This is a genomic window from Ancylobacter sp. FA202 (genome assembly GCF_000380205.1).
Classification (GTDB): domain Bacteria; phylum Pseudomonadota; class Alphaproteobacteria; order Rhizobiales; family Xanthobacteraceae; genus Ancylobacter.
This window is the reverse complement of record NZ_KB904818.1, coordinates 115,344-172,204: the sequence shown is the minus strand read 5'-3', so window position 1 is coordinate 172,204 and position 56,861 is coordinate 115,344. Positions and strand designations below refer to the sequence as shown.

Below are 56,861 nucleotides of genomic sequence, written 5' to 3'. Positions count from 1 at the left end.
GATGATGAGGTCGTAGACCTCGCCCGCCAGAGGGCCGAACAGATCGCCCTCGATCAACCGCACGCGCTCGGCCAGTTCATGCTCGGCGACGTTTTCCGTCGCGAGGGCGAGGGCATCGGGCGAGAGGTCGACGCCGTCCACCTGCGCATTGGGGAAGGTCATGGCGGCGAGAATGGCGAGGCAGCCCGAGCCCGTGCACAGGTCCAGCACGCGGCCGACGCTCTCCGGCTGCGGCACCAGCGAGAAGTCGCCGCCGGTGAACAGCTCGCCGGCCATCAGCTCGCCGATGAAGGAACGCGGCACGATGGCGCGCGGATCGGAGCGGAACGGCACGCCGCCAATATAGGTGCGCCCGAGGAGATAGGCTGCCGGCTGGCGGGTGGTGCAGCGCCGCTCGATCAGATCGGCCAGACGCGCGCGCTCCTCCATGGTCAGCCGCGCATCGAGCCAGGGCGAGAGCTCGTCCACCGGCAGGTGCAGCCCCTCCAGCACCATGAAGGCCGCCTCATCAAGCGCCTCGCTGGTGCCATGGCCGAAAGCCAGCCGGGCCTCGGTGAACCGGCTGACCCCATAGCGCACGAAATCCCTGACCGTCCTCAGATCGTCCGCAGCCGCCATCATGCTTCTCCCCGGTTTCGCGCAAGGGTCAGCACGGCGGGGCGGCGATTGCAAGCCGGGCCACGCCACCGGGACGAGTCATCGTGGCGTGAGAGGCCGGCCCGTCGGCCGGCTTGTCATCGCGGCGTGACAAGGCGTGGGCTTGTCATCGCGGCGTGACAAGGCATGGGCTTGTCATCGCGGCGTGACCGGACGATAGGAAGGAAACACTCTCGCACGGGGACATTCCATGGCCGAGGCGCCGGACGACGAAATCACGCTTGTCATCGACCGCTCGGTCGCCGTCGTGCTGTTCGAGTTCCTCTCGCGCACGGTGGATGACGCCGATGGCGAGGCGATGGCCGACTTCATCGAGGATGAGGCGGAAATCCCCGCTCTGTGGGCGCTGCTCGCCGGGCTGGAAAGCGTGCTTACCGAACCGATGGCGGAAGATTACGAGCGCCGCGTGCTGAAGGCGCGCGACGCGGTGATGAAGCGCTTCGGCGGGGCGTTTTCCGGCAAGGGCGACGAATGAGCCGGCCGTTCCTGGAGATGCTTGATCGCTTCGCTCAGGGTTACGCTTGATCGCTTCGCTTAGGGCGCGCTGGCCGACACCGGCAGGGCGACAGATGCCGCCACCGGCTTTGTCGCCACCGGTGAGGTGGGCGCGCTCACATCGGCGGAGCGCTGCTGCGAGTCGATATTGGCGACGAGGGCCCGGCCGAGGTCGCGGGCGAAGCAGTTATAGCCCCAGTCATTCATGTGGAACTGGTCCTTCCAAAGGAAGGACTCGAAGCCCATGGATGCCTTTTCGTGCCAGTCGCGCATCAGCGCGAAGCGCGGATAGACCGCCACGCCTTCTTCCGCCGCCACCTTGGCGATGAGGTTCACCATCGGCCCGCTATCGGCGTCGGCGAGCACGCGCGGGGCGTATTGCGGGTCGACCAGCACGAGATCGGCGCCGATCGCCTTCACCCGGGCGATCGCCTCGTGCAGCAGCGCGTCGGCGGCGGCGAGGCCGCCCTCGCGGAACAGGGCGTTCACCCCGGACTGCCAGATCACCAGCGTCGGCTTCAGCGCCGCGACATCGCTGTCGAAGCGCGCCAGCATTTCCGGCGCATCCTGCCCGTTAATGCCGCGATTGACGACGCTGATATCGGCGGCGGGAAAGCGCTCGCGCAGCATCGCCTGCAGCCGGTTGGGATAGGCGGCATCGGGCACGCTCGCCCCCGCCCCGGCGGTGGAGGAAGAGCCGATGGCGACGATCACCACCTTCTCGCCGGCGCGCAGCCGGGCCGAGGTGCGGGCGAGCGGCGCGTTGAGCTTGGCGAGCGTCTTCGCCGCCGGGCAACTGGCCGGGATCACCGTCTGCGCCGCCGCCGGCAGGGCGGTGGTGAGGAAGAGGGCTGAGAAGGCGAGGGGGGCGAGAAGGCGCAGGTGCATCTAGCGGGAACCGAGCGTTCTGAGGTCGACGCCGTCGACGATCATGCCGACCAGAAGGCGGCCGATGCAGCTATGCACATCGTCGAACAGCGAGGGGGAGGGGCGTGCGGTGTCGAAGTCGAAAATGCCTTCGTCTTCCCAGAAATGCATGATGGCGTAGCGGTCAAAGAACGGCACCCCGCCCAGACGCGCCGCCCAGCGCAGCGCGTTGGTATAGGCGCCGATATCGAAGGCGAAGTCGGTGCGCGGGCTGTATTGCGGGCTGACCAGGATGAGATCGGCGCCAGCGTCGTGGACATAGCCGATGCCGGTGTCCACCGCGTCGGAGAAAATAGAGGTCTCGGCGCCCAGAATGGCGTCGAAGGTGCCGGTCTGCCAGATCACCAGCGCCGGCCGGGCTTCCGCCAGCATCGCCGGCAGTTCGTCGCGGATGGTCTCGGCGGTGGCGCGCGGCTGGCTGCGGGTCGTCACCACCACCCCGCCCTCGGGATAGCGGGCGCGCAGCGTCTCCTCGATATAGCTGGGGAAGCTGCGCAGGGCGACGCTCTTGCTGCCCGCAGCGCCGGCATCGGTCAGCCGCTTGGTCGTTGTGGCGCTGTTCACCACCAGGATGGTGGTCGGCTCCTTCTTCTCCAGCGAGCGCGCCAGGCGCGGCAGGGAAAAGCCGGCCCGGGTGAGAGCGGAGGGCGCCGCGCACACCTTGGCCGTCTCGGCTGCGACGCCAGAGGCGCCGCCCAAGGAAAGGACGCTTGCGAACAAAATACCCCAGATCCAGCGTTCCACGTCGAACCGCGCTAGCCAGCCTTCTTGCGCGCCGCTCTGTCGCGCTCGGCGCGAGCATACCACGACAGCACTGCCGAGAGACCTACCATTAAGGCGATGCCGGACACGCTCATCGTCAGCTGCATGAGCACGGTGCCGGAAACCTCGTTCAGCACGAAATGTGCGGCAAAAGAAAGGAAGACACCGAAACAGAACACTTCAAGCGAGTGCTGGCCGCACATGATGAGCGGCCTCACCGCTTCCCAGCGCAGAAATGGCGCCTGCACCGGTATCAGCCTGACGATTACCACCGCCAGTGCCAGAAAGTGCAGGAAGCGCAGCACCGAGAGGTCGGTCTTGCTGATGGGGTAGATGATATCGCCAATGGCTGGCGGCACCAGCCCTTCCAGCGGGGGCCAGTACCAGCTCGTCACCACTGCCAATGAAAGCGCGAGATAGAGCACCGACAGCACCAGCACCGCCCGCGCATGCACCAGCCGCGCCAGCCGGTCGCTGCCGCCGAGCCCACACCAGCCGCCAAACACGAACATCAGCTGCCAGGCGAAGGGGTTGAAGAACCACATCCGGTCGTCGGGATAGCCCGGCAGGTTGAAGCCGAGAAACTGGACGGCGAGCCACAACAGGAAGGAGGCGAGGAGCGTCGCATCGGCCCAGCGCTTCAGCGCCCACAGGATCGGCGGGAAGGTCGCCAGCAGCACGATGTAGAGCGGCAGCACGTCCATATTGGCCGGGCGGAACTTCAGCAGCAGCGCCTGCACCAGTGCCACGTCGGGCTCGGCGAGGAACTGCAGCGCGCCCATTTCCTCGGCGTAGAGCGGGTTCTCGAAGCTGCCGACCACATAGGAGATTTCGGCGAGATAGATGACGAACAGGAAGATGAAGGCGACATAAAGCTGCCACGCCCGGCGCAGGATGCGCGCCGAGGTGACGAGCACGCCGCTGGCATCGAGCTGGCGCCCATAGACCATGGCGGCGGTGTAGCCGGAGATGAAGACGAAGATCTCGGTGGCGTCGGAAAAGCCGAAATTGCGGTTGGTGATCCAGTTGCCGACATTGTTGGGCACATGGTTCAGGAAAATGAACCACAGCGCCAGCCCGCGGAACAGGTCGAGCCGCAGATCGCGCCCGGAGGCGGTGGGTGGGGCCGGCCTTTCGGCCGGCTCCACGGGAGTGTTCGCCGTCGCGGCGAGGGGCGCAGGCACCGGCAGGGGCTATTTCTTCAGGCCGAAGCCGAGGAACAGCACGGCGATGCCATTGAACACCAGGTCGATGCCGAGCAGCAGGCCGAGCACCCATAGCCCGCTGACCGGCCAGCCCGCGATGATCTCAATGCCGAGCAGGACGGCGATCGCGGCGGAGAAGGCGATCCAGCCCCAGCCATCGGCCGGGCGCAGCTGGAAGGCGGCGACGAGGCGGAACGCGCCGCCGATGATCAGCGAGACGCCGAGGAACAGGGTGAGGAATTCGGCGGCGACCATCGGCACGAAGATGCAGACGAGGCCGGCGGCGAGAAACAGCAGGCCGTCGAGCAGCCAGAAGGCGAAGGCGCCCCAGGTCTTGACCTGGAAGGCATGGATCACCTGGGCGCCGCCGGAAACGGCCATCATCACGCCGATATAGAGCACAGACACCACGGTGCTGAGCACGAGATTGCCGAGCGCGATGGCGCCGGCCATGACCATGAGCAGGCCGAGGGCGACGAACCACCCCCATTTGGCGCGCAGCTCGGAAAGATGCCCGGCGACCATGCCGCCCGGTGTCGGCGAGAGGGAGCCCGTTTGCGAAGCCATGTGGTCGATCCTCATTCTTGCCCGCTACACCGGCAGCGCGGTAACGACGTCCCGCCTCCGGAGTTCCAGCGACTCGTCCTGAACGAGCGCCCTATCGTATAGACAGGCGCTGCCGAGCTGTAGTCATGGAATAACCAGATGTCGAACCCTGACCGGGCCCCGCGATGACGCGCGCGCCCCGCACTCCCACCGATCACCCCCCGCTCGACCTGTTCGGCGCGCCGGCGGCGCTGCCGGGCCGTCGCCTCACCGGGCATCTGGCGCGCGCGCTGCTCGCCGACGGGCCGGGCTTTGCCACCCGCGACGTGGAAGGGCTCGTCGTCACGCTGGAAGGCATCCTTGGTGATCGCCATGCCGGGTTCAGCCGTGCCGCGGATTCGCGCGTGCCGTGGTACCCGCGCGGCACGCCGCTCCGCAACACGCGGCAGGTCTCGCTGGTCGCGCCGGACGAGCTGGCCGAGATCGCCCGTCGCCTTGGGCTGGCGCAGATCGCGCCGGAATGGATCGGCGCCAATCTGCTGATCGAGGGCGTGCCGCGCCTCACCGGCCTGCCGCCGGGCACAAGGCTGCATTTCGAGGGCGGGGCGGCGCTGGTGGTGGAGGGGGAGAACGCGCCCTGCCGCCATGCCGGGGCGGCGATTGCCGCACAGACCGGGCAGGAAGCCGCCGATCTCGGCTTTGCCAAAGTCGCGAAGGGGCTGCGCGGGCTGGTCGCCTGGGTCGAGCGGGCCGGCACGCTCAAGCCCGGCACGCCGATCAGTGTCCGCGTGCCGGCGCAGCGCGTCTGGACCTCCTGAACGCAAAGGCCGGATCGCGGGGCGATCCGGCCTTTGCTTTGTCTCATGCCGGCCATGGCCGGCGCGCCCGCTCAGCGGACGGCGAAACCGGTATCGGCCGGCGCGGTGGCGGTGGCCGGCATGCCGTCGGCGGCGGTGGCCGGCGGGTTGCCGGGCAGAACCACCACCTTGGTTCCGACCTTCACCTTGTCGAACAGCGCTTCCACATCCTCGTTCAGCATGCGGATGCAGCCCGACGACATGAATTGGCCGATGGTGGAGGGCTGGTTGGTGCCGTGGATGCGGTAGATCGTGCCGCCGAGATAGAGCGCGCGCGCGCCCATCGGGTTGCCCGGGCCGCCGGCCATGAAGCGCGGCAGATAGGGCTGGCGCTCGATCATTTCCGCCGGCGGGCGCCAATCCGGCCATTCCGCCTTGCGGCTGATCTTTTCCGCGCCGGCCCAGGTGAAGCCTTCGCGGCCAACGCCGATGCCGTAGCGCTCGGCCTTGCCGCCGGGCAGCACGTAATAGAGGTAGGTGTTCGGCGTATCGATAACGATGGTGCCCGGGGCCTCCTTCGTCACATAGTCGACCACCTGGTGCTTGAGATGGGCGGGAAGTTCCTTGGGCGGGCCTTCCTCCGGCTGGTCCTCGGGCGGCAGCATGGCGACGCTGGAACCGTTGGCGCCATAGGTATTGGCGCCGTTGCCCTGCACGGGGGCCGGCGGCTGGCCATAGGCGGCGGGCTGGCCGTAATGGGGCTGGGCATAGCTGGGCTGCTGGGCGGGCGCGGCGGCATTCTGGCCATAGGGCGAGGCCATGCCGGCCGGCTGCTGGCCGGAATAGGCGCCCGGGGGGTAGCCGGTGGGCTGGCGCGAGGGGTCAGCATAGGGAGCATTGGCGACCGCCGGTACGCCCGGGGCCGGCGCGGCATAGGGGTCGCGCACGCCGGGCGGGGTGCCATAGGCGGCTTGGGGCTGCTGGTAGGTCTGGGCCGGGGCGCCATTGGCGGGCGCACCATAGGGATCATAGGCCGCCGGAACCTCGACATCCTCGATCGCGCGGCTTCCCGCCGCCTCATAGGCCGAACCGCCCTGAGCGGCGGGGTCCTGGCCCTCGACGGGATAATACTGGGCTGCGGCGGTGCCGACCGATGCCAGTACCGAGAAGGCGACAGCGGGAACGAAACCGAGGCGAACGAGCATCATCAAGCCTTAATCGAATCTGTCGGCGCGGAAATGCGCGGAAATGTTTCTGCCGAGGGGAATGACGCAGGATCAAGGCAGGTTCAAGACCATAAGCCCTCACGAAATAGAGCGTTCCGGGCTGCTATGCGCAAGGCGCGGGGCTGATGCAGCCGGGCCACACCTCAACCGGGCGCCGGCGGGGCTTCCGCGTCGCGGTCGCGGTGCCAGCCGACTGTCGCGTCGGGGTGGCAGTCGGTGGAGGCGAAATAGGGCTTGATGTCCAGAAGCGGCGTGCCGTCGAGGCAGTCCGCGCCGATCACCGTCAGCGTGCCGCCATCGATGCCGAGCAGCTTCACCGCGCTAAGTGCGATCGGGTTGGGCCGCGCCGGGCTGCGCAGCGCGAAGGTGCCGCGCCCGGTGCCATAGCGGCGGGGTGTCTGCACCACGAGATTTCGCGGCGCCTTGTCCATGAAATAGAGCAGCCAGAGATGGGTGGTGCCCTCCAGCCCCGCCAGCGCCGGCCGGAAGGCGGGGTCGATCTCCACCGTGCACACTTCCTGCCGCGCCATGGCCTCATGGGCGTTCTTCGGGCAGTCGGCGCGCCGGGTCCAGGGCGTGCGGATGCGGCCGATGAAATAGAGCCCGGCATCGGGCGTCGCCGGCAGGTCCACTGTGACCTCGCCCGGCCGGACGCCGAAGTCGCCAGCCGCAGCGGCCTCGTCGCCTGCACCCGCAGCGGGCACATCGACGCCGTCCCCATCAACCCCGCGCATGGACTGCGGCAACCTCTTGCGTTTGGGTAAAATAAGACATAAACATATCTTTATATCTCTCTCGGAGGTCTCGTGACCGTCTCCCCGCTCAGCTTCCCGCTGCTTCTCGACGGCCTCAAGGCGGCCGGCGAGGACACGCGCCTGCGCCTGCTGGCGCTGATCGGCGAGGGCGAGCTGACCGTTTCCGAGCTTACCGAGATTCTGGGCCAATCGCAGCCGCGAATCTCGCGCCATCTCAAGCTGCTGGCGGAGGCGGGGCTGGTCGAGCGGTTCCGCGAAGCCAGCTGGGTGTTCTATCGCCGCGCGGTCGACACCCCCGGTGCGGCGCTGACCGACGCGCTGCTGGCGCTGATGGCGTCCGGCGACACCGTCCTTTTGCGCGACCGCGAGCGGCTGGAGGCGGTGCGTGCCGCCCGCGCCGCCCACGCGCAGGAATATTTCCGCGCCCATGCCCATGAATGGGACGCCATTCGCCGCCTGCACGCGCCGGAGGAGCAGGTGGAGGCGGCGATCCATGCCGCCCTGTCAGGCGGGCGCATCGGCAGCTTGCTCGATCTCGGCACCGGCACCGGCCGCATTCTGGAGCTGTTCGCCGACGAGATGGAGCGCGGCGTCGGCATCGATCTCTCCGCCGAGATGCTGGCGGTGGCGCGGGCCAATCTCGACCGCGCCGGGGTGCGCAACGCCACGGTGCGGCAGGGCGACATCTATAATCTCGCTTTGCCGCGTGATGCGTTCGACGTGGTGATCGTGCACCAGGTGCTGCACTTTCTGGAGGACGCCCCGCGCGCCATCAAGGAAGCGGCGCGGGTGCTGCGCCCCGGCGGGCGGCTGCTGGTGGTCGATTTCGATCCGCACGACCTCGAATTCCTGCGCGAGCAGCACGCCCATCGCCGGCTCGGCTTCGCGCCTGAAATCATGGAGAGCTGGCTCGCCCAGGCCGGCCTCGTGCCACAGTCCCATCGCCTGCTCGCCCCCAAGGACCCGGGAAAGTCCGGGGAGGGCCGGCTTACCGTTTCGCTCTGGCTGGCCCGCGACCCGCGTGTCGTGCTGGCCGATGCCCCACAAAAGCAGGAGGTCGCCTGATGTCGTCGGATGTCGAGCGCCGCAGCCGCCGCGCCGGCGGGCGGCCCATTTCGGTCTCGTTCGAGTTCTTTCCGCCGAAGACGCCCGAGATGGAGGCCACGCTGTGGAACTCCATCACCCGTCTGGCGCCGCTGGCACCGAAATTCGTCTCGGTCACCTATGGCGCCGGCGGCTCCACCCGCGAGCGCACCCACACCACGGTGGAGCGCATCGTCAAGGAGACACGCCTGGCGCCGGCGGCGCATCTCACCTGCGTCTCCGCCACCAAGGGCGAGGTCGACGAGGTGGTGCGCGGCTATTGGGACGCCGGCGTCCGCCACATCGTCGCGCTGCGGGGGGATCCGCCGGGCGGCGTCGGCCAGACCTATGAGCCGCATGGCGAGGGCTACCGCACCACGGCCGATCTGGTCGCCGGCATCCGCCGCAGCGCCAATTTCGAGGTGTCGGTCTCCGCCTATCCCGAGAAGCACCCGGAAAGCCCGAGCTTCGACACCGATCTCGACATCCTCGCCGCCAAGGTGGATGCCGGGGCGACGCGCGCCATCACCCAGTGCTTCTTCGACAACGACCTGTATTTCGCTTTTCTCGACAAGGCGCGTGCGCGCGGCATCGACGTGCCGATCGTGCCGGGCATCCTGCCGGTGTCGAACTTCAAGCAGGCGAAGAACTTCTCGGAGAAAACCGGCACCTACATGCCGGACTGGCTGGCCGCCCGCTTCGAGGGCCTCGACAACGACCCCGAGACCCGCAAGCTGATCGCCGCCGCGGTGGCGGCCGAGCAGGTGTTCGATCTGGTGGACCGCGGCGTCACCGAGTTCCACTTTTACACCCTCAACCGCGCGGATCTCGTCTACGCCATCTGCCATCTGCTCGGCATCCGCCCGCCGCAGGAGGTCAACGGCGCGAGCGGGCAGGGCAACGGGGCGGCGGCGGCATGAGAATTTCGCGTCGGAATGCCATATAGTAGGGGCATTCTGCGGAGACGGTCGATGAGCGAGCCGGACAACTTCATCCTGACGCTGCTGCGCGAGATCCGCGCGGAGATTGCGAATACCAAAATGGAAGTCGCGGAAAGCCGCAGAGAGACCCGTGCGGGCTTCGAGTCTGTCAATAAGAAGATCGAAAGCCTGAAGCAGGCCATGCATGGTGAATCCGTGCTCGGCCGCTACGCCTCCGCCGAATTCGAGGACCGCATCGAAGCGATCGAGAAGCGTCTCGAAAAGCTCGAAAAGGGTCATTGACCTGTAACGCGACGGGGTGATGGCGTCGACCCCATGGGTTCGCGCCGCAGCCCCTCACTCCCAACCCTCTCCCCGACGGGGAGAGGGAGTAGAAAGTGCTCTGTCATGGCCAACGCCCCGACCTTGACCGCCGACACCCTCGACGCCCTGCATCAGGCGGCGCGCGAGCGCATCCTTGTGCTCGACGGCGCCATGGGCACGATGATCCAGCAATTGAAGCTGGATGAGGCCGGCTATCGCGGCGAGCGGTTCAAGGCGTGGAACCGCGACCTCAAGGGCAATAACGACCTGCTCAACCTCACCGCCCCCGATGCGGTGCGCGACATTCACCTCGCCTATTTCCTGGCCGGGGCTGATATCGTCGAGACCAACACCTTTTCCGGCACCACCATCGCCATGGCCGATTACGGCATGGAGAGTCTGGTGCATGAGATCAATTTCGAGGGCGCCCGCCTCGCCAAGGAGGCCGCGCGCCTCGCTCAGGAAAAGGACGGCCGCCGCCGCTTCGTCGCCGGCGCCATCGGGCCGACCAACCGCACCGCCTCGATCTCGCCCGATGTGAACGACCCCGGCTTCCGCGCCACCTCCTTCGACGAGTTGGCCACCGCCTATGGCGAACAGGCGGCGTCGCTGCTCGATGGCGGGGCGGACCTGCTGCTGATCGAAACCATCTTCGACACGCTGAACGCCAAGGCGGCGGTGTTCGCCATCGAGCGGCTGTTCCAGGAGCGCGGCATCCGCGTGCCGGTCATGATCTCCGGCACGATTACCGATCTTTCCGGCCGCACCTTGTCGGGCCAGACTCCGGCGGCGTTCTGGAACTCGCTGCGGCATGCCCAGCCCTTCTCCATCGGGCTGAACTGCGCGCTCGGCGCCAAGGAGATGCGCGCCCATATCGACGAGCTCTCGCGCCTCGCTGACACGCTGGTCTGCGCCTATCCCAATGCCGGCCTGCCCAATGAATTCGGCCTGTACGACGAGAGCCCGGCGGCGATGGCGAAGCTGGTCGGCGAGTTCGCGGCCTCAGGGCTGGTGAACATCGTCGGCGGCTGCTGCGGCACCACGCCGGACCATATCCGCGCCATTGCCGATGCGGTGGCCCCGCACGCGCCGCGCGTCGTGCCCGAAATTGAGCCGATGCTGCGGCTGTCGGGGCTGGAGCCGTTCGAGCTCACCCCGATCATTCCCTTCGTCAATGTCGGCGAGCGTACCAACGTCACCGGCTCGGCCCGCTTCCGCAAGCTCATCACCAATGGCGACTACACCGCCGCGCTGGCGGTGGCGCGCGACCAGGTGGAGAACGGCGCCCAGGTCATCGACATCAACATGGATGAAGGCCTGCTCGATTCCGAGAAGGCGATGGTGACCTTCCTCAATCTGCTCGCCGCCGAGCCGGATATCGCCCGCGTGCCTGTCATGGTCGACAGCTCCAAGTGGAGCGTCATCGAGGCCGGGCTGAAGTGCATCCAGGGCAAGGGCATCGTCAATTCGATCTCGATGAAGGAAGGCGAGGAGGCGTTCCGCCACCATGCCCGGCTGGTGCGCGCCTATGGCGCCGCCGTTGTGGTGATGGCCTTTGACGAGCAGGGCCAGGCCGACACCTATGAGCGCAAGGTGGAAATCTGCTCGCGGGCCTACCGCATCCTCGTCGACGAGGTCGGCTTTCCCCCCGAGGACATCATCTTCGATCCCAACATCTTCGCGGTGGCGACCGGCATCGAGGAGCATGCCGGCTATGGCGTCGCCTTCATCGAGGCGGTCCGCGCCATCCGCCAGCAGCTGCCGCACGCCCATATCTCCGGCGGCGTGTCCAATCTCAGCTTCTCGTTCCGCGGCAATGAGCAGGTGCGCGAGGCGATGCACGCCGTGTTCCTGTACCACGCCATTTCGGCGGGCATGGACATGGGCATCGTCAATGCCGGCCAGCTCGCGCCCTATAGCGAGATCGAGCCGGAGCTGCGCGAGGCCTGCGAGGACGTGGTGCTTAACCGCCGCGACGACGCCACCGAGCGCCTGCTGGCGCTGGCCGAGCGTTTCAAGGGCGGTGGCCGCGAGAAGAAGGAGGCGGACCTCACCTGGCGCACCTGGCCGGTGGAGAAGCGCATCGCCCACGCGCTGATCAACGGCATCACTGAGTTCGTCGAGGTCGACACCGAGGAGGCGCGCCTTTCCGTCGCCCGGCCGCTGCACGTCATTGAGGGGCCGCTGATGGCCGGCATGAACGTGGTCGGCGACCTGTTCGGCGCCGGCAAGATGTTCCTGCCGCAGGTGGTGAAGTCCGCCCGGGTGATGAAGCAGGCGGTAGCCTATCTCATGCCCTTCATGGAGCAGGAGAAGCTGGACAGCGGCTCGACCGAGGATTCCTCGGCCGGCAAGGTGCTGATGGCCACGGTGAAGGGCGACGTGCACGACATCGGCAAGAACATCGTCGGCGTCGTGCTCCAGTGCAACAATTACGAGGTGATCGACCTCGGCGTCATGGTGCCGGCGGCGAAGATCCTGGAAGCAGCGCGGGAGCACAAGGTGGACGTGATCGGGCTGTCCGGCCTCATCACCCCCTCGCTGGACGAGATGGTGCATGTCGCCGCCGAGATGGAGCGCGAGGGATTTTCCGTGCCGCTGCTGATCGGCGGCGCGACGACCTCGCGCGTCCACACGGCGGTGAAGATCGCCCCGCAATATGTGCGCGGGCAGGCGGTCTATGTCACCGATGCCAGCCGGGCGGTGGGCGTGGTCTCCAACCTGCTCAACGACAACACGAACGCCGAGTATGTCGCCGGCCTGCGCGCCGAATACGCCAAGGTTGCCGACGCCCATGCCAAGTCCGACCGCAACAAGGTGCGGGTGAAGCTGGAGGACGCGCGCGCCAACCGTCTGGTGCTGGACTTCGACGCCTATAAGGCGCCGGTGCCGACTTTCCTCGGCACTCGCGTGTTCGACACATACGACCTCGGCGAACTGGTGCCCTATATCGACTGGACGCCGTTCTTCCAGTCCTGGGAACTGATCGGCCAGTACCCGGCCATTCTCGACGACGCGAAGGTCGGCATCGCCGCCCGCGCTCTGTATGACGACGCCCGCAAGATGCTGGATACGATCGTCGCGGAGAAATGGCTGACCGCCCGCGCCGTTGTCGGCTTCTGGCCGGCGGGCACGGTGGGCGACGACATCGTGCTGTTCGAGGATGACAGCCGGGCGCGGGAACTCGCCACGCTGCACACGCTGCGCCAGCAGATGGCCAAGCGCGAGGGGCGCACCAATCTGGCGCTGGCCGATTTCATCGCCCCGACCTCAACAGGCGTGCCCGATTATATCGGCGGTTTCTGCGTCTCCACCGGCTTTGGCGAGCCGGAGCGGGCGGAGGCCTTCAAGGCGGCCCATGACGACTATTCCGCGATTCTTCTCAAGGCCTTGGCGGATCGTCTTGCGGAAGCGTTCGCCGAGCGCATGCACCAGCGCGTGCGCAAGGAATTCTGGGCTTATGCGCCGGATGAAGAACTTCACAATGAGAATCTGATTCAAGAGGCCTATCGCGGCATCCGCCCGGCGCCGGGCTATCCGGCGCAGCCGGACCACACGGAAAAGGCGATTCTTTTCAAGCTGCTCGACGCCACGGCTCAGATCGGAGTCGAGCTGACCGAAAGCTTCGCCATGTGGCCGGGGGCGGCGGTGTCGGGGCTGTATTTCGCCCATCCGCAGGCGTCCTATTTTGGCGTCGGCCGCATTGAGCGCGACCAGGTCGAGGACTATGCCGCGCGCAAGGGCATGAGCGTGGCTGAGGCCGAGCGCTGGCTCGCGCCGGTGCTCAACTACAACCCGGCGGGGGCCGCCGGGTTGGCGGCTGAGTGACGCCGATGAGCGCGATCGACGACGAGACCCGCCGGGTTCTGCTGTGGGCGCTGGTCGCCTTCGTCATCTGGGCCGCGCTCGCCTATGTGATGCTGCCGCGGCTGTGGACGCATCACGAACACCAGCCCGGCATCAAGCGCATGCCCATGGTGACGCAGACCAAGCAGGGCATTCCCGGCGACCCGATCAATGTCGGGCTGGTTGGCAGTGAGGGCGACATCCTGCAGGCGATGAACGCCGCCGGCTGGGTGCCCGCCAATCCGGTCACGCTGAAGTCGAGCCTCGCCATCATCGGCTCGGTGCTGCTGCGTCGGCCCGATCCGCAGGCGCCGGTGAGCTCGCTCTATTATGACGGGCGGGTGGAGGACCTCGCCTTCGAGAAGGAGATTGGCCGCAGCGCCGACAAGCGCGACCATGTGCGCTTCTGGAAGGTGCTCGACAGCGGCAAGGATGGCGGGCCGGTCTGGCTGGGCTCGGCCACCTATGACCGGGGCGTCGGCCTCAGCCATTATACCGGCGCCGTCACCCATCACATCGGCCCCAATGTCGATGCGGTGCGCGACTTGCTGATCGACGATCTCAAGACCGCCGGCATGGTGCGGTCGGTCTATCAGGTGACGGGCCTCGGCCCGACCCTGTTCGGGCGCAATGGCGGCGGCGATCGCTACTACACCGATGGCGAGGTCGATTTCGCCAGGCTGGTGGCCGATGGCCGGAAGAACCCCGATCCGCCGACCATCATCGCCTCGCCGCCCGGCGTGGGCGTGAAGAACGCGGTCTGGAGCGCGGCCGCCTCGCTGATGGGGGTCGATTGAGGCAACGCCGCTTCCACGCAAAAAAGCCCCGGACGTTTTCGTCCGGGGCTTTCCGCGAAAGGCAGAGGCGTGGCGATCAGAACTTGTAGTTCACGCCGGCCTTGAGGGTCTGCATCGACATGTCGATCTTGGTGTTCGACGCGCCGTCCCAGTTGACGTCGCCGAGGTCGATATAGAGATATTCGGCCTTGACGCTCCAATTGTCGGTGACGGCGTATTCGAGACCGCCGCCCAGCGTCCAGCCCCACAGCGTCTCGCTGCGCGAGGAGCCGCCGAACCCGTCAAGCGTGCCGTCGGCATAGGAGGTGAAGCTCTCGCTCACCTGCACATTGCCCCAGGCGAGGCCGCCGGTGACATAGGGGAGGAAGCGGTCCATCGAGTAGCCGACGCGGGCGCGCACGGTGCCGAAGGACTCGATCTTGGTGTCGATCGAGCCCAGCTCCTGCAGCGTGGGGTCGCCGAGATCGATCGCCGTATAGTTCAGGCGGTCCCTCATCGAGCCGAAGTTGAAGTCGGCTTCCGCGCCGAGAACGACGTTGTTCTCCAGCTGGTAGTTATAGCCGATCTGCGCGCCGCCGGACCAGCCGGTGGGGTCCGAGCCGCCGCTGGCCGCAGCGGAGTCAAAGCCGCTGTAGTAGTAGGCGAGGTAGTTGTTCCACGGCGCCGAGCCATCGCCCCAGCCATAGCCGACATTGCCGCCGATATAGACGCCGGTCCAGGAGAAGACCGGCACATAGGCGATCGGCGCCGCCTTGACCGGGTAGGCCATGTCGGCCGCGAAGGCAGGAACGGCCAGGGCCGCTGCTGCGACGGTGCCGAGAAGAAGAGACTTGATACGCATGAGTACGCCCCCGAAGGAAAATGTGAGGAGGCCAACCTAGCCCGGCGTACTTAAGAAACCCTCTTCCTGCGTGCTTAACAAAGCGTTTTCCGCGACTTGAGCGATGTAAACTTTTCGTCAGCGGCCAGACGCTTGCTGCGCGGCGGGCGCGTCAGGCGGCGCAGATCGCCCGCTCCAGGAACCGCCCGATCTGCATCAGCTCGCGGTCCCGCCCGAAGCGGCCGACCAGCTGCACGCCGATCGGCAGGCCGGTGGCGCCGGTGAGGCCGGTGATGTTCAGGCATGGGCTGCCGGTGAGCGTCCACAGGCGGTTGAACGCCGGCGAGCCGGTGCTGGAGAAGCCCTCCGGCGCCTCGCCCGTCACCGAGAAGGTGAGCAGCGCGTCATATGCGCCATAGAGGTCGCTCAGCGCATGGCGGCCGCGCCGGGCGGTGCGCCGCGCGGCGTCGTACTGCTCCGGGGTGAGGGCGCTAGCGCCCTCCAGATAGGTCGCCAGCGTCGGCGACAGGGCGTCGCGGTGGCGGTCCCATTCATCGGCGAAGGCGAGGCACGCCTCATAGCCCTGCACCACCCCTTGGGCTTCGTCCGCCGCCTCGACCGCTTCCGGCAGGTCGAGCGTGGAGACGCTCGCCCCGGCCTTTGCGGCGGCACTGGCGGCGGCATCAAGCGCGGCATGGGCGTCCGTGGCGGCCAAATGCGCGCGCGCCGTCTTTACCACCGCGATGCGCGGGGTCGGCATGTCGTCGCTGAGCGCGAAGTCGCGCCCGGTCAGCGCCCCGGCGGCAAAGGCGACATCCGCCACATGGGCGCCGAACAGGCCGATCGTGTCGAGCGACCAGGAAAACGGCTTCAGCCCCAGCACGGGGAGCAGCTTGAACGAGGGCTTGTAGCCGGTGACGCCGCAGAAGGAGGCGGGGCGGATGATCGAGCCGCCGGTCTGGGTGCCGAGCGTGACCGGCAGCATGCCGGCGGCCACCGCCGCCGCCGAGCCGGCCGAGGAGCCGCCGGGGGAGTGCGTCAGGCGGCGCGGATTGCGCGTCACGCTCGGCTGCATGAAGGCGAATTCGGTGGTCACCAGCTTGCCGGCGATGAGCCCGCCGGCGCGCGCGGCCATCCGTACGATGGCGGCGTCTGTGGTTGGCCGATAGCCGGCAAACAGCTTGGAGCCGCGCTCGGTGGGAAAGTCCACCGTGTCGAGAATGTCCTTCACCCCCACCGGCAGGCCGGCGAGCGGGGTGGCGGCGAGGCCGGGCCTTGCGGCGTCCGCCAGCAGCCTAGGCAGGTCGAGGCTGGTAAAGGCCCGCACCTCGTCCTCATGGGCGCGGATCGCCTCGCAGCAGCGTTCGGCGACATCGACCGGGGAGAGGCGCCCGGAATGGACGGCCTGGGCGAGGGCAGCGGCGGAAAGCATCTCTGTCATGGCTTAAAGCCTCTCGCATGGGCAAAGGTTCGGGACAAGGGGGCGGCGCGCCCGCCACGTATCGATTTCGCTTATGGCAGCCGCGCGGAATTTCGTTTGAGCGCTTGCGTTTAGGGCGCTAAGCGCGGATCGTCTGGCAAATTCGGGGCGCTTACGCATGAATATTCTGTCGATCCAGTCCTGGGTGGCCTACGGGCATGTGGGGAACGCTTCCGCCATGTTCCCCATGCAGCGTCTGGGCCACGAGGTGTGGGGCCTGCACACGGTGCAGTTCTCCAATCACACCGGCTATGGCGCCTGGCGCGGCGAGGTGTTCGGCGCCGAGCTGATCCGCGAGCTGGTCGGGGGGCTGGAAGACCGCAACGTGCTGCCGCGCTGCGACGGCGTGCTCTCGGGCTATATGGGCGCGGCCGAGATCGGCGACGCCATTCTCGACACGGTCGGCCGGGTGAAGGCCGCCAATGCCGAGGCGCATTATTGCTGCGACCCGGTTATCGGCGATGTCGGGCGCGGCGTGTTCGTGCGGCCGGGCATTCCCGAATTCATGCGCGAGCGCGCCGTGCCGGCGGCCGACCTGATCACGCCGAACCAGTTCGAGCTGGATTATCTCTCCGGGCGCTCCTCCTCGACGCTGGCCGGGGCGATCGCCGCCTGCGACGCCGTGCACGCCACCGGGCCGCGCGTCATCATGGTCACCAGCCTGCACACCGAGGACACGCCGGACGATTCGATCGACCTCATGGCCTCCGGGCCGGACGGGCGCTTCCGGCTGCGCACGCCCAAGCTCGACATTTCGGTGAACGGGGCGGGCGACGCCATCGCGGCGCTGTTCTTCGTGCACTGGAAGGCCAGCCATTCCACCGCCGAGGCGCTCTCCAAGGCGGCCTCCTCGGCCTATGGCCTGCTGGCCCGCACGGCAGCGGCGGGATCGCGCGAGATCCTCACCATCGCCGCGCAGGATGAATTCGTCACCCCGTCCCGTCTCTTCACGCCGGAGAAGATCTGACCCCATGGCCCGCCGCTTCGTTGTGCTCGACGTCTTCACCGACCGGACGCTCTCCGGCAACCCGCTGGCCGTCGTGCTCGATACGGAAGGGCTCGACGGCAACCACATGCAGGCCATCACCCGCGAGTTCAATCTCTCGGAGACGGTCTTCATCCTGCCGCCGCAGGAGGAGGAAAACCGGGCGCGGCTGCGCATCTTCACCACCAGCCACGAACTGCCCTTCGCCGGGCATCCCACTGTCGGCGCGGCGGTGCTGCTCGCCCTGCGCGAGGGGGTGACCACGACAGACGATTTCGTGCTGGAGGAGAATGTCGGGCCGGTGGCCTGCCATGTCTCGGTGCGCGGCGAGCGTTCCGGCAGCGCCACCTTCACTGTGCCGCGCATTCCGGAAATCCTCGACGCCGCGCCGATGAGCCGGGAAGCCTGCGCCCAGGCGCTCGGCCTCGACACGTCGGATATCGGCTTCGACGGCTATGGACCGGTGATCGCTTCCGCCGGCGTGCCTTTCGTCTGCGTGCCGCTCGCCTCGCGCTCGGCGCTGGCACGCATCAGCCCCAGCGCGGCGCGGCTGATCTCCACCTTCGGCGGCGGAGCGGATTCCGTCTATGTGTTCTGCCGCGACGAGGATGGCGAGGGCGATTTCCGCGCCCGCATGTTCGCCGCCAATATGGGCATCGACGAGGACCCGGCGACCGGCTCGGCCGCCGCCGCGCTGGCCGCTGCGCTGCTGGCCGGCGAGCAGCCGGGCGATGGCTTCCACGCCTATGACATCCTGCAGGGCGTCGAGATGGGACGCCCGAGCCTGGTGCGCCTCGGCCTGCAGGTGGAGGGTGGGGCGCTCGCCGCCGTCACCATTGGCGGCGGCGCGGTCATCGTCTCGGAAGGCGTGCTGCATGTGTGACGTCCTGCCCGAGCGCCCGGCGGGGTGGTGAGGATGACGGCGCCGGCGGAGACGCCGACGCTGGTGGCGCTCGACCATGTCGAGGCGCGGCTCGCGCCCGGCGCGCTCGCCTTCTCAGCCGAGGAGCGGGCGGCGATCGACGCACATTACGCCGCCCGCAAGGAAGCCAATCCGGATTTGTGGAACGGGCGCGTGCTGCTGCTCGGCGCGCATCGTTTCGAGGCGCAGCGGCTGGTGGCGCAGTATGGCGAGGCCGACTATGCCGCGCTGCTGTGGTTGCTGGCGCGCGAGCACGCGCACCCGCTGCTGCGCGTCTCCTTCGCCATGGGCGCGCTGCGTGGTTCCGATGGCGGCTTCGTCATGATCCGCATGGCGCAATGGACCGCCAATGCCGGCCGCATCTACTTCGCCGCCGGCACGCCGGACCTGTCCGACATCACCCCGGATGGAAGCGTCGATCTTGAAGGCAGCGTGCTGCGCGAACTGGCCGAGGAGACGGGCCTCACGGCCGATAAGCTCACTTTGGCGCCGGGCTGGACCGCGCTGCACGATTCACGTCGGCTGGCGCTGCTGCGCGAGGTGCGCGCGGGCGAGGAGGCGGAGGCGCTCGCCGCCCGCGTCCGCCGCTTCGGCGCCGGGGAGCGCCGGCCGGAATTCGACGAGGTGCGGGTGGTGCGCGGCCCGCAGGACCTTGCCGAGGGCATGTCGCCCCTCATCCGCCGCTATCTCGCCCATGCTTGGGAACAGGGCTGGGGACAGGGTACAATGACGCCGTGACTTTTCGGACCAGACAGTTCGAAAATGGCATGACACTCGCATAAGCGGGGGCAATCGCGGCGCTGCGCTCGGGTGGGCCGCCGGTGCTTTTTCGGGGAGAACAGGAAAATGCTGCGCAAGTCGTCTGGGAGCCTGCCGCTTTTTTCATCAGGCGTGCTCGATCGGCGGCAGTTGCTGGCCCTCGGCGCGGGCGCTCTCGCCCTCACCGTGGCCGGCCGCGAGGCCTTCGCCGCCGGCAAGGCCAAGCCGATCAAGGTCGCCGCTATCTATACCGTGCCGGTGGAGCAGCAATGGGTCTCGCGCATTCACAAGGCGCTGAAGGCCGCCGAGGCGCGCGGCGACATCACCTACAAATTCTCCGAGAATGTCGCCAACACCGATTATGAGCGCGTGATGCGCCAGTACTCGGAGGAGGGTGCGGACCTCGTGGTGGGCGAAGTGTTCGCGGTGGAGCGCCCGGCCCGCAAGGTCGCCGCCGATTACCCCAAGACCGCCTATCTCATGGGCTCCTCCTTCGGTCCGACCAAGCCGAACTTCTCGGTGTTCGACAATTTCATCCATGAGCCGTCCTTCCTCACCGGCATGGTGGCGGGCAAGGCGACCAAGTCGAACGTCATCGGCCTGGTCGGCGGCTACGCCATCCCCGAGGTGAACCGGCTGATGCAGGCCTTCATGGAAGGCGCGGTCTCGGTGAACCCGAACGTGAAGTTCATCGTCACCTTCATCAACTCCTGGTACGACCCGCCCAAGGCCAAGGAGGCGGCCTTCGCCCAGATCGACAAGGGCGCGGACGTTCTCTACGCCGAGCGCTTCGGCGTCTCCGACGCCGCCAAGGAGCGCGGCGTGAAGGCGATCGGCAATGTCATCGACACGTCAGCCCAGTATCCCGGCACGATCATCGCCTCGGCGCTGTGGCAGATGGAGCCGACCATCGACAAGGCGATCAAGGAAGTGATGGACGGCACCTTCACCGCCGCCGATTACGGCCCCTACAGCTACATGGCCGAAGGCGGCGCCAGCCTCGCCCCGCTCGACCCCAAGCTGGTGCCTCCCGAGGTGATCGAGATGGTGCTGGTGAAGGAAAAGGAGATCAAGGACGGTCTCTTCCGCGTCAACGTCAATGATGGCGAGCCCAAATCGACGCTGTGAGGCGGGACGACGGCGCCGCCCACCTCCCTCTCCCCGTCGGGGAGAGGGCCGGGGTGAGGGACTGTGGCGCCTCGCCCAAACGGCCATCATCCCGCACGGCCATAAGGCCGATCCGGGAGCGCTGACCAACCACCCTTCTTCCCTCATCCCCGGGCTTGACCCGGGGACCAAGGGGACCGGGTTGCGCTGTGCCACTGGGTGCCCGGGTCAAGGCCGGGCATGAGGACCTGTCAGTTGGGCCGCTTTCCTGATTTGGATATTCCATGCACCCCGATGCAAGCCACCCCGACCCACGCCGGCTCGTCCTTTCGCTCAAAGGCATCACCAAGCGGTTCGGGCCGCTGACGGCGAACGACGCTATCGACCTCGATGTGCGGGCCGGCGAGATCGTGGCGCTGCTGGGGGAGAATGGTGCCGGCAAGACCACGCTGATGAGCATCCTGTTCGGCCATTACATCGCCGACGAGGGCAGCGTTTCCATTGCTGATAGCGAGGGGCGGATGGCGCCGCTGCCCGGCGGCTCGGCGCAGGCGGCGCTGGCGGCCGGCATCGGCATGGTGCACCAGCATTTCGCGCTGGCCGAGAACCTCACCGGCTTCGAGAACATCGTGCTCGGCACCCAGTCGCTGTGGAGCCTGCGCCCGAGGGGGCGCGGGGCGCGGGGCAAGATCGCGCGGCTGATGGACGAGAGCGGCCTCACGGTGGATCTCGACGTACCGGTGGCGCGGCTCTCGGTGGGCGAGCAGCAGCGCATCGAAATCCTGAAAGCGCTCTATCGCGACGTGCGGGTGCTGATCCTCGACGAGCCGACCGCCGTGCTCACCCCGCAGGAGGCCGACAGCCTCGCCGCCACCGTCCGCTCGCTGGCGGCCAAGGGGCTGGCGGTCATCTTCATCAGCCACAAGCTGCACGAGGTGCTGGCGCTGTGCGGGCGCGTCGTGGTGCTGCGCGGCGGCGCCAAGGTGGCCGACCGGCCGACCTTGGGCGCCGACCGTGCGACGCTGGCCGAACTCATGGTCGGCCGCGCCATTCCCGCCCGCGAGCGCCCGCCCTCCACCCCCGGCGCGCCGGTGCTGAGCCTGCGTCGGGTGAGCGTCGGCGCGCCCTCCCAGCGCGACCGGCTGGAGAGCGCCGATCTCGATGTGCGCGCCGGCGAGATCGTCGGCATTGCCGGCGTCTCCGGCAACGGGCAGGGGGCGCTCGCCGCGCTGGTCGCTGGCCTCGCGGCGGCCCGCGCCGGGGAGGCGACGATCGACGGCCGGCGTCTGGCCGGCGCCGATCCGGCCGGGCGCGTCGCCGCCCATGTCGGGCGCATCCCGGAAGACCGCCACCGCGACGGCACCATCGGTTCGCTGAGCGTGGCGGAGAATTTCGTGCTGGAGACCATTGCCGCCCCCGAAAACCAGCGCGCCGGCCTGATCCGCCGCGCCGCCATCCGCGCCCGGGCTGCGGCGGCGATCCAGGCCTATGACGTGCGCTGCCCCGGTCCCGACGCAGCGATCCGCGCGCTCTCGGGCGGCAATATGCAGAAGGTGGTGCTGGCCCGCGTGCTGGAGCGCGAGCCGAAGCTCGTGCTGGCGCACCAGCCGACGCGCGGCCTCGACATCGGCGCCACCACCGATGTGCACCGCCGGCTGATCGCCGCGCGCGGGCGCGGGGCGGCGGTGCTGCTGATCTCGGAAGACCTCGACGAATTGTTCGCCCTGTCCGACCGCATCGCCGTGGTCCATGCCGGCCATCTCTCGCCGGCTCTGGACGCCGTCGGGCTCGATGTCCGCACCGTCGGGCTGATGATGGCCGGCCATGGCGCGGGGGAGGCGGCATGATGGGGGAATCGGGAACGGACATCCCTCGTGGCTCGCGGCGCGAGCGCTTCGGGATGACGCGACACTTCACATGCGACGTCATCCCCGGGCTTGACCCGGGGATCCACGTCTTTGATTCCGCCCGCTCCCGGCGGCACGACGTGGATGGCCGGGTCAAGCCCGGCCATGACGGCGTAGGGATGCATAGGCGAGGCTTGCCCACCCCTCATTTCCCGTCCGCGAGGTGGCACTCATGATCCGCTTCGTGCCCCGCGCCCGCACCCCGGTCTGGCTGAGCGTCGCCGTCTCCATCGGCGCCGGGCTTGCGGCGCTGGCGCTCACCGCCATTCCGCTGGCGCTCACCGGTGCGCCTGTATTCACCGCCTTCGCGCTGATGGCGCAGGGCGCGGCGGGCAATGGCTTCGCGCTGGCGGAAACGCTGACAAGGGCGACGCCGCTCATCTTCACCGGCCTCGCCGCCGCCGTCGCCTTCCGCGCCAAGCTGTGGAACATCGGCGCCGAGGGCCAGCTTTATGCTGGCGCGCTCGCCACCGTGGCCCTGGGCGCCGGGCTGATCGAGGCGCCGTCCTATGTGCTGGTGCCGCTGGTGCTGATCGGCGCCGCGCTCGCCGGGGCGGTGCTGCTGCTGGTGCCGGTGCTGTTCAAGACCCGCTTCGGCGCCGACGAGGTGGTGGTCACGCTGCTGCTCAATTTCATCGTGCTGCTCTTCGTGCAGATGATGCTGGAAGGGCCGATGAAGGACGAGATGGCGCTCGGCTGGCCGCAATCGGCGCCGGTGCTGGACGAGGCGACGCTGCCCAAGCTGGTGAGCGGCTGGCGGCTGCATGGGGGGCTGGTGCTCGCCATCCTCGCCGCCGTGGCGCTGCATGTCTTCATCACCCGCACCGTCTGGGGTTTCCGCATCCGCGCGGTCGGCGAGAATGCCCGCGCCGCCCGCTATGCCGGCCTCCCGGTGGGCAAGGCGATGGCGCTGGTCGGCCTGCTCTCCGGCGGCCTCGCCGGTCTCGCCGGGGCGAGCGAAGTGGCGGGGCTGAAGGGCTACCTCACGGCCGATCTCTCGCCCGGCTTCGGCTATGCCGGCATTGTGGTGGCGACCTTGGCCAATCTCTCGCCGCTCGGCGTCATCCCCGCCGCGCTGTTCGTGGCCGGCGTGTTCGTCGGGGCGGATTCGATGAGCCGGGCGATCGGCGTCTCCAACTACCTCGCCGATCTCGTCGTCGCCTTCGCCCTGCTCAGCGTGCTGGTCGGCGGGCTGCTGACGCGCTTTCGCATCGTCTTCGTGCGCCGGGGGACCGCCTGATGTGGGAGGCGCTTGATATTCTCACCCAGGCCAATTTCTGGGCGGCCACCATCCGCATCGCCACGCCGCTGATTTTCGGCGTGCTCGGCGCGCTGCTGTGCGAGCGGGCCGGGGTGCTCAATCTCGGCATTGAGGGCATTTTCGTCGCCGGGGCGATGTCCGGCTGGCTGGCGGTTTATCTCGGCCTGCCGCTCTGGGGCGGCGTGGTGGTGGCGGCGTTGGTGGGGGCGCTGTTCGGGCTGGTCCACGGCGTGCTCACCGTGCCGCTCGGCCTGTCGCAGCACGTCACCGGCATCGGGGTGACGCTGCTGGCGACCTCCATGGCCTATTTCGGCTACCGCGTCGCCTTCCCGAATGTGGCGACCCCGCCGCGCATCGAGGCGTTCGCCCCGCTCGACGTGCCGCTGATCGGCGATCTGCCCTTTATCGGGCCGATCCTCGCCCAGCAGACCGGCTTCACCGTGCTGGCCTTCGCCTGCGTCGGCGTGCTGGCCTTCGTGCTCGCCCGCACGCCGCTCGGCCTCGCGCTCAGGGCGGTGGGCGACAATCCGGAGGCGGTGGAGGCGCAGGGGCTTTCCGTGGTGGCGCTGCGCATCGGCGCGGTTATGGCCGGCTCGGCGCTGATGGCGCTGGGCGGGGCGTTCCTGACGCTCTCGGCCTTTAACGCCTTCTATTTCGGCATGATCAACGGGCGCGGCTGGGTGTGCATCGCGCTCACCGTCTTCGCCTCCTGGCGGCCGGGCAAGGCGCTTCTGGGAGCGCTGCTGTTCGGCGCGCTCGACGCCTACCAGCTGCGTATCCAGACCATTGCCGGCGGGGTGGTGCCGAGCCAGATCTTCCTCATGCTGCCCTATATCTTCTCCATCGCCGCGCTTGTGCTGGTCGCCCGCCGCGCGGATTATCCCCGCGCGCTGATGAAGCCGTACTTCAAAGGCCAAAGGTAGTCTGGAACCCCCATGAGCATCGACCTTCTCGTCAAGAATGCACGCCTGCCGGACGGGCGCAGCGGCATCGACATCGCCTGCGAGGGCGGCCGCATCGTCGCGGTCGAGCCGGGCATCGAGGCCGAGGCCGGGCGCGTCATCGACGCCGACGGCAAGCTGGTGGCGCCGCCCTTCATCGACCCGCATTTCCACATGGACGCGACGCTCTCGCTCGGCCTGCCGCGCCTCAACCAGTCCGGCACGCTGCTGGAGGGCATCGCCCTGTGGGGTGAGCTGAAGCCGATCCTGACCCATGAGGCGGTGATCGAACGGGCGCTGCGCTATTGCGACCTCGCGGTGAGCCAGGGCCTGCTCGCCATCCGCACCCATGTCGACATTTGCGACGACCGGCTGCTGGCGGTGGAGGCGCTGCTGGATGTACGCGAGAAGGTGAAGGACTATATCGACCTCCAGCTCGTCGCCTTCCCGCAGGACGGCTATTACCGCTCCCCCAACGCGGCGGCGAACCTGACGCGGGCGCTCGACATGGGCGTCGACGTGGTCGGCGGCATCCCGCATTTCGAGCGCAGCATGGCCGATGGTGCCGCCTCGCTCACAGCCCTGTGCGAGATCGCCGCCGCGCGCGGCCTGCGCGTCGACATCCATTGCGACGAGAGCGACGATCCGCTCTCGCGCCATATCGAGATGCTGGCCTATGAGACGCAGCGCTTCGGCCTGCAGGGACGGGTGACGGGCTCGCACCTCACCTCCATGCATTCCATGGACAATTATTACGTCTCCAAGCTGATCCCGCTGATCGCCGAGGCCGGCGTCCACGTCATCGCCAACCCGCTGATCAACATCACCCTGCAGGGCCGGCACGACACCTATCCCAAGCGGCGCGGCATGACGCGGGTGCCGGAACTGCGGGCGGCCGGCGTCAATGTCGCCTTCGGCCATGACTGCGTGATGGACCCCTGGTACTCGCTCGGCTCCGGCGACATGCTGGAGGTGGCGCATATGGCGCTGCATGTCGGCCAGATGACCTCGCGCGAGGCGATGGGCTGGTGCTTCGAGGCGATCACCGCCAATTCGGCCAAGCTGATGGGGTTGGAAGGCTATGGAATCGCGCCCGGCTGCAACGCCGATTTCGTGCTGCTGCAGGCGGCCGACCCGATCGAGGCGATAAGGCTGAAGGCCGCGCGGCTGTTCGTGGTGCGGCGCGGCCGGGTGATCGCCGAGGGCGCGCCGCGCGTCTCGGTGCTTGATTTGCCGGGTCGGCCGGGGCTGGTCGACCCCTCGGCCTATGCGCCGGCGGCGGGCTAACGGGGCCGCAGAGAAGCGACGTCATCCCGGGGTGCTCGCTGAGCGAGCATCCCTGAGGTGCTCGCGCAGAGCCTCGAAGGATGGCTTTCTGGCGCTCGCCGCAGCATCCTTCGAGGCCCGGCCGTTGGCCGGGCGCCTCAGGATGACGTTCATCAAGCGGACGAGTGGACGGCTGCGCCTCAACGGCTCGGCGGCAGCACGATCACCGTCGGCTTGCGCGGCAGCGTTTCGCGCGAGAGCACCAATTCGGCGCTCTCGCGCCGCTCGATGGCGTAGTCCCGTCCGGCGAAGCGGGCGAGGAAGTTGTCGAGCGTGCCCTCGTTGAAATAGTGCATCGGAATGATGACCGGCGCCTCCAGCGCCTTCAGCACCTCGATCATGCCGTCGACGTCGAGCGTGTAGCTGCCATCGACCGGCGCGAGCACCACGTCGAGCCGTCCCAGCGCGCCGATATCCTCATGGGTGAGCGTGTGGTGCAGATGGCCGAGATGGGCGATGCACAGATCGGCGGCGCGGAATACGAAGATCGAGTTGCCGTTGTGGATGGTGCCACCCTGCCAGTCGCGGATATTGGTCTGCAGGTTGCCGACCCAAAGATCGCCGATGTCGAGATCGTAATGCACGGGGTCGCGGTCGTCGCGCCAGCCCTTGAGCACATGCTCGATGCCGGGATCGGGGTTCAGCGAATAATGCGTCGAGTGCGCCCGGTTCATGGTGGCGACGCGCGGCACGACCGCGGGGCGGACATAGTCGTTATAGTCGGTGGCCACGGTGACGCCGCCGGCGGTCTCGATCAGAAAGGTGGAGTGGCCGATATAAGTCAGCCCCACCTCGCGCGGCCCGACATAGGCGGCGGGAAGCGCGCGCGGCGCGAGGCGCTGCAGGAAGGGATTGTCCGCCACCAGCTTCGGGCATCGTTCCGCCTGGGCGAGGGCGGGCGTGGCGCCGAACAGCGCTGCGAGGCCGAGGAGCAGGGCCGGGCCGAGAGGGGCGATACGCGGCAGGGGGCACTGCATGGCTGAGGCTCCGGGCTAGCGTTCCCGGCATCATTGACCCTCCCTAGCGTCAGGGCGAGTCACAGTTTCGTGGCGGGGCGGCGTGGTGTGCCCCCGACATCGCGGACGGCCTGCAGTCACTGAGTGACGTCATTCCCGGGCTTGGCCCGGGGATCCACGACGTGTTCGGAAGCGCCATCGCCCCAAGTCGTGGAGGACCGGGCCACGCCCGGTCCTGACGGTCTTGCTGGCGCAATCCCGCTCAGCGCAGAAACGGGTTGGTCCGCTTTTCCAGCGCGATATTGGTGGCGTTGCCATGGCCGGGCAGCACGGTGAAGGCCTCGCCGAGGGGGAGAATCTTCTCCTTGATGCCCTTGATGAGCAGCGGCCCGTCGCCATAGGGAAAATCGGTGCGCCCCACCGAGCGCTGGAACAGCGTGTCGCCGACAATGGCGAGCTTGTTCTCCCGGCTGACCAGCACGACATGGCCGGGCGTGTGGCCGGGCACATGCAGCACCTCGAAAGCAACGCCGCCAATGTCGACCGCATCGCCTTCCTCCAGCCAGCGGCCGGGGGTGACGGCGCGGCCGGGAATGCCGGTGCGCACGCCATCGGCGGGCAGGTTGTCGAGCAGGAACTTGTCGCCGAGATGCGGGCCTTCCACGGGAATCTTCAGCGTTTCCGCCAGTTCCGCCGCGCCGGCGGCGTGGTCGATATGGCCGTGGGTGAGCACGATCTTCTCCGCCGTCACCTCCAGCTCTTCCAGCGCCGCGAGGATGCGGGGCAGGTCGCCGCCCGGGTCGATCACCGCCCCCCGCTTGGTGGTCTCGTCCCAGACGATGGAGCAGTTCTGCTGGAACGGGGTGACGGGAACGATGGCGACCTTGAGTTCAGGCATGGGGACTCCTTGGCGACAGGCCGCGCGAATGTGGTCGAAGGGCCGCCCGCATGCAAGGCGCCGCCTTGTGGCGTAACGGCGCCAATGCTATCCCGCCCGGCATGAGCACCGAGCCGATTGCCAACATCCGCAACTTTTCCATCGTCGCCCATATCGACCATGGGAAGTCGACCCTTGCCGACCGCCTGATCCAGATCACCGGCGGGCTGTCGGAGCGCGAGATGTCCGAGCAGGTGCTCGACAGCATGGACATCGAGCGCGAGCGCGGCATCACCATCAAGGCGCAGACGGTGCGGCTGTCCTACACGGCCAAGGACGGCAAGGATTACGTCCTCAATCTCATCGACACGCCCGGCCATGTCGACTTCGCCTATGAGGTGAACCGCTCGCTCGCCGCCGTCGAGGGCTCGCTGCTGGTGGTCGACGCCAGCCAAGGCGTCGAGGCGCAGACGCTGGCGAACGTCTACCAAGCCATCGACAATAATCACGAGATCGTGCCGGTCCTGAACAAGGTCGACCTGCCGGCCGCCGAGCCGGAAAAGGTGAAGGCGCAGATCGAGGACGTGATCGGCCTCGATGCCTCGCAGGCCATCCTCATCTCGGCCAAGACCGGCATCGGCATTCCCGACGTTCTGGAAGCCATCGTCACCCGCCTGCCGCCGCCCAAGGGCGACCGCGAGGCGCCGCTGAAGGCGCTGCTGGTCGATAGCTGGTACGACGTCTATCTCGGCGTCGTCGTGCTCGTTCGCATCGTCGACGGGACGATGAAGAAGGGCATGCGGATCAAGATGATGCAGACCGGCGCCGTCTATGAGGTGGACCGGGTCGGTGTCTTCACCCCCAAGCTCACCGTGATGGCCGAGCTTGGCACCGGCGAGATCGGCTTCCTCACCGGCTCGATCAAGGAAGTCGCCGATACCCGCGTCGGCGACACCATCACCGACGAGAAGCGCCCCACCGCCGAGGCGCTGCCGGGCTTCAAGCCGGCGCAGCCGGTGGTGTTCTGCGGCCTGTTCCCGGTCGATGCCGCCGATTTCGAGGATCTGCGCGCCGCCATGGGCAAGCTGCGCCTCAACGATGCCAGCTTCTCCTTCGAGATGGAGACCAGCGCCGCGCTGGGCTTCGGCTTTCGCTGCGGCTTCCTCGGCCTGCTGCATCTGGAGATCATCCAGGAGCGGCTGGAGCGCGAGTTCAACCTCGACCTCATCGCCACCGCCCCCTCGGTCATCTACGAGATCGAGATGAACGATGGCAGCGTGATCGACATGCACAACCCGGCCGACATGCCGGATGTCATCAAGATCAAGGAAATCCGCGAGCCGTGGATCCGCGCCACCATCCTCACCCCGGACGATTATCTCGGCTCGGTCATCAAGCTGTGCCAGGACCGGCGCGGCAGCCAGATCGAGCTGACCTATGTCGGCGCGCGGGCCATGCTCACCTATGACCTGCCGCTGAACGAGGTGGTGTTCGATTTCTATGACCGGCTGAAGTCGATCTCGAAGGGCTATGCCTCCTTCGACTACCAGATTACCGACTACCGCGTCGGCGACCTGGTGAAGATGTCGATCCTGGTGAATGCCGAGCCGGTGGACGCGCTGTCGATGCTGGTGCACCGCACCCGCGCGGAATATCGCGGCCGGGCGATGTGCGAGAAGCTGAAGGATCTGATCCCGCAGCACCTGTTCCAGATCCCGATCCAGGCCTCGATCGGCGCCAAGATCATTGCCCGCGAGACCATCAAGGCCCTGCGCAAGGACGTGACCGCGAAGTGCTATGGCGGCGACATCTCCCGCAAGCGCAAGCTTCTGGACAAGCAGAAGGAGGGCAAGAAGAAGATGCGCCAGTTCGGTCGTGTGGAGATTCCGCAGGAAGCCTTCATCGCCGCGCTGAAGGTCGACGACTGAGCCCCGCGCTACCCAAGGCCGGCGTTTCGTGCTGACATGCTCCTCCTCAAAGAGGGGGAGGCAGCGCATGGCCTACAAATTTGAAGTCTACAAGGACAAGGCGGGCGAGTTCCGGTTCCGTTTCCGGGCCTCGAATGGCGAGCCGATGTTCTCATCTGAGGGCTACAAGGCGAAGGCCTCCGCGCTCGCCGCCATCGACTCCATCAAGAAGAACGTTCCCGACGCCGCCGTGGTCGACACCACGCAGGAAGCGGCGAGCTGAGTGGGGCCTCGCAACACGAAAACGGCCGGGCTCGCGCCCGACCGTTCCGTGATGCTGCGTGCCGCGTCAGATGACGTAGGGCGGCACATTGTAATAATCATCGACCTTGCGGCCCCACTCGCGGTCCTGCCACGAGCGCTCGTCCGAGCTGGCGTGGTGCGGCGCGCCGGTGAGCTGCTCCTCGGTCAGGTCCACGACATAGCCGTCGAGGGTCTCGTCATATTTGAGCAGCGACCAGGGCAACGGGTAGTAGTCCTCGCCGAAGCCGAGGAACCCGCCGAAGCTCATCACCGCATAGGCGGTCTGGCCGGTCAGCTTGTCGATCATCACCCGCTCGATGCCGCCAATACGGTCGCCATTCGGGCGGTAGACGGCGGTGCCTTCCACCTTGTCGCTGCCGATCAGCGTGCGGGTTTCGCGCGCGTCGACATTCTGCTGCGTCGTCTGCATGTTGGCCTCCCTTTGCAAACAATGGTCACAGGGGCAACGTGCTGAAACGACGGCGGTTCCCTAAAGATCCGGCGCCGCGGCGCCGCCGGGCCGAACCGACCAGAATTCGGCAGATGCGCGGGCGGAGCGTGGCCGGTATCGTCGCGCCAACGGACGAGAGGGAGAATCAGCACATGTCGGACCCCGCGAACGGTTTCCGCGCCGACCGCCGCACCCTGCTGCGGGTCGGCGGCACCGCCCTGGCGCTGGCGGCGGGAGGGCTGCTGCCGGCGCGGGCGCAGGCCCCGGTCGAGGTGGATACGCTGAAGCCCGGCCAGTATGTCTGGTATCCCGAGCGCGCGCCGGAGGGCTTCGTCGCCATCATCGTCTCGCTGCCGGACCAGCGCTGCTATGTCTACCGCAATGGCGTGCGGATCGGCGTGTCGACGGTCTCCACCGGCCGGGCCGGACACGAGACGCCGACCGGCGTGTTCATCATCCTTGAGAAGGATGTCGACCACCATTCCTCGCTCTATAACGACGCCTCCATGCCGTTCACCGAGATGCTGACCTGGTCGGGGGTGGCGCTGCATGCGGGCGGGCTGCCGGGCTATCCCTCCTCGCATGGCTGCGTGCACCTGCCGCTGGAATTTTCCAAGCTGCTGTTCTCCGTCACCCATTTCGGCACGCCTGTTATCATCGCCGACGCCCATTCCCAGCCGGTGGACGTGCTGCACCCCGGCCTCGTGCTGCCGGCGGACGCCACCGCCGCGATCGCCAAGGACGACCCGAAGAACGCCAATGGCACGCCCGACACGGAAGCCGCGCCCGACCCTGCGCTGGACGCGGTGGCGATGATCGTCAGCCAGGCCGACATGGCGCTCACCGTGCTCAAGGATGGCGCGGTGGCGTTCACCGCCCCGGTGACGATCCGCGACCCGCAGACGCCGATCGGCAACGTCGTCTATGTGCTGAAGAACGTCGGCGGCGAGGTGTCGTGGACGGCACTGTCCTTCGAGGGCTATGGCGCGAGCGCCGGCAAGGCGGCCGGCGCCATCGACCGCGTCACCGTGGCGCCCAGCGCTAACCAGCAGCTGTCCAAACTGCTCGTGCCCGGCTCGACCCTGTTCGTCACCGAGCTCTCCGCCAAGCCGGACACGCGCTCGGACAAGGATTTCGTCATTCTCTCGCGGGCGACGAGCTGATGCGCCGGGTGCTGCGGCGAGCGGGCCTTGCTGGCCTCGCCCTGCTGCTGGCCGGGCCGGCGGCGGCGCAGACGGCGCCTGCCGCCCGGCTCGATTCGCTGCCGGCCAAGCAGGTCTTTGGCGCTGCTAAAGCGCCGGCGCCGCTCGAAGCGCGGTCGATCGGCTTCTACTCCAAGGGCTGCCTCGCCGGCGCGCAGGCGCTGCCGGTGAACGGCGCGACCTGGCAGGCGATGCGCCTGTCGCGCAACCGCAATTGGGGCCATCCCAACCTCATCGCCTTCCTCGAACGCTTCTCCGCCACCGTGCCGTCAGTCTCGCAATGGCCGGGCATATTGGTGGGGGACCTCTCCCAGCCGCGCGGCGGGCCGATGCTCACCGGCCATGCCTCGCACCAGATCGGCCTCGACGCCGATATCTGGCTGACCCCAATGCCGAGGCGCGAACTCTCCCGCGAGGAGCGCGAGAAGATCTCCGCCACCATGGTGGTGCGCAAGGACCGGCGCGATGTCGATCCGGCGGTGTGGACGCCATCGCATATCACGGTGATCAAGGCGGCGGCGCAGGACCCGGAGGTCGAGCGGGTGCTGGTCAATGCCGCGATCAAGAAGGCACTGTGCCGCGATGCGAAGGGCGACCGCGCCTGGCTGCAGAAGGTGCGGCCCTATTGGGGGCACGACTACCACATGCATGTGCGGCTCTCCTGCCCGGAAGGCGCGCCCGACTGCCGGCCGCAGGACCCTGTCGTGCCGGGCGAGGGCTGCGGCGCCGAGCTCGACTGGTGGTTCTCGGAGGGCAACCTCAACCCGAAGCCGCCCACCACCCCGCCCAAGCCCAAGCCGCCCATGCTGATGCAGGATTTGCCCGAGGCCTGTCGGCAGGTGGTGCTGGCGCCGTGAAGGGCGGGGCGCCTGCGGCGCCTCGTTTCCCCTGGGTCCCGGCGCGGCGCTCCGCCTTCGGCTGCGCTGGGCCGGGACACGCTGGAGCGACCCGTTCCCCGGACAAGCCGCGCGTGCGCGGCGCTGATCCGGGGCCCAGGGCCGGGCGGAGGGCTCGCCTACCCCCGCCCATCCTCCAGGATCATCCCGGCCGCCTTCTCGGCGATCATGATGGTCGGCGAATTGGTGTTGCCCGAGACGATGGTGGGCATGACAGAGGCATCCGCCACGCGCAGGCCCCGGATGCCGAAAACCCGCAGCCGCGCGTCCACCACCGCCATCGGGTCGGAGGCAAGGCCCATCCTCGCCGTGCCGACGGGGTGGAAAATGGTGGTACCGATATCACCGGCGGCCTTGGCCAGCGCCGCTTCGCTGTCGTCGACCGCCTTGCCCGGCAGGAACTCGTCCGGCGCGAAGGGCGCCAGCGCCGGCTGGGAAACGATGCGCCGGCCGACCCGCAGGCTGTCGGCGGCGACCCGGCGGTCTTCCTCGGTGGCGAGATAATTGGGCTGGATCAGCGGCGCCGCCGCGCTGTCGGCGCTGGCGAGCGTCACCTCGCCCCGGCTGGTCGGGCGCAGATTGCACACGCTCATGGTGAAGGCGGGGAAGGGGTGCAGCGGCTCGCCGAACTTGCCGAGCGAAAGCGGCTGGACGTGGAATTCAAGGTCGGCATGTTCCACCCCGGCGCGCGAGCGGGTGAAGATGCCGAGCTGCGAGGGGGCCATGGTCAGCGGCCCGCGCTGGAACAGCGCGAAGTCGAGCCCCATCTTCGCCCGGCCGAACAGCGAGTGGTACTGTTCGTTCAGCGTCGGCACGCCGGAAACCTTGTAGATCATCCGCAATTGCAGATGGTCCTGCAGATTGGCGCCGACGCCGGGCAGGGCGTGCGCCACCGCGATTCCATGGCGCGCCAGTTCCTCGCCCGGCCCAATGCCGGAGAGCTTGAGCAGATGCGGCGAGCCGATGGCGCCAGCAGTGAGGATCACCTCGCCGCGCGCCCGCGCCACCTTTGTGACGCCGTTCTGCCGGTAGACCACGCCGGCGGCGCGGCCGTCCTCGATCAGCACGCGCTCGGTGTGGCAGGAGGTTTCCAGCCGCAGGTTCGGCCGGGAGAGCACGGGCTTGAGGAAGCCGCGCGCCGCGCTCCAGCGCAGGCCCCGCTTCTGGTTCACCTGGAAATAGGACGAGCCTTCATTGTCGCCGGTGTTGAAATCCGGGATCGGGGCAATGCCGGCCTGCTGCGCGGCGACGCGCACCGTGTCCAGCAGCTTCCAGGTGAGGCGCGGCGCTTCCACCCGCCATTCGCCGCCGCCGCCATGGAATTCGGCGGCGCCGAGATAATGGTCCTCATGCCGCTTGAAGACGGGGAGCACGTCGTCCCAGCCCCAGCCGGCAAGACCGAGCTGGCGCCAGTGGTCATAATCGGCCGCCTGGCCGCGCATATAGATCATGGCGTTGATGGCGGAGGAGCCGCCAATGGTCTTGCCGCGCGGGTAGTTCAGCGCCCGCCCGTTCAGCCCGGCCTCGGCCTGCGTCTTGAAGCACCAGTCGGCGCGCGGATTGCCGATGGCGAAGAGATAGCCGACCGGAATGTGGAACCAGATCCAGTTGTCCCGCCCGCCGGCCTCCAGCACCAGCACCCGGTTCTTCGCATCGGCCGAAAGCCGGTTCGCCAGCACGCAGCCGGCCGAGCCGGCGCCGACCACGATGTAGTCATAGGCTTCCGCGGAATCGGTCGGGGCGTTGGTCACGGCAGGCACCTGGGCAGTATCACGGGAGGTGCGATAAAGCCGTCCGCCTTCCCGCGCGGCAAGCCGAAATCCCGCGCAAGGGCTGTTCGCTGATGGGCTGTTCGCTGATGGGTCGTTCGCTGATGGGCGGTCGTGCGCGGCGAACCTGCGTCGAGGCCCGGCCGCTGGCCGGGCCGCAGCCGCCGCGCCGCCGCGTCAGAACTTGTAGCTCAGGCCGAGGCGCAGGTCGCTGGTGGTGTAGGAGTGGTTCACCGTCAGGTTGCCGTAATAGGGCACGGGCGAGGACAGGTCGCCGTAATCGGTATAGCGATACTCGATGCGCGCCAGGATGTTGTCGGTGACCGCATATTCGAGGCCGCCGCCCACCGTCCAGCCCGACACGGTCTCCGAGGGGGAGATCCGCACGCCGGTCGCCGCATAGGTCGTCGTGGCCGAGCCGAAGGCATAGCCGGCGGTCAGGAAGGGCAGGAAGCGGTCGAAGGCGTAGCCGACGCGCGCGCGCACCGAGCCGAACCACTCCAGCTCGTGCGTCGCCGTGGCACTCAGCACGGGGATGCCAAAGGCGGCGATGGAATCGGTGGAACTGAGGCTTCCACCATTCACGTCCGCCTCGATGCCGATGACCAGATTAGAGGCGAACTGATAATTGTAGCCAATGAAGCCGCCGCCGAAGACGCCGCTCGGGCTGCCCGAGGAGGTGGCATAGTCGGGCAGGCCGGGCAGCGAGAGGGAGCTGTCGGCGTCCCCCCAGCTGTAACCGACCTGTCCGCCGAGATAGAGGCCGGTCCAGCTGAAGGCGGGCACGTAGACCTCCGCCTTCATCACCGGCGCGGGCGCCGACGGCAGGTCCGCCGCGAAGGCGGCACCGGAGGAAACAAGTAGTGTCGCAGCGATTGCCAAGGCCTTCATGCCGTCCCCCACGTCGTTCTGCGGCTCCCCGCAGAGCCGACGCAACGGTCACCAATGGCGGGGAGTGCCTTACCTTGCGTCTGGGTGAAGTGAAGAACCTTCGCAACCATGGCGTCAAGTATTACCATGCGGAAACGCGGGCGGCCGGGCGTTTCCCGGCCGGCGTGACGGTAGCGCCACATGAGTGCCACCTTCCAGTCCGTCGCCCACCCCGAGGGCGGGCGTGGCCGGGCCGCGCCTATTGCTTCAGCTTGGCGGCGAACACGCCGATGGTGCGGGCATAGACCTCCGCCTTGTTCCAGCCGAGCAGGGCCTGATAGTTCGGCTCGCCCGGCCCCCAGCCGGCGCCGGGGCGCCAGCCATAGCCGCGCAGATAATTGGCGGTGGAGGCCAGCACGTCGGGCGCGCTGCGCACCAGGTCGGCGCGGCCGTCACCGTCGAAATCGACCGCGAACTTCACATAGGAGGAGGCGAGGAACTGGGTCTGGCCGATCTCGCCGGCCCAGGCGCCGCGCATCTCGTCGAGGGTGAGGTCGCCATGCTGGTAAATGCGCAGCGCGTCGAGCAGCTGCGCGGTGAAGAAGGCGCTGCGCCGGCAGTCATAGGACAGGGTGGAGAGCGAGCGCATGATCGACATCTTGCCCTGGTTGACGCCGTAATCGGTCTCCAGCCCCCAGATCGCCACCACCACCTCGCCCGGCACGCCATAGCGCTGCTCGATGCGGGCCAGCGTCGAGGCGTATTGCTGGAGCTTCTGCTTGCCCTTGGCGATGCGGCCGGCGCTGATGCGGTTGGCGGCGAACTGCTCGAAGCTCATCTTGAAGTGCTTCTGGTTGCGGTCGAGCCGGATCACCGTGGTGTCGTAGGTCACGCCGTCGAGCGCCCGCAGGGCCTGGGGCGAAATCCCCTGCGCCTGCGCCGCGCGCTTGAAGGCCGGCAGCCAGGCGGCAAAGCCGGAGGCGTCGTTGCCGCAGGTCGCCGCCAATGCCGGGGCGACGGCCAATGGCAGCAGGCACAGCGCCGCAAGGCTACCACGCCACAAATGCCTGAACATGCTCTCGATCATTTTCGCCCCTCTCGGTTCGCCTGTTGCCAGCATGACCCAGCCGGATGAACGGGTCGTTTCACCTTGGCGTCAACGGGCGTGCTTCATCGGGTTTCAAATGCCGATGCGCCCGAAGCCCGGTAGCTTGATGCCCGGCCGGCGCAGGTCCAGCCCGGCGACGGCGCCGAGCAGGTTGAACTCGATGCCTTCCACCCAGGCGACGGTGAGGCCGAGATAGCCGTCCAGCGACACCCGCACCCCGGTGCGCGAGGGCGCCAGCCCGAACCAGTCGCCATCCACCGGGTAATCCTTGCCGATGGCGGTCGGGGGCAGGGTGACGGCGAGTTCCGGCACCTGCCCGATCACATGGGCAACGAAGCTGTTGGAGTTCGGCCCCGGCCAGACATGGTAGTCGCCGGCGTCCCCGAAGGGGTAGGAGGCGATCGCCGCCCGCAGCTTCGGGATCAAGCGCTCGGCGTCTTCGCCGGTGGCCTCGAACACGATTTCCGGGTCGTTGCCATACCAGCGCCCGTCCGGCGCGTAGCCATTGTGGCGGATCGGCCGACCCCAGCCGACCTTGTCGTAGCGCTCATAGGCGCCGGCGCCCGGACCCTTGAACACGATCCAGCTATGCACCGCGAAGATGCCGCGCCAGCGGCCGACCCGGGCGGCGTAGATGCGGACCATGGCTTGCGGATGGGCATCGGCCGCCGGCAGCGTGCCGGTGCTCGACCAGTCGGCGGTGCCCCAGCTGCGCGACCAGTCAGCCGTCTGCCATTGCACCAGCGCATGGGCGCCGAGCGGCAGGAGGAAGAGCAGGACGAAGAGAATGAGGGTGAGGCGGAGGGCCGTGAGCATTGGCACCGAACATGCCCATCAAGCCGTGGATTTTAAAGGGCTCGCGCCGCCTGCGCGCGAAAACGTGTCCGGGCGAGGGGGCCGCCGCCCGTGCCGCTCCGGCATGTCGTGTCTTGCGCCCGTCGCCCGGCGAGGGTCAGATGGCGCGGTGAACTTACGCGACGAGGGCCGGATGGACGGCGGAACCAGCTTCTTCGGCGACCTGCTCGGCACCATTGCCGAGCGTGGCCGCGCCCTGCTCGATCGCGGGCGGGAGCGACGGCCGGCCGGTGAGGCGCGGGCGGCGAGCGTCGCGCTTCTGTGCGAGCGGCTGCTCTCGGGGCAGGGCGAGGCCTCCGGCGTCGCGCTGGCGCAGGAGATCCTTGCCGCCTATGCCGGGCTGCGCACCGGCGAGCGCATCGCCTTCTTCGAGACGCTGGCCACCGCTTTCGGGCCGGATGCCGCCCGGCTGGAGGCGGCGCTGGCCGCCCATCACGCCGCGCCGAGCGGGCGCAGCGTGGCGGAACTGCACGCCGCCAGCGAGCCGCGCCGGCAGGAGTTGATCCGCCGCTTCAACCTCGCCCCGGGCGCCACGGCGCGGCTGGTGGCGATGCGCGCCGACCTGCTCGGCGTGCTTCCCCGCCGCCGCGACCTCACCGAGGTCGACCGCGACTTCACCCATCTGTTTGCTTCCTGGTTCAATCGGGGGTTTCTCGTGCTGCGCCGGATCGACTGGTCGACCCCCGCCAATGTGCTGGAAAAGATCATCCGCTATGAGGCGGTGCACGAAATCCGCGACTGGAACGATCTGCGCGCCCGCGTCGATTCGCCGGACCGGCGCTGCTACGCCTTCTTCCACCCGGCACTGGTCGACGAGCCGCTGATCTTCGTCGAGGTGGCGCTGACCCGCGAGGCGCCGTCCGCCATCGCCCCCATCCTCGACACGACCCGCACGCCGCTGGCGCCGGAAAGCGCGCGCACCGCCGTGTTCTATTCCATCTCCACTTGCCAGACCGGGCTCGGCGGGGTGAGCTTCGGCAATTTCCTGATCAAGCAGGTGGTGGCGGAAATCTCCCGCGAATTCCCCAATTTGAAGGAGTTCGTCACCCTCTCGCCGGTGCCGGGATTCCGCGCCTGGGTGGAGGCCGAGAGGGCCGATCCGGCCTCGAAGGTGCTCACCCCGGACGACCGCGGCGCGCTCGCCGCGATTCCCGCCCTTGCCGGCAGCGAGGTGCCTGATGCGGCGGCGCGGGAGGCGTTGCGCCCCGTCATTGAGGCACTGGCGGCGCATTATTTCCTGGTCGCACGCTCATCCAAAGGCAAGCCGCTCGACCCGGTCGCGCGGTTCCATCTCGGCAATGGCGCAAGGCTGGAGCGGATCAACCCGTTCGGCGATCTCTCCCCGCGCGGCATGGCGCAGGCCTTCGGGCTGATGGTGAATTACCGCTATCTCACCGAGGATATCGAGAAGAACCACGAGGCCTTTTTCGACCGCGGCACCATCGTGGCGAGCCCGCAGGTGCGCCGGCTGGCCCGTGCCGAGGAGGCCCAGAAGCCTCCGGCCCTGCGCGAGGCGGCGGGGTAGCGGGAGAGGCCGCCGGTCCCCCGCCTGCCCTTGACAGGGCGGCCGGCCTTATGCCCGATGCCCGCGAGGGTCCGGGGGCGGGTCCGGGATCCGGAGTGCGTGAATGCGGTTTCTACCCCATCTCCTGAAGCGGTTCATCCATAAGGGCCGGTTGACCGTGATCGAGCCGAACGGCACGCGCACCGTCTTCGGCAGCGGGCAGGAGGGGCCGGATGTGGTGATCCGGCTGAACGACGAGAAGCTCGACCGCGAGCTGTTCTTCAACCCCGAGCTGGTGTCGGCCGAGGCCTATATGGATGGCCGGCTCACCTTTGAGGACGGCTCGACCGTCTACGACTTCCTGTCGCTGTTCTCGGTCAACCGGCGCGGCCTCGCTTCCCATCCGGTACAGCAGGCGCTGCGGCGCTCCTGGCGCGCGCTCAAGCGCTGGCACCAGTCGAATCCGCTCGGCAAGGCCGCCTCCAACGCCCAGAGCCATTACGACCATCCGCCCGAGTTCTACCGGCTCTGGCTGGATTCGCGGATGATCTATTCCTGCGCCTATTTCCCCACACCCGAGGCCTCGCTGGAGGAAGCGCAGGAAGCCAAGCTGCGCCACATCGCCGCCAAGCTGAAGCTGGAGCCGGGGATGAAGGTGGCGGAGATCGGCTCGGGCTGGGGCGCGCTCGCCATCTATCTCGCCCAGCTCGGCGTGCATGTCACCGCCATCAACGTCGCCACCGAGCAGCTGGCCGAATCGAAGAAGCGCGCCGAGGCCGCCGGCGTCGCCGACCGCATCACCTTCTTCGAGCGCGACTATCGCGACCTGACCGGCAGCTTCGACCGCATCGTCTCCGTCGGCATGATGGAGCATGTCGGCGTCAATCATTTCGACGAGTATTTCGGCACCATCAAGCGGCTGCTGGCGCCCGGCGGCTTCGCCATGATCCACGCCATCGGCCGCATGTCGCCGCCCGGCACCACGGCGCCCTTCATCCGCAAATACATCTTCCCCGGCGGCTATGTGCCTGCCATGTCGGAAGTGTTCACCTCGCTGGAGCGGGTCGGGCTGTGGACCGCCGACTGCGAGATCCTGCGGCTGCATTATTACTGGACCATCCGCCACTGGCGCCTGAACTTCGAGGCCAAGCGCGGCGAGGTGGTGGCAATGATGGGCGAGCGCTTCGCCCGCATGTGGGAGTTCTATCTGGTGGCGGTGGAACTCGGCTTCCTCAACGGCTCCAACATGGTGTTCCAGCTGCTGCTGTCGAATGACCGCGACGATGTGCCTGTCATCCGCGATTTCATCGTCGATCGCGAAAGGGCGCTGGCCGCCGGCTCTTGAGGGCGGGAACGTTCTGGGTGCTGAGGCGTTCGATGTTTCTGTCGAGCGTTGAAACCGGTCCAGAAGTTCCCCCGCATGCCCTTTACGTCCCGCCCTCCGGCCCCGTGCCCTTCCCTCCTGACCGTCGATCCGTGCGGCCGTCGCGGTCCCCTGGCGGGTCCCATCGGCCGGGGTGCCCATGTCGGGCGCTGAGCGGGTCGATCTCAGCAATTGCGATCGCGAGCCGATCCATGTTCCCGGCAGTGTGCAGTGCCATGGCTGCCTGATCGCCTGCGATCCGCAGGGCGGCGTCGTGCAGCGCCATTCCCGCAACGCGCCTGACATGCTCGGCCTGCCGGAGACGCTGATCGGCCGGGACCTTGCCGAACTGCTCGGCCCCCTTGCCACCGGTCGCATCCGCGAGGCGCTGGCGCGCGGCTCCGACCCCTCCTCGCCGGCGCTGCTGTTCGGTATCGAGCTGGCCTCCGGCGGGCGGTTCGACGTTTCGGCCCATGTGTTCAAGGGTGTCGGCATCCTCGAATTCGAGGCCGCCTCGGCGGAGGATGGGCCGGCGCTGGATCTCGCGCGCTCGATGTTCGCCCATGTGCGCGGCGAGAAGGACGTCGACAAGCTGCTCCGGCACTCGACGCGGCTGATCCGCAGCCTGCTCGGCTATGACCGGGTGATGATCTACCAGTTCGCCCATGACGGGGCCGGGCAGGTGGTCAGCGAGGACCGGCGCGAGGATCTGGAGAGCTTCCTGCACCAGTGGTTCCCGGCCAGCGACATCCCCCAGCAGGCGCGGACCCTGTATGTCCGCAACATCGTCCGCGTCATCGGCGATGCCAATGGCGAGCGCTGCCCGCTGGTGCCGGAGGAAACCCCGCTCGACGACCCGCTGGACCTGTCTTTCGCGCATCTGCGCTCGGTGTCGCCGATCCATCTGGAATATCTGCGCAATATGGGGGTGGCCGCCTCCATGTCGATTTCCGTCATCGTCGACGGCCAGCTCTGGGGCCTGGTGGCCTGCCATCACTATGCGCCGCGCGCGCTACCGATGGCGGAGCGCGTGGCGGCGGAAATGTTCGGCGCCTTCTTCGCGCTGCACCTGCAGGCGCTGAAGCAGAAGCGCACGCTCGACGTCGCCACCAGGGCTCGGCGGGCGCTCGACCGGGTGCTGCGCCTCGCCTCGCAGGACGAGGATATCGGCGCGTTGTTGCGCGCCAACCTGTCCGACTTCGCCAAGCTGATGCCCTGCGACGGCATCGGCCTCTGGCTCGGCGGCCAGTGGAGCGCGCAAGGCGCGGTTCCGCCGGCGGCCGACATACCGGGGCTGGCGAACTTCATCGGCGACAAGGCCAGCGGCAAGGTGTGGGCCACCCATGAACTGTCTCGCGAATGGCTGCGCGCGGAAGCCTTCTGCGCCGAGGCCTCCGGCGTGCTGGCGCTGCCGCTGTCGCAGCTGCCGCGCGACTATCTGCTCTTCTTCCGCAAGGAAATCGTGCACACGCTGGAATGGGCCGGAAGGCCGGCGAAGGTCTATGAGACCGGCCCGTTCGGCGACCGGCTGACACCGCGCAAGAGCTTCGCGATCTGGAAGGAAACGGTCAGCGGCACGGCGAGCCCGTGGACCGATGCCGACCGGGAGATCGCCGAGGCGGCGCGCTCGACGCTGGTGGAAATCGTGCTGCGCCACAATGAGCTGATGGCCGACGAGCGCGGCAAGGCCGATACCCGCCAGCGCCTGCTCAATGAGGAGTTGAACCACCGGGTGAAGAACATCCTGGCGGTCATCAAATCGCTGGTCGAGCATTCGCTGCAGGATGGGCGCAGCACCCAGGACTATGTCGACAGCCTGCGCGGCCGGGTTCAGGCGCTGGCCATCGCCCATGACCAGGTGGTGCGCGGCGCCGGCGGCGGCGCGCTGGGCGATCTGCTGCGGGCCGAACTCTCGCCCTATGGCGGCGCGGAAAAGCAGGTGACACAGGCCGGCCCGCCGGTCTGGCTCGACGCGCGCGCCTTCTCGGTCATGGCGCTGGTGCTGCATGAACTCTCCACCAATGCGGCCAAATACGGCGCCCTCTCGCGCGCCGGCGGGCGGCTGGCGGTGAACTGGGCCATGGCTGCCAATGGTGATTGCGAGGTCGAATGGCGCGAGACCGGCGGGCCGGAGGTGGCGAAAACCGGCCGGCGCGGCTTCGGCATGGTGCTGATCGAGCGCAGCGTGCCGTATGATCTCGGCGGCAGCAGCCGGATGGAATTCGCCCCCGGCGGGCTGGTGGCGCATTTTTGCCTGCCGGCGCGCCATGTATCGGCCGCAGTGGAAGGCGAGGGCGGCGACGGCGCGGCGGCCCAGGCGGCGGACGAGCCGGCCCGGCCGCTGGCGGAACTCGGGGTGCTGCTGGTCGAGGACCAGATGCTCATCGCGATGGATGTCGAGACGATGTTCAGCGATGCCGGCATCGAGAATGTGGTGACGGCGCCCTCCGCCGCCGAGGCGCTGCGCCGGCTGCAGGAATTCACCCCCGATGTGGCGGTGCTGGACGTTAATCTCGGGGCCGGCACCTCGGCGCCGGTGGCGCACGAACTCCAGCGGCTCGGCGTGCCCTTCATCTTCGCCACCGGCTATGGCGACCGCTCGATGATCCCGGCGGGGTGCGAGGGCGTGCCGGTGCTGCCCAAGCCCTATGAGAGCGAGCCGCTGCTCAAAGCTCTGCGCGAGATCGTCGAAGCGCAGCCACGCCGCGCGCCCTGAGGCACGGTGGAGGCGCTCAGCCGGCGCGGGCGGTGCCGTAATAGGCCAGGAAGACGCGCACGGCGCGCGCGACGGTTTCCTCGATCTGCGCCGGCGTCGGTTGCTCGCCGACCCCGAACAGCAGCCCCTTGACGCTGTTGCTCTGGCACAGGTTGAAGAACTCGTAGGCGGCAGCGACGTCGTCGTCGATGCTCAGGCGGCCGAGATCGGCCTGCCGGCGCAGCAAATCGGCCAGGCGCTGGCCGCCACGGCAGGGGCCGGCGTCGAAGAAGGCGCGGCCGATGCGCGGGAATTTCTCGGCGGTGGCGATGACCATCCGCACCATGCGGATCTGGTCGGGCTGCACCATCATGGTCATAAACGAGATGCCGATATGGCGCAGAAGCGTGTCCACCTCGTCGGCGGAGCTATCGACCTCGAACAGCCGTTCGGCCGCGCGGGCGCGGTCATTATGCACCAGCGCCTCGAACAGCTCTTCCTTGCCGCCGAAATAGACATAGATCGTCGCCTTGGAGACGCCGGCGGCCCGCGCCACCTCGTCCATGCTGGCGCCGTCGAAGCCCTTCTCGAAGAAGACCTTCCGCGCCCCGTCGATGATGTCGCGGCGTTTGGTCGATTCGGGCTCGGCGCGCGGCGCCTCTGCAACGGTTTCCGTGTCGATCATGGTCATGGCCACCCCTCGATGCCCTGATAGGGCGCTTGTGGCGGGCTTGTCAAAGACCTTGACTAAACTGTTTAGTTTGATACGTAAAGCAACGAGATTGAACTAGACGGTTTAGTTGCCCCTTGGAGGCGAAGATGGCGCAAGCGGAAATCAGGCCGGTGCCGGCTGTCGAAAACGGGCGCCCGGGCGCGGGCGAGCCTATTCCGCTCACCGCCCGCAAGCCGGCACCAATGCCCGCACCGGTGCCCGCCGAGGCCGAGCCGGACCTCGCGCCGCCGGCCGGTACGGCCGCCCCGGAGCCGGCCCAACCCCGGCGCTCGCGCAAGAAGCTGGTGTTCGGCGCCATCCTCCTCGCCGCCCTGGCGGGAGGGGGCTATTACGGGCTCGACTGGTGGCAGGTGGGGCGCTTCCTCGTTTCCACCGATGACGCCTATGTCGGCGCCGACACCTCGATTCTCGCCGCACGGGTCGCCGGCCACATCGTGGCGCTCGATGTCGAGACCAATCAGAGCGTGAAGGCCGGCGACGTCATCGCCCGCATCGACGATGGCGACTATCGGCTGGCGCTGCAGGCGGCGCAGGACAAGATCGCCACCCAGCAGGCGACCATCGATCGCTATGGCGAGCAGATGGCGGCGGCGCGGGCGGAGGTCGACCAGGCGACTGCGCAGCTTGTCTCCGCCCAGGCCGAGCTTGACCGGGCCAATCTCGAACTCACCCGCCAGACCGCCCTGATGAAAGACCAGTTCTCCAGCCGCGCCACGCTGGAAAAGGCCCGTGCCGACCGCGACAAGGCCAAGGCCGCCGTGGATGCCGGCACCGCCGCCATCGCCTCGGCACAGGCCGATGTTGCCGTGCTCGACGCCCAGCGCACCGAGGCCACGCGTACGCTCGACGAACTGAAGACCGCCCGCGACCAGGCCCAGCGCGACCTCGACTTCACCCTCGTGCGCGCGCCCTTCGACGGGGTGGTCGGCAACCGGGCGGTCCAGGTCGGCCAGCTGGTGCAGTCCGGAACGCGGCTCGTCGCGCTGGTGCCGCTGTCGCAGGTCTATGTCGACGCCAATTTCAAGGAGACCCAGCTGGGCAAGCTGCATCCCGGGCAGAAGGTCGATATCGCGGTGGATGCCTATCCCGACGAGACCTTCCACGGCCATGTGCTCAGCCTCGCCCCGGCCTCCGGTTCGGTGTTCAGCCTGCTGCCGCCGGAGAACGCCACCGGCAACTTCACCAAGATCGTGCAGCGCGTGCCGGTGCGGATCGAACTGGATGAGGACGCCCGCGCCAAGGCCGAGCTGCGCCCGGGCATGTCGGTGATCGCCACCGTCGACACGCGCGGCGGCGCCTGAGGAGGCTGCCATGTCCGACACATCAGCCACGGCCGGCGCCGGGCAGGGGGCGAAGCCGCGCGCCGCCTCGTCCGAGGGAAGGCGCATGTTCGCCTTCCTGTGCATGGTGTTCGGCATGTTCATGGCGATCCTGGACATCCAGATCGTCTCGGCCTCGCTGTCGGAAATCCAGGCCGGCCTTGCCGCCTCCTCGGACGAGATTTCCTGGGTGCAGACCAGCTACCTCATCGCCGAGGTGGTGATGATCCCGCTGTCGGGCTTCCTGTCGCGGGCGCTGTCGACGCGCTGGCTGTTCGCCGCCTCGGCGGTGGGCTTCACCGTCATGAGCTTCATGTGCGCCACCGCGACCTCGATCAACGAGATGATCGTCTACCGCGCGCTGCAGGGCTTTCTCGGCGGCGGCATGATCCCGACCGTGTTCGCCGCCGCCTATTCGATCTTCCCGCGCGAGAAACAGTCCGTCGTCGCCCCGCTGATCGGGCTGGTGGCGACTCTTGCGCCCACCATCGGCCCGACCATTGGCGGCTATCTCACCGACCTGTTCTCCTGGCACTGGCTGTTTCTGGTCAACATCATCCCCGGCATCTTCGTCGTCGTCACCACGGTGACGCTGGTGGATTTCGACGAGCCGGACCTCGCTCTGCTCGACCGCTTCGACTGGTGGGGCCTTTTGTTCATGGCCGGCTTCCTCGGCAGCCTCGAATTCGTGCTGGAGGAGGGGCCGACCAATGACTGGTTCGAGGACCACTGGATCGTGCTCTTCACCGTGCTGTGCGGCGTGTCGGCGGTGGCGTTCTTCGCCCGCGTCTTCATGGCGCGCGAGCCGGTGGTGGATCTGCGCGCCTTCGCCAACCGCAACTTCGCCGTCGGCTCGGCCTTCAGCTTCGTGGTCGGCATCGGGCTGTATGGGCTGACCTATCTCTACCCGCTCTATCTCGCCCAGGTGCGGGGCTATTCGGCGCTGATGATCGGCGAGACCATGTTCGTCTCCGGCCTCGCCATGTTCCTGTGCGCGCCGATCGCCGGGCGGCTGATGGGCAAGGTCGACCCGCGCGCGATGATCGCCTTCGGCTTCGCCGCCTTCGCCCTCGGCACCTGGCAGGTGACGGGGCTGACGGCGGACTGGGATTTCTGGGAACTGCTGGTGCCGCAGATCCTGCGCGGCGTCGGCATCATGATGGCGATGATCCCGATCAACAACATTTCGCTCGGCACCCTGCCGCCGGACCAGCTGAAGAACGCCTCGGGCCTGTTCAACCTGATGCGCAATCTCGGCGGCGCGGTGGGGCTCGCCCTCATCAATACCGTGCTCAACGACCGCTGGGACCTGCACCTCGCCCGGCTGCACGAGAATGTGCAATGGGCCAACGCCGCCGCTGTCGAGCGGCTGCAGGCGATGACGCAGGCGCTGGCCGCCATGGGCTCGGATGCCGGCAGCGTGGCGCTGAAGCTGATGAGCGCGCAGGTGCGGGTGCAGGCGCAGGTGATGGCGTTCTCGGATGTGTTTCTCGTCCTCACCGTGCTGTTCGCCGCCCTGTTCTTCGCCGCCCCGCTGCTGAGCCGTCCCTCGCGCAAGGTTGAAGGCGGACATTGAGTTTCTTGCTTCCCCGTCAGGTCCGGCGCGTCCGGGCGTGACGGGGTAGAGCGTCATGGCCGGGCTGCCCCGGTTCGCCACGCCGTCGGGAGGCTGCCCCCCCGCCCGACATTGTGGAAGAAGCCCGGCCCCGGCCCGGCCATGACGTCACATTCTTCCGGGGGCCGTCATGCCCGGACTTGGCCCTGGCCTCCTGACTTTCCTTGCCGTTCTCCCCCTCCACCCCCGCTCTTGCCGTTTCTCCCGCGCTCGGCTATGACCTTGCGCCAGAGCAACCTCGCGAGAGCCGAGCCGTGACGCCTTCGTCCGCCCGCCGTTCTTCCGCGACCCCGACCGCGCTGCGGTTTCCGGGGAAGGCTCTGCTTGCGTTCGGGCTCCTTCTTCTTAGCCGCCCCTGAGGGCCGGCCGGGCTTCGCGCCTGGGCGCTCAGGGGATGACGCCGCCACCAGCCGAACCGTCAGATATGCGCCGGACGATGCCGCAGGGGACAATGATCCCCGCAGCACCCGGCGCTGAAGCCGAGAAGGAAGCCCCCATGTCCCATCCTCATGACCGCGTCGTTATTTTCGACACCACGCTGCGCGACGGCGAGCAGTGCCCCGGCGCCTCGATGACGCTGGAAGAGAAGCTGCAGGTCGCCGACCTGCTCGACACGATGGGCGTCGACGTGATCGAGGCCGGCTTCCCCATCGCCTCCAATGGCGATTTCGAGTCCGTCGCCGAGATCGCCCGCCGCACGAAGCGGGCGGTGATCGCAGGCCTCGCCCGCGCCATTCCCGCCGATATCGCCCGCGCCGGCGAGGCGGTGAAGGCCGCGCGCCGCCCGCGCATCCACACCTTCGTCTCGACCTCGCCGATCCATCTGGAACACCAGATGCGCAAGACGCAGGACCAGGTGATCGACATCATCGCCGGCACGGTGGCGCAGGCGCGTAACCTCGTCGAGGACATCGAGTGGTCGGCGATGGACGCCACCCGCACGCCGATCGACTATCTCCAGCGCTGCGTGGAAACGGCTGTGAAGGCCGGCGCCACCACCATCAACCTGCCCGACACGGTGGGCTATGCCACCCCATCCGAATATGAGGCGATGTTCCGCCAGGTGCGCGCCTATATTCTCGACCGGGTGCCCCATGGCGAGCAGATCATCTTCTCCGCCCATTGCCATGACGATCTGGGCCTGGCGGTGGCCAATTCGCTGGCGGCGCTGGCCGGCGGCGCCCGGCAGATCGAATGCACCATCAACGGCCTCGGCGAGCGCGCCGGCAATGCGGCGCTGGAAGAGGTTGTCATGGCCATCCGCACCCGCGGCGACGTGCTGCCCTTCGCCACCGGCATCGAGGCGACCATGCTGACCCGCGCCTCCAAGCTGGTGTCGGCCGTCACTTCCTTCCCGGTGCAGTACAACAAGGCGATCGTCGGCCGGAACGCTTTCGCCCATGAGAGCGGCATCCACCAGGACGGCATGCTGAAGAACAACACCACCTACGAGATCATGACCCCCGACAGTGTCGGCGTGTCCAAGACCTCGCTGGTCATGGGCAAGCATTCCGGCCGCGCCGCCTTCCGCGACAAGCTGAAGGCGCTGGGCTACGAACTGGGCGAGAACGCGCTGAACGACGCCTTCAGCCGCTTCAAGGAGCTCGCCGACCGCAAGAAGGTGGTCTATGACGAGGACATCGAGGCGCTGGTCGATCATGAGATCGCCGCTGCCGATGACCGGATGAAGCTGGTGTCGCTCAGCGTCATCGCCGGCAGCCACGGCCCGCAGCGCGCCACCATGAAGCTGAAGGTGGATGGCGTCGTCGTCACCGAGGAATGCGAGGGCAACGGCCCGGTGGACGCGGTGTTCAACTGCATCCAGGCCATTGTCCCGCATGTTGCCAAGCTGGCGCTCTATCAGGTCCACGCCGTCACCGAGGGCACGGACGCGCAGGCGGAAGTGTCGGTGCGGCTGGAGGATGGCGACAAGGCGGTGACCGGGCGCGGTTCCGACCCCGACACGCTGGTCGCCTCGGCGCAGGCCTATATCATCGCGCTCAACAAGCTGGCGACCAAGCGCGGCAGCCTGAACGCGCAGGCGCAGCCGGCGGCGGAATAGCCGTTTCTGCTGAGAACAGATCCCCTTGAACGAAGAGAGCCCCGGCGAAATGGCCGGGGCTCTTTTTGCTTCAGCAGCACGCGCCTGTCGCGTTGGCATGCGCGGAGCCGGCCATAATGCTGCCGGGAGTATCAAGGATGGCTAGAGCACATCCGGTGAAAGCCGGTTCACCGGATGTGCTCTAGGTTTTTGTTTTTACGCATTTTCTTCACGCGAACCGGAATCCACTTCGCTCGAAAATGCTCTAGTGGGACCACCGGAGGCTTCCCGTGCCGGCCCATCCTGCATGATGCCCGTCTCGTCCCTGCCGAGCGTCGTCCACGGTCTGCTGGAAGCCGAAGACCGCCGGCCGCCTCCGGCGCGCTCCGCCGCCGAGGCCGTTCGGCTGGCCGCGTCGGCGCTGCTGCATCTCGGCGTGCTGGCGGCCATTGTGCTGGTGGGTGCGAGGGGCTTTCGCGAGCCGGCGGACGCGCCGACGCTGGAAGCCGAGATCATCAGCTTCCGCGACTTCGCCGCGCTGCGCGCCGCACCGTCGCCGGCCGTTTCACTGGCCCCGCCATCGCCGTCGGCGGAGGCGCTGCCGCGCGCGGGCACGCCGTCGCCCCCGGTGCCGTCGCGCGTCCCGCCTGCAAAGTCCGCCACCCTTCCGGAGATGGTGCGCCCCTCACGGATGCTCTCCGAACAGGCGCTGGACAGTTCGCGCAGCCGGGGTCTGCGGCGCGAACTGGCGCGGCTGGGCGACGAGGATCGCCTTGCCCAGCTTTGTGATCTTGAGGCGATGGAGCAGATCCATACCTGGCGAGCGGACTTCCAGCCCGACCGGCTGGTCGACTACGCCTCGGGCGATACGTCGCTGGAGGGTGCGGTTTTCACCGCCAGGGGCGGCGCGTTTCGCAGCCAGCGGCAATGGTACGAGGTGTCGTATCGCTGCGAGCTGGACCCACCGCTGCGAAAGGTCGTGGGCTTCGCCTTCCATGTCGGCGCGGCGATCCCGCGCGAGGAGTGGGCCAGCTACAATCTTCCGACGCTGCATTGACGTGAAGCGCCGGTCGACGTCTGGCCGCTTGGCCGCCACAGGGGAAGAAAGCCCCGGTGGCCGGGGCTCTCGGGTGGGGCGAGGCTACTGCGCGCCTTGCGGGACCGGGGGCTGGCCCGGCTTGGCGCCACCGGGGCCGCCCGCACCGCCGCCCGGAGGGCGCGGCTGCCCCTGCGGCGGGCGCGCCTGCGGCGGCCGGGCCTGAGCAGGGTTCGCCTGAGCAGGGTTCGCCTGCTGTGGCGGACGGGCCTGCGCCGGGTTGGCCTGCGGCGGCTTTTGCTGGCGCGGCTGTGCCGGCTCCTGACGTTGCTGCTGGCGCTGCTGCTGCTTGGCGCGCTGCTGCTCCTGCTGGGCGTCCTGCTTCTGCTGACGCTCCTGCTGGTTTTGCTGCTGCCTGGCGCGCTGCTGCTCCTGCTGGGCGTTCTGTTTCTGCTGGCGCTCCTGCTGGTTTTGCTGCTGCCTGGCGCGCTGCTGCTCCTGCTGGGCGTTCTGCTTCTGCTGGCGCTCCTGCCGGTTCTGCTGCTGCCTGGCGCGCTGCTGTTCCTGCTGGGCGTTCTGCTTTTGCTGGCGTTCCTGCTGGTTTTGCTGCTGTTTGGCGCGCTGCTGTTCCTGCTGGGCGTTCTGCTTTTGCTGGCGCTCCTGCTGGTTCTGTCCAGCCGCCGGGCCGGGGGGAGGGCCCGCCTCGGGCGCGCCATTGGGGCGCGGGGTATCGCCCGGTTGACCGGGCGGCGGCCCGGCGCGATCGGGGCCGGGACCGGGACGCACCTGCGGGGTGCCGGCGGCATCCGGACGCGGCTGGCCGGGCACCGCACCGGGCATCGGGCCGGCGTTGGGCCGCTGGCCCGGCATTCCCGGCTGCCCATCGACGGCTGCGGGGCGCGGATCGGGTCCGCCGGGGCGGCCCGCGCCGGGATGAGCGTCCGGCCCGCCCGGACGACCGGGAACGCCGCCCGGCGCGAAGCCGGTGGGGCGCGCCTTCTGCGCCCGCTCGGCGCGCTGGCGCTGCTCCGCCTGCATCCTCTCAAAGGTCTGGCGGCGCTTCTCCAGCGCCTCGCGCTGCGCCCGCTGGAAGGCATCGGCGCGCGCCTCGGCCTGCCGGCGTTCGTCGCGCAGCCCCTCCGCCCGGTCGCGCTGGAGATCGCGCACCTCGCGGCGGTAGCGGTCGGGATTCTCGAACCGCTGGTCGCGCAATTCGCGTCGGCGGTCCGGCTGCAACAGGTTCAGCAACGCCACCGAGGGGGCGAGGACGCCCGGCACGTCGCGGTCCTCGCGCACATATTGGCGGATCAGCGGGCGCCGGTCCGGCTCGATCTCGCGCACGAAGCGCGGCGGCGGGCCGCGCCGGTCGCCGAAGTCGAGGCGCGGGGCGAAGATGCCCAGCGCGTTGCTGCGCGGGTCATAGAACACGTCGTCGCGCCGTTCGACATAATAGACCTCGCGGCTGACGAGGCGCTCGCGGATCGGCGCGGCATAGACATTGGTGCCGAAGCCGCGATTGACGTAATAGCCGTCATTCCAGCTCGGCTCATAAATGTCCGGGGCGGCGCCGAGGAACACATTGATCTCGGGGATCGGCGCCACATGCACCGCGAGGTTCTCCTCGGCGATGTAGCGGTCCTCGACGAACACCCAGCTCTCCGCCACCGGCGGGGCATAATGGTCGGGCCGGCCAATCGCATAGCCGGGGCGGTCGGGAGCGATCGGGGCCCAGCCGGTCTTGCCGCCGCCGCGCCGCCACGTCACCCAGGCCGGTGCCCAGGTGTCGCCCGGCACCCAGAACCAGCCATAGGCGGGATCATAGCCCCAGCGGCCGTAATGATAGGTCGCCCAGCCGAACGGCTCGAAGGACTCCCAGTACCAGCCATAGGCGTCGGTCCACACCCAGCGGCCTTCCTGATAGGGCCGCCAGCCCGAGCCGACATCGGAGGGGATGAACACATAGCGGTAGTCGGGATGCTCGACCCAGGTGCCGAAGGCGCCCAGCTGGTCGTAGAACAAATCGACATCCATCGTCGCGCCGCCGCCCTGCGGGCCGGCCTGCGCCAGCTGGATCGGGGCGTTCTGCGCGAGGGCGGGGAGGGTGGCGACCCCGGCGAGACAGCTCGCGGCGAGTCCGGCGACGAGCATGGGGCGTTTCAGGCGAAGCATGGGCACCTCCGGCGGCTTTGCAGTGCCCTTTAACGCCCTCGCAGTGCAATGGTTTCAAATATTGGTCAGGCGCCCTGACTTGCCGATGCGGCCGAATTCATGGAGCATCGGCTCACGGCGGAAATGTGATGCCATTATGTCAGCGATACGCCGCTTCATTTTCGCGGAAAGGACAAGTAACCGGGCTGATTTATCTGGTGCTGTCCGCGCCGTTCAGCACAATGTCCTGCAAATTGCGGACGATATCGCTGCCGTCGCCGAGTAAAACCCCATCCAGCGAGCGCACCGGCCGCAGGAAACGCACGGAATTGGTCAGGAACACCGCGTCCGCCCCGGCCAGCGCCGCTGGCGCCAGCGGGCGTTCCTCAACGGCAAGACCCAGCCGTGGCGCCGCCTCGATCACCAGCGCCCGCATGATGCCCGGCAGGCAGCCTTCCGCCAGCGAGGGCGTGATCAGCCGCCCGGCGATCAGCGCGAACAGATTGGCGATGGTGGTGCAGGCGATGCGCCCCTGCGTGTTGAGGATCAGCGCGTCGTCGACCCCCGCCAGCGCCGCCTCGCGCGCGGCCAGAATATGGTCGAGATAGCCGAGCGTCTTCAGGTTCGCAGTGGGCGAGAATTCGTTGCGCCGGCCGCTCGCGGTGATGAGCCGGGCCGGCTGGCCGAGCAGGGAAGGGCTCCACGGCGCTGTCGCCACGACGAGCGTCGGCGCCCCGACGCTGGCCGGCCACAGGCCCCGCGCCGCCGTTCCCCGCGTCACCGTGGTGCGCAGGATCATCGGCGCGGGGGTAAGCGCCGCCGCCATCGCCGCCTCGATCGCGACCGCTTCGATGGTGATGCCAATCCGCTGCGCCGCCGCTACCAGTCGCGCCACATGGCGGTCGCGGGCGAAGACGACGCCGCCCAGCGCCAGCGCGGTGTCGAACACGCCGTCGCCGAGGGTGAAGCCGCGATCCTCGCTGCTGACGGTCACGCTCACGCCGCGCTCTCCCGCGCCCGCGCCAGCTTCAGAAAATTTCCCATCAGCTCGTAGCCCTGCGGGGTCAGCACGGATTCCGGGTGGAACTGCACGCCGTAAGTGGGGTGGTCGCGATGGGCGAGGCCCATGATCTCGCCATCCTCGCTCCAGGCGGTGGGGATCAGCGCCGAGCCCTCGTCCAGCTCCACCGCCAGCGAATGGTAGCGCCCCGCCGGGAAGGGCGAGGGCAGGCCGGCGAACACGTCCGAGCCGGCATGGCGCAGCTGCGAGGCGCGCCCGTGCATCGGTTCCTTCGCCCGCACCACCCGGCCGCCAAAGGCCTGGCCGATGCACTGGTGGCCGAGGCAGATGCCGAGAATGGGCAGCCTTCCCGACAGCGCCCGCACCGCCGCCAGCGAGATGCCGGCCTCGTTGGGCGAGCACGGGCCGGGCGAGATCACCAGCGCCTCGGGTGCCAGCCGCTCGATGGCGGCAAGGTCCAGCGCGTCATTGCGGGCGACTTCCACCTGCTCGCCGAGCTCGGTGAGATAGCGCGCGACGTTGAAGACGAAGCTGTCGTAATTGTCGATCAGCAGGATCACGCCAGCGCCTCCGGGGTGAAGGCGCGGAAAAGCCGCTCCGCCTTGGTCAGGCTCTCGGCGTGCTCGGCGGCGGGGTCGGAGAGGGTGGTGATGCCGCCGCCGACCCCGAAGCTGGCGCGGCCGCCTTCCACCGTCACCGTGCGGATGGCGATGTTGAAATCCATCGTGCCGTCAAAGCCGATATAGCCGATGGAGCCGCAATAGACCCCGCGCGGGCGGCCCTCCAATGCGCGGATGATCTCCATGGCGCGGATCTTCGGCGCCCCGGTGATCGAGCCGCCGGGGAAGGAGGCGGCGATCAGGTCCAGCCCGTCGCGCCCCTCGGCAAGCGTGCCCGTCACCACCGAGACGAGGTGATGCACATTGGCATAGGTCTCCAGCCCGCACAGGCGCGGCACCTTCACCGAGCCGGGCCGGCACACGCGCGAGAGATCGTTGCGCAGCAGGTCGACGATCATCACATTCTCGGCGCGGTCCTTCTCGCTGGTGGTCAGCGCCCGGCCGCGAAAGGCGTCGAGCGTCGGCTCCACCGAGCGCGGCACCGTGCCCTTGATCGGGCGGGTTTCCACCTCGGCGCCGTCGAGCTTGACGAAGCGCTCGGGCGAGGAGGAGGCGATGATCCGGTCCTCATTGACGATCAGCGCCGCGAAGGTCGCCGGGTTGGCGCGGCGCAGCTGGTCGTAGAGGGCGAGCGGGTCGACATCGCCCACTTCCGCCGCGAAGCGCTGGGTGAAATTGGCCTGGAAGATGTCGCCGGCGCGGATGTAGTCGATCACCTGACCCACCGCGCGGCGGTAGCTGGCGGCGTCGAAATTCGAGCGCCAGTCCTGCGCCAGCACCGCCGGGCCGAGCGGGGCTTCGGGCACCGCCAGCAGCGCGCTGGCTTGCGTGAGCCGCTCGCGGGCGCGGCGGGCGCGGCGGGCGGGGTCGCTCTCCGGCCAGCCGGTGGAGATGAGGAAGGCGCGCTCGGCCACGACGTCGAAGGCGATGACGAGGTCGTAGAAGCCGAGATCGACCTCCGGCCCCTCGCCGGGCTCGGGCTGCGCGGTGGGAAAGCGGTCGAACAGCCGGCCGGCCTCATAGGCGATATAGCCGGCCGCACCGGCCTGGAAGGCGGCGTCGCCCGGCAGGCGGGGCTGCGCATAGGCCTTCAGCCGGGCGCGCAGCGCCTCCAGCGGCGCCCCGGCCTCGCGCTCGCCATTCCAGCGCGGCACGCCCGCTTCCACCCGAAAGCGACCGAAGGGCTCGGCCATGAGATAGGACCAGCGCCCGAGCACGGGGTGGCGCATCGCGCTGTCGAGGAAGGTCAGTCCCGGCACGACCGTGCCCTCGCGGCGGCCGAGCCGGCGCGCAGCCTGCCACGGCTCCTGCCAGGCGATTTCGACGACGAGGGGCGGCGGCTGCTGAATCATGCACGGAATATGGAACGTCGCGGCGCGGCTTCCTAGAGCGGCGATGCGCGTGGTGCTGTCGGCGGCCGGATTTCGCTGCAGCGCGGCCTTTTCTAGTCCAAAGAGCCACTTGACGCTGGGTTGCGCGGGTGCTGGCCTTAGCGCCCATCAAAATGCTGCCTGCGAGACGCGGGCAGCCAACACAGCAAACATGATCAATAAGTCTCGGGAGGGACATATGAGGACTTTCAAGGGTGCCGCCGCCGCTCTGGCCGCGCTGACGCTCGCCGTCCTGCCGCTGTCTGCAGCGCAGGCGCAGGATTTCCCGAACCGTCCGGTGACCATGGTCGTGCCGTTCTCGGCCGGCGGCCCCACCGACACGGTGGCGCGGCTGATCGCCGAGTCGATGTCGCGCACCCTCGGCCAGCAGGTTGTGGTGGAGAATGTCGGCGGCGCCGGCGGCACGCGCGGCGCCGGGCAGGTGGCGAAGGCCACCCCCGACGGCTACACGGTTCTTCTCCACCATATCGGCCAGGCGACCGCCGCCACGCTGTACCGCAAGCTGCCCTATAATGTGCTGACCGATTTCGAGGAGGTCGGCCTCGTCACCGACGTGCCGATGACCGTGATCGGCAAATCGACGCTGGAGCCCAAGGACGCCGCCGAGCTGATCGCCTATGTGAAGGCGAACAAGGACGCGGTGATCTACGGCAATGCCGGCGTCGGCTCGGCCTCGCATCTGTGCGGCATGCTGTTCATGTCGGCGCTGGGCACGCAGATGACCACCGTTCCCTATCAGGGCACGGGCCCGGCGATGAACGACCTCGTCGGCGGGCAGATCGACCTCCTGTGCGACCAGACCACCAACACGACAGGCCAGATCAAGGCCGGCAAGGTGAAGGCCTATGGCGTCACCACCAAGACCCCGGTGAAGTCGCTGCCCAATCTCCCGACCCTCGACTCCGCCGGCCTGCCCGGCTTCGAAGTGGCGGTGTGGCACGGCATGTACGCGCCCAAGGGCACGCCCAAGGCCGAGATCGACAAGCTGAACGCCGCCCTCGTCGCCGCGCTGCAGGACCCCAAGGTCATTTCCCGCTTCGCCGATCTCGGCACCGAGCCGGTGGCGCTGGAGCGCGCCACGCCGGAGGTGCACCAGAAGTTCCTTGAGGCGGAAGTCGCCAAGTGGAAGCCGGTGATCGAGCAGGCCGGCGTGTTCGCCGACTGACGCGCCTGCCCATCCTCCCGCCGGTCCGCCGCCCAGCGCGCGGGCCGGCGCTTCACGTCCCGGCCGCGGAAAAGGTGCCATGACGCGCTTTGTCAAAAATCCGAAGGAGGTCGCCAGCGGCCTCCTGATCGTGTTCCTGGCGGCCTTCTTCGCCTGGCAGGCGATGGGCCTGCCCATGGGGCGCGCCATTCGCATGGGGCCGGGCTATTTCCCGATGATCCTGGCGGGTTTGCTTGGTCTCCTTGGCCTGATCGTCCTTCTCACTGGACTCACTCTCCACCCGGTTAAGGAGGAAAACGAGGCGCAGAAGATCGGTTTTCGGCGCTGGCCATGGGTGCCGCTCGGGCTGGTGACGCTCGCGGTGGTTGTGTTCGGCCTCGGCATCCGCCCGCTGGGCCTCGGCCCGTCCATGGGGCTGGCGGTGTTCCTCTCGACGCTGGCGAGCCGGCGCTTCAAGCTGACCACGGCGCTGGCCTCCTCCTTCATCATGGTCGCCTTTTCCTGGGCGGTGTTCATCAAGGGCCTCGGCCTGCCGCTGCCCATGCTGGGCCCGTGGCTCGGCGGTTACTGAGGAAGCGCAAGTCCATGGAAATCTTTGACAATCTCGCCCTCGGCTTCTCCGTCGCGATCACCTTCCAGAACATTTTCTACTGCTTTATCGGCGTGCTTCTGGGCACGCTGATCGGCGTTCTGCCGGGCCTCGGGCCGGTGCCGACCATCGCCATGCTGCTGCCGATCACCTTCGGCCTGCCGCCGGTTTCGGCGCTGATCATGCTGTCGGGCATCTATTACGGCGCGCAATATGGCGGCTCGACCACGGCGATCCTGATCAACCTGCCGGGCGAGAGCTCATCGGTCGTCACCGCCATTGACGGCTACCAGATGGCGCGCCAGGGCCGCGCCGGCGCGGCACTCGCCACCGCCGCCATCGGCTCGTTCTTCGCCGGATCGGTCGCCACTTTCCTGCTCGCCGTCTTCGCGCCGCCGCTCGCCGACCTCGCTTTGAAGTTCGGCCCGCCGGAGTATTTTGCGCTGATGGTTCTAGGGCTTGTCGCTTCCGTCGCGCTGGCTTCGGGCTCGGTGGTGAAGGCGCTGGCGATGGTGGTTCTGGGCATTTTGCTCGGGCTGTCCGGCCAGGATGTCTACACCGGCACCCCGCGCTTCACCT

At 68.2% G+C, this 56,861-nt stretch carries 50 protein-coding genes (2 of these 50 cut by a window edge); 29 read left to right on the top strand and 21 right to left on the bottom strand.

The features are described 5' to 3' along the window. A protein-coding gene (prmB, locus tag A3M1_RS0100695) for a 50S ribosomal protein L3 N(5)-glutamine methyltransferase (RefSeq protein ID WP_018387023.1) crosses the window boundary here: on the bottom strand, positions 1-618 show its 5' portion. The gene continues 324 nt to the left of window position 1, outside the view; 618 of the gene's 942 nt are visible here — the first part of the coding sequence; its start codon is at positions 616-618; its stop codon lies beyond the left edge, outside the window. A gap of 229 nt (positions 619-847) precedes the next feature. Here prmB and A3M1_RS0100690 point away from each other — a divergent pair, with 229 nt between their 5' ends. Beyond that, complete coding sequence (locus tag A3M1_RS0100690; RefSeq protein ID WP_018387022.1) at positions 848-1,132, top strand: hypothetical protein; 285 nt, start codon at positions 848-850, stop codon at positions 1,130-1,132. Between the two features lie 59 nt (positions 1,133-1,191). Here the strand turns inward: A3M1_RS0100690 and A3M1_RS0100685 are convergent, their stop codons facing one another. The 4 genes from A3M1_RS0100685 to A3M1_RS0100670 are packed head-to-tail and all read right to left on the bottom strand — an operon-like array spanning position 1,192 to position 4,571. After that, a complete protein-coding gene (locus A3M1_RS0100685; protein WP_018387021.1) occupies positions 1,192-2,040 on the bottom strand; it encodes an SGNH/GDSL hydrolase family protein in 849 nt (282 codons plus the stop codon). Next, complete coding sequence (locus A3M1_RS0100680; RefSeq protein WP_018963932.1) at positions 2,041-2,778, bottom strand: SGNH/GDSL hydrolase family protein; 738 nt, start codon at positions 2,776-2,778, stop codon at positions 2,041-2,043. It lies immediately after the preceding gene. Positions 2,779-2,834: 56 nt separating this feature from the next. Further along, complete coding sequence (locus tag A3M1_RS0100675) at positions 2,835-3,989, bottom strand: OpgC family protein (protein WP_018387019.1); 1,155 nt, start codon at positions 3,987-3,989, stop codon at positions 2,835-2,837. Between the two features lie 45 nt (positions 3,990-4,034). Continuing rightward, positions 4,035-4,571, bottom strand: coding sequence for an HdeD family acid-resistance protein (locus A3M1_RS0100670; protein ID WP_026221069.1), 537 nt, complete (start codon positions 4,569-4,571; stop codon positions 4,035-4,037). 206 nt (positions 4,572-4,777) lie between these two features. Here A3M1_RS0100670 and A3M1_RS0100665 point away from each other — a divergent pair, with 206 nt between their 5' ends. Then, complete coding sequence (locus A3M1_RS0100665; RefSeq protein ID WP_018387017.1) at positions 4,778-5,410, top strand: MOSC domain-containing protein; 633 nt, start codon at positions 4,778-4,780, stop codon at positions 5,408-5,410. A 71-nt stretch (positions 5,411-5,481) separates the two neighbouring features. Here A3M1_RS0100665 and A3M1_RS0100660 read toward each other — a convergent pair whose 3' ends face one another. After that, positions 5,482-6,597, bottom strand: coding sequence for a L,D-transpeptidase (locus A3M1_RS0100660; protein ID WP_018387016.1), 1,116 nt, complete (start codon positions 6,595-6,597; stop codon positions 5,482-5,484). A gap of 161 nt (positions 6,598-6,758) precedes the next feature. Continuing rightward, positions 6,759-7,349, bottom strand: a complete 591-nt coding sequence (tsaA, locus tag A3M1_RS0100655) for a tRNA (N6-threonylcarbamoyladenosine(37)-N6)-methyltransferase TrmO (protein WP_018387015.1) — start codon at positions 7,347-7,349, stop codon at positions 6,759-6,761. A 72-nt stretch (positions 7,350-7,421) separates the two neighbouring features. On the opposite strand from tsaA, the gene A3M1_RS0100650 reads away from it, so the two are divergent. The 5 genes from A3M1_RS0100650 to A3M1_RS0100630 all read left to right on the top strand — a co-directional run bounded on the left by A3M1_RS0100650 (position 7,422) and on the right by A3M1_RS0100630 (position 14,340). Then, complete coding sequence (locus A3M1_RS0100650; protein ID WP_018387014.1) at positions 7,422-8,435, top strand: metalloregulator ArsR/SmtB family transcription factor; 1,014 nt, start codon at positions 7,422-7,424, stop codon at positions 8,433-8,435. Then, positions 8,435-9,373, top strand: coding sequence for a methylenetetrahydrofolate reductase [NAD(P)H] (gene metF / locus A3M1_RS0100645; protein ID WP_018387013.1), 939 nt, complete (start codon positions 8,435-8,437; stop codon positions 9,371-9,373). The genes A3M1_RS0100650 and metF overlap by 1 nt, the downstream gene beginning before the upstream one ends. Before the next feature lie 51 nt (positions 9,374-9,424). After that, complete coding sequence (locus A3M1_RS0100640; protein WP_018387012.1) at positions 9,425-9,676, top strand: hypothetical protein; 252 nt, start codon at positions 9,425-9,427, stop codon at positions 9,674-9,676. 105 nt (positions 9,677-9,781) lie between these two features. After that, on the top strand, positions 9,782-13,525 hold the full coding sequence (gene metH / locus A3M1_RS0100635; RefSeq protein ID WP_018387011.1) for a methionine synthase: 3,744 nt from the start codon (positions 9,782-9,784) through the stop codon (positions 13,523-13,525). A 5-nt stretch (positions 13,526-13,530) separates the two neighbouring features. Then, positions 13,531-14,340, top strand: a complete 810-nt coding sequence (locus A3M1_RS0100630; RefSeq protein WP_018387010.1) for an LssY C-terminal domain-containing protein — start codon at positions 13,531-13,533, stop codon at positions 14,338-14,340. A gap of 76 nt (positions 14,341-14,416) precedes the next feature. Here A3M1_RS0100630 and A3M1_RS0100625 read toward each other — a convergent pair whose 3' ends face one another. Together A3M1_RS0100625 and A3M1_RS0100620 are read right to left on the bottom strand one after the other, a co-directional pair. Continuing rightward, positions 14,417-15,181 carry an outer membrane protein gene (locus A3M1_RS0100625; RefSeq protein WP_018387009.1) on the bottom strand — a complete coding sequence of 255 codons (765 nt, stop codon included), beginning with the start codon at positions 15,179-15,181 and terminating at the stop codon, positions 14,417-14,419. A gap of 151 nt (positions 15,182-15,332) precedes the next feature. Then, positions 15,333-16,601, bottom strand: coding sequence for an amidase (locus A3M1_RS0100620; RefSeq protein ID WP_018387008.1), 1,269 nt, complete (start codon positions 16,599-16,601; stop codon positions 15,333-15,335). A 157-nt stretch (positions 16,602-16,758) separates the two neighbouring features. On the opposite strand from A3M1_RS0100620, the gene pdxY reads away from it, so the two are divergent. The 8 genes from pdxY (at position 16,759) to A3M1_RS0100580 (ending at position 25,809) form a co-directional block, all read left to right on the top strand. After that, positions 16,759-17,607, top strand: a complete 849-nt coding sequence (gene pdxY / locus A3M1_RS0100615) for a pyridoxal kinase PdxY (protein WP_018387007.1) — start codon at positions 16,759-16,761, stop codon at positions 17,605-17,607. 4 nt (positions 17,608-17,611) lie between these two features. After that, positions 17,612-18,508, top strand: a complete 897-nt coding sequence (locus tag A3M1_RS0100610; RefSeq protein WP_018387006.1) for a PhzF family phenazine biosynthesis protein — start codon at positions 17,612-17,614, stop codon at positions 18,506-18,508. Positions 18,509-18,541: 33 nt separating this feature from the next. Beyond that, positions 18,542-19,285, top strand: a complete 744-nt coding sequence (locus A3M1_RS0100605) for an NUDIX domain-containing protein (RefSeq protein WP_018387005.1) — start codon at positions 18,542-18,544, stop codon at positions 19,283-19,285. Between the two features lie 108 nt (positions 19,286-19,393). After that, positions 19,394-20,434 carry a BMP family protein gene (locus A3M1_RS0100600; protein WP_018387004.1) on the top strand — a complete coding sequence of 347 codons (1,041 nt, stop codon included), beginning with the start codon at positions 19,394-19,396 and terminating at the stop codon, positions 20,432-20,434. A gap of 263 nt (positions 20,435-20,697) precedes the next feature. Continuing rightward, positions 20,698-22,260, top strand: coding sequence for an ABC transporter ATP-binding protein (locus A3M1_RS0100595; RefSeq protein ID WP_018387003.1), 1,563 nt, complete (start codon positions 20,698-20,700; stop codon positions 22,258-22,260). Between the two features lie 232 nt (positions 22,261-22,492). After that, positions 22,493-23,560, top strand: coding sequence for an ABC transporter permease (locus tag A3M1_RS0100590; RefSeq protein WP_018387002.1), 1,068 nt, complete (start codon positions 22,493-22,495; stop codon positions 23,558-23,560). Next, positions 23,560-24,504 carry an ABC transporter permease gene (locus A3M1_RS0100585; RefSeq protein WP_018387001.1) on the top strand — a complete coding sequence of 315 codons (945 nt, stop codon included), beginning with the start codon at positions 23,560-23,562 and terminating at the stop codon, positions 24,502-24,504. Before A3M1_RS0100590 ends, A3M1_RS0100585 begins: the two co-directional genes overlap by 1 nt. A 12-nt stretch (positions 24,505-24,516) precedes the next feature. After that, positions 24,517-25,809, top strand: coding sequence for an amidohydrolase family protein (locus A3M1_RS0100580; RefSeq protein ID WP_018387000.1), 1,293 nt, complete (start codon positions 24,517-24,519; stop codon positions 25,807-25,809). Between the two features lie 179 nt (positions 25,810-25,988). Here the strand turns inward: A3M1_RS0100580 and A3M1_RS0100575 are convergent, their stop codons facing one another. Then, positions 25,989-26,825, bottom strand: a complete 837-nt coding sequence (locus A3M1_RS0100575; protein ID WP_018386999.1) for an MBL fold metallo-hydrolase — start codon at positions 26,823-26,825, stop codon at positions 25,989-25,991. A gap of 241 nt (positions 26,826-27,066) precedes the next feature. Then, on the bottom strand, positions 27,067-27,702 hold the full coding sequence (locus tag A3M1_RS0100570; protein WP_018386998.1) for an MBL fold metallo-hydrolase: 636 nt from the start codon (positions 27,700-27,702) through the stop codon (positions 27,067-27,069). 101 nt (positions 27,703-27,803) lie between these two features. On the opposite strand from A3M1_RS0100570, the gene lepA reads away from it, so the two are divergent. Together lepA and A3M1_RS0100560 are read left to right on the top strand one after the other, a co-directional pair. Continuing rightward, complete coding sequence (gene lepA, locus A3M1_RS0100565; protein ID WP_026221067.1) at positions 27,804-29,609, top strand: translation elongation factor 4; 1,806 nt, start codon at positions 27,804-27,806, stop codon at positions 29,607-29,609. A 67-nt stretch (positions 29,610-29,676) separates the two neighbouring features. Then, on the top strand, positions 29,677-29,871 hold the full coding sequence (locus A3M1_RS0100560) for a YegP family protein (protein WP_018386996.1): 195 nt from the start codon (positions 29,677-29,679) through the stop codon (positions 29,869-29,871). A 66-nt stretch (positions 29,872-29,937) separates the two neighbouring features. Here the strand turns inward: A3M1_RS0100560 and A3M1_RS0100555 are convergent, their stop codons facing one another. Next, positions 29,938-30,321, bottom strand: coding sequence for a PRC-barrel domain-containing protein (locus A3M1_RS0100555; protein ID WP_018386995.1), 384 nt, complete (start codon positions 30,319-30,321; stop codon positions 29,938-29,940). A 173-nt stretch (positions 30,322-30,494) separates the two neighbouring features. On the opposite strand from A3M1_RS0100555, the gene A3M1_RS0100550 reads away from it, so the two are divergent. Both A3M1_RS0100550 and mepA read left to right on the top strand, forming a co-directional pair. Then, on the top strand, positions 30,495-31,505 hold the full coding sequence (locus A3M1_RS0100550; RefSeq protein ID WP_018386994.1) for a L,D-transpeptidase: 1,011 nt from the start codon (positions 30,495-30,497) through the stop codon (positions 31,503-31,505). Beyond that, complete coding sequence (gene mepA, locus A3M1_RS0100545; protein WP_018386993.1) at positions 31,505-32,401, top strand: penicillin-insensitive murein endopeptidase; 897 nt, start codon at positions 31,505-31,507, stop codon at positions 32,399-32,401. The genes A3M1_RS0100550 and mepA overlap by 1 nt, the downstream gene beginning before the upstream one ends. Before the next feature lie 158 nt (positions 32,402-32,559). Here mepA and A3M1_RS0100540 read toward each other — a convergent pair whose 3' ends face one another. From A3M1_RS0100540 to A3M1_RS0100525, 4 genes are all read right to left on the bottom strand, one after another. After that, positions 32,560-34,200, bottom strand: a complete 1,641-nt coding sequence (locus A3M1_RS0100540) for a GMC family oxidoreductase (RefSeq protein ID WP_018386992.1) — start codon at positions 34,198-34,200, stop codon at positions 32,560-32,562. Between the two features lie 186 nt (positions 34,201-34,386). Then, a complete protein-coding gene (locus A3M1_RS0100535; RefSeq protein WP_018386991.1) occupies positions 34,387-35,100 on the bottom strand; it encodes an outer membrane protein in 714 nt (237 codons plus the stop codon). A 238-nt stretch (positions 35,101-35,338) separates the two neighbouring features. Continuing rightward, a complete protein-coding gene (locus A3M1_RS0100530) occupies positions 35,339-36,166 on the bottom strand; it encodes a lytic transglycosylase domain-containing protein (protein WP_018386990.1) in 828 nt (275 codons plus the stop codon). A gap of 93 nt (positions 36,167-36,259) precedes the next feature. Further along, entirely contained in the window at positions 36,260-37,003 is a 744-nt protein-coding gene (locus A3M1_RS0100525) for a DUF3750 domain-containing protein (protein ID WP_018386989.1), read from the bottom strand. A gap of 172 nt (positions 37,004-37,175) precedes the next feature. Here A3M1_RS0100525 and A3M1_RS0100520 point away from each other — a divergent pair, with 172 nt between their 5' ends. The 3 genes from A3M1_RS0100520 to A3M1_RS0100510 all read left to right on the top strand — a co-directional run bounded on the left by A3M1_RS0100520 (position 37,176) and on the right by A3M1_RS0100510 (position 42,625). Next, positions 37,176-38,567 carry a malonyl-CoA decarboxylase gene (locus tag A3M1_RS0100520; protein ID WP_018386988.1) on the top strand — a complete coding sequence of 464 codons (1,392 nt, stop codon included), beginning with the start codon at positions 37,176-37,178 and terminating at the stop codon, positions 38,565-38,567. A 103-nt stretch (positions 38,568-38,670) separates the two neighbouring features. Continuing rightward, positions 38,671-39,891, top strand: a complete 1,221-nt coding sequence (locus A3M1_RS0100515; protein WP_018386987.1) for a cyclopropane-fatty-acyl-phospholipid synthase family protein — start codon at positions 38,671-38,673, stop codon at positions 39,889-39,891. Positions 39,892-40,069: 178 nt separating this feature from the next. Continuing rightward, positions 40,070-42,625: an HWE histidine kinase domain-containing protein gene (locus tag A3M1_RS0100510; protein ID WP_018386986.1), complete on the top strand. Its 2,556-nt coding sequence runs from the start codon at positions 40,070-40,072 to the stop codon at positions 42,623-42,625. Between the two features lie 16 nt (positions 42,626-42,641). On the opposite strand, the gene A3M1_RS0100505 is transcribed toward A3M1_RS0100510, so the two are convergent. Next, positions 42,642-43,295, bottom strand: a complete 654-nt coding sequence (locus A3M1_RS0100505; protein WP_018386985.1) for a TetR/AcrR family transcriptional regulator — start codon at positions 43,293-43,295, stop codon at positions 42,642-42,644. A 128-nt stretch (positions 43,296-43,423) separates the two neighbouring features. Here A3M1_RS0100505 and A3M1_RS0100500 point away from each other — a divergent pair, with 128 nt between their 5' ends. From A3M1_RS0100500 to A3M1_RS0100485, 4 genes are all read left to right on the top strand, one after another. After that, positions 43,424-44,638 (top strand): HlyD family secretion protein, encoded by a 1,215-nt coding sequence (locus A3M1_RS0100500; RefSeq protein ID WP_018386984.1) that lies wholly within the window; start codon positions 43,424-43,426, stop codon positions 44,636-44,638. A 10-nt stretch (positions 44,639-44,648) separates the two neighbouring features. Next, on the top strand, positions 44,649-46,232 hold the full coding sequence (locus A3M1_RS0100495; protein WP_018386983.1) for a DHA2 family efflux MFS transporter permease subunit: 1,584 nt from the start codon (positions 44,649-44,651) through the stop codon (positions 46,230-46,232). A gap of 535 nt (positions 46,233-46,767) precedes the next feature. Next, positions 46,768-48,333 (top strand): 2-isopropylmalate synthase, encoded by a 1,566-nt coding sequence (locus tag A3M1_RS0100490; RefSeq protein ID WP_018386982.1) that lies wholly within the window; start codon positions 46,768-46,770, stop codon positions 48,331-48,333. 286 nt (positions 48,334-48,619) lie between these two features. Further along, on the top strand, positions 48,620-49,369 hold the full coding sequence (locus A3M1_RS0100485; protein ID WP_018386981.1) for a DUF930 domain-containing protein: 750 nt from the start codon (positions 48,620-48,622) through the stop codon (positions 49,367-49,369). An 84-nt stretch (positions 49,370-49,453) separates the two neighbouring features. Here A3M1_RS0100485 and A3M1_RS25505 read toward each other — a convergent pair whose 3' ends face one another. The 4 genes from A3M1_RS25505 to pabB form a co-directional block, all read right to left on the bottom strand. Continuing rightward, a complete protein-coding gene (locus A3M1_RS25505; protein ID WP_026221064.1) occupies positions 49,454-51,517 on the bottom strand; it encodes a DUF6600 domain-containing protein in 2,064 nt (687 codons plus the stop codon). A 190-nt stretch (positions 51,518-51,707) separates the two neighbouring features. Beyond that, the gene (locus tag A3M1_RS0100470; RefSeq protein WP_018386980.1) at positions 51,708-52,496 is read right to left on the bottom strand and encodes an aminotransferase class IV; all 789 of its coding nucleotides are present in this window, start codon (positions 52,494-52,496) and stop codon (positions 51,708-51,710) included. Beyond that, positions 52,493-53,077 carry an aminodeoxychorismate/anthranilate synthase component II gene (locus A3M1_RS0100465; RefSeq protein ID WP_018386979.1) on the bottom strand — a complete coding sequence of 195 codons (585 nt, stop codon included), beginning with the start codon at positions 53,075-53,077 and terminating at the stop codon, positions 52,493-52,495. Before A3M1_RS0100465 ends, A3M1_RS0100470 begins: the two co-directional genes overlap by 4 nt. Next, positions 53,074-54,489, bottom strand: coding sequence for an aminodeoxychorismate synthase component I (gene pabB, locus A3M1_RS0100460; protein WP_018386978.1), 1,416 nt, complete (start codon positions 54,487-54,489; stop codon positions 53,074-53,076). The genes A3M1_RS0100465 and pabB overlap by 4 nt, the downstream gene beginning before the upstream one ends. Positions 54,490-54,706: 217 nt before the next feature. Here pabB and A3M1_RS0100455 point away from each other — a divergent pair, with 217 nt between their 5' ends. From A3M1_RS0100455 to A3M1_RS0100445, 3 genes are all read left to right on the top strand, one after another. Next, positions 54,707-55,693, top strand: coding sequence for a tripartite tricarboxylate transporter substrate binding protein BugD (locus A3M1_RS0100455; protein ID WP_018386977.1), 987 nt, complete (start codon positions 54,707-54,709; stop codon positions 55,691-55,693). 79 nt (positions 55,694-55,772) lie between these two features. Then, complete coding sequence (locus A3M1_RS0100450; protein WP_018386976.1) at positions 55,773-56,264, top strand: tripartite tricarboxylate transporter TctB family protein; 492 nt, start codon at positions 55,773-55,775, stop codon at positions 56,262-56,264. Positions 56,265-56,278: 14 nt separating this feature from the next. Next, positions 56,279-56,861, top strand: the 5' portion of a protein-coding gene (locus tag A3M1_RS0100445; RefSeq protein ID WP_018386975.1) for a tripartite tricarboxylate transporter permease. It continues 917 nt past the right edge of the window; the window shows 583 of its 1,500 coding nt (coding positions 1-583); its start codon is at positions 56,279-56,281; its stop codon lies beyond the right edge, outside the window.

Coding starts and splice junctions, on each gene's coding strand:
- A3M1_RS0100690 (WP_018387022.1), top strand. CDS start 848: ATGGCCGAGGCGCCGGACGACGAAATCACGCTTGTCATCGACCGCTCG.
- A3M1_RS0100685 (WP_018387021.1), bottom strand. CDS start 2,040: ATGCACCTGCGCCTTCTCGCCCCCCTCGCCTTCTCAGCCCTCTTCCTC.
- A3M1_RS0100670 (WP_026221069.1), bottom strand. CDS start 4,571: ATGGTCGCCGGGCATCTTTCCGAGCTGCGCGCCAAATGGGGGTGGTTC.
- A3M1_RS0100665 (WP_018387017.1), top strand. CDS start 4,778: ATGACGCGCGCGCCCCGCACTCCCACCGATCACCCCCCGCTCGACCTG.
- A3M1_RS0100660 (WP_018387016.1), bottom strand. CDS start 6,597: ATGATGCTCGTTCGCCTCGGTTTCGTTCCCGCTGTCGCCTTCTCGGTA.
- tsaA (WP_018387015.1), bottom strand. CDS start 7,349: ATGCGCGGGGTTGATGGGGACGGCGTCGATGTGCCCGCTGCGGGTGCA.
- metF (WP_018387013.1), top strand. CDS start 8,435: ATGTCGTCGGATGTCGAGCGCCGCAGCCGCCGCGCCGGCGGGCGGCCC.
- A3M1_RS0100640 (WP_018387012.1), top strand. CDS start 9,425: ATGAGCGAGCCGGACAACTTCATCCTGACGCTGCTGCGCGAGATCCGC.
- metH (WP_018387011.1), top strand. CDS start 9,782: ATGGCCAACGCCCCGACCTTGACCGCCGACACCCTCGACGCCCTGCAT.
- A3M1_RS0100630 (WP_018387010.1), top strand. CDS start 13,531: ATGAGCGCGATCGACGACGAGACCCGCCGGGTTCTGCTGTGGGCGCTG.
- A3M1_RS0100625 (WP_018387009.1), bottom strand. CDS start 15,181: ATGCGTATCAAGTCTCTTCTTCTCGGCACCGTCGCAGCAGCGGCCCTG.
- A3M1_RS0100620 (WP_018387008.1), bottom strand. CDS start 16,601: ATGACAGAGATGCTTTCCGCCGCTGCCCTCGCCCAGGCCGTCCATTCC.
- pdxY (WP_018387007.1), top strand. CDS start 16,759: ATGAATATTCTGTCGATCCAGTCCTGGGTGGCCTACGGGCATGTGGGG.
- A3M1_RS0100610 (WP_018387006.1), top strand. CDS start 17,612: ATGGCCCGCCGCTTCGTTGTGCTCGACGTCTTCACCGACCGGACGCTC.
- A3M1_RS0100605 (WP_018387005.1), top strand. CDS start 18,542: ATGACGGCGCCGGCGGAGACGCCGACGCTGGTGGCGCTCGACCATGTC.
- A3M1_RS0100600 (WP_018387004.1), top strand. CDS start 19,394: ATGCTGCGCAAGTCGTCTGGGAGCCTGCCGCTTTTTTCATCAGGCGTG.
- A3M1_RS0100595 (WP_018387003.1), top strand. CDS start 20,698: ATGCACCCCGATGCAAGCCACCCCGACCCACGCCGGCTCGTCCTTTCG.
- A3M1_RS0100590 (WP_018387002.1), top strand. CDS start 22,493: ATGATCCGCTTCGTGCCCCGCGCCCGCACCCCGGTCTGGCTGAGCGTC.
- A3M1_RS0100585 (WP_018387001.1), top strand. CDS start 23,560: ATGTGGGAGGCGCTTGATATTCTCACCCAGGCCAATTTCTGGGCGGCC.
- A3M1_RS0100580 (WP_018387000.1), top strand. CDS start 24,517: ATGAGCATCGACCTTCTCGTCAAGAATGCACGCCTGCCGGACGGGCGC.
- A3M1_RS0100575 (WP_018386999.1), bottom strand. CDS start 26,825: ATGCAGTGCCCCCTGCCGCGTATCGCCCCTCTCGGCCCGGCCCTGCTC.
- A3M1_RS0100570 (WP_018386998.1), bottom strand. CDS start 27,702: ATGCCTGAACTCAAGGTCGCCATCGTTCCCGTCACCCCGTTCCAGCAG.
- lepA (WP_026221067.1), top strand. CDS start 27,804: ATGAGCACCGAGCCGATTGCCAACATCCGCAACTTTTCCATCGTCGCC.
- A3M1_RS0100560 (WP_018386996.1), top strand. CDS start 29,677: ATGGCCTACAAATTTGAAGTCTACAAGGACAAGGCGGGCGAGTTCCGG.
- A3M1_RS0100555 (WP_018386995.1), bottom strand. CDS start 30,321: ATGCAGACGACGCAGCAGAATGTCGACGCGCGCGAAACCCGCACGCTG.
- A3M1_RS0100550 (WP_018386994.1), top strand. CDS start 30,495: ATGTCGGACCCCGCGAACGGTTTCCGCGCCGACCGCCGCACCCTGCTG.
- mepA (WP_018386993.1), top strand. CDS start 31,505: ATGCGCCGGGTGCTGCGGCGAGCGGGCCTTGCTGGCCTCGCCCTGCTG.
- A3M1_RS0100535 (WP_018386991.1), bottom strand. CDS start 35,100: ATGAAGGCCTTGGCAATCGCTGCGACACTACTTGTTTCCTCCGGTGCC.
- A3M1_RS0100530 (WP_018386990.1), bottom strand. CDS start 36,166: ATGATCGAGAGCATGTTCAGGCATTTGTGGCGTGGTAGCCTTGCGGCG.
- A3M1_RS0100525 (WP_018386989.1), bottom strand. CDS start 37,003: ATGCTCACGGCCCTCCGCCTCACCCTCATTCTCTTCGTCCTGCTCTTC.
- A3M1_RS0100520 (WP_018386988.1), top strand. CDS start 37,176: ATGGACGGCGGAACCAGCTTCTTCGGCGACCTGCTCGGCACCATTGCC.
- A3M1_RS0100515 (WP_018386987.1), top strand. CDS start 38,671: ATGCGGTTTCTACCCCATCTCCTGAAGCGGTTCATCCATAAGGGCCGG.
- A3M1_RS0100510 (WP_018386986.1), top strand. CDS start 40,070: ATGTCGGGCGCTGAGCGGGTCGATCTCAGCAATTGCGATCGCGAGCCG.
- A3M1_RS0100505 (WP_018386985.1), bottom strand. CDS start 43,295: ATGACCATGATCGACACGGAAACCGTTGCAGAGGCGCCGCGCGCCGAG.
- A3M1_RS0100500 (WP_018386984.1), top strand. CDS start 43,424: ATGGCGCAAGCGGAAATCAGGCCGGTGCCGGCTGTCGAAAACGGGCGC.
- A3M1_RS0100495 (WP_018386983.1), top strand. CDS start 44,649: ATGTCCGACACATCAGCCACGGCCGGCGCCGGGCAGGGGGCGAAGCCG.
- A3M1_RS0100490 (WP_018386982.1), top strand. CDS start 46,768: ATGTCCCATCCTCATGACCGCGTCGTTATTTTCGACACCACGCTGCGC.
- A3M1_RS0100485 (WP_018386981.1), top strand. CDS start 48,620: ATGATGCCCGTCTCGTCCCTGCCGAGCGTCGTCCACGGTCTGCTGGAA.
- A3M1_RS25505 (WP_026221064.1), bottom strand. CDS start 51,517: ATGCTTCGCCTGAAACGCCCCATGCTCGTCGCCGGACTCGCCGCGAGC.
- pabB (WP_018386978.1), bottom strand. CDS start 54,489: ATGATTCAGCAGCCGCCGCCCCTCGTCGTCGAAATCGCCTGGCAGGAG.
- A3M1_RS0100455 (WP_018386977.1), top strand. CDS start 54,707: ATGAGGACTTTCAAGGGTGCCGCCGCCGCTCTGGCCGCGCTGACGCTC.
- A3M1_RS0100450 (WP_018386976.1), top strand. CDS start 55,773: ATGACGCGCTTTGTCAAAAATCCGAAGGAGGTCGCCAGCGGCCTCCTG.